Source organism: Actinoplanes flavus (assembly GCF_017592555.1).
Taxonomy (GTDB): Bacteria; Actinomycetota; Actinomycetes; order Mycobacteriales; family Micromonosporaceae; genus Actinoplanes; species Actinoplanes flavus.
In genome coordinates this window covers 57,283-111,125 of the sequence record NZ_JAGFNS010000028.1, presented here as the reverse complement: position 1 = coordinate 111,125, position 53,843 = coordinate 57,283, and the positions used below count along the sequence as shown (strand labels likewise).

At 72.3% G+C, this 53,843-nt stretch carries 60 protein-coding genes (2 of these 60 only partly in view); 27 read left to right on the top strand and 33 right to left on the bottom strand.

Annotation, left to right across the window (positions count from 1 at the left end):
* From J5X75_RS33585 to J5X75_RS33575, 3 genes are all read right to left on the bottom strand, one after another.
* Nucleotides 1-719: the 5' portion of a DUF1206 domain-containing protein gene (locus tag J5X75_RS33585; RefSeq protein WP_208471637.1), read on the bottom strand. 109 nt of this gene lie to the left of the window's left edge; 719 of the gene's 828 nt are visible here — the first part of the coding sequence; the start codon lies at nucleotides 717-719; its stop codon lies off the left edge, out of view.
* Between the two features lie 43 nt (nucleotides 720-762).
* On the bottom strand, nucleotides 763-1,089 hold the full coding sequence (locus tag J5X75_RS33580; protein WP_208471636.1) for a hypothetical protein: 327 nt from the start codon (nucleotides 1,087-1,089) through the stop codon (nucleotides 763-765).
* Between the two features lie 65 nt (nucleotides 1,090-1,154).
* Nucleotides 1,155-2,717 carry a glycoside hydrolase family 3 protein gene (locus tag J5X75_RS33575; RefSeq protein ID WP_208471635.1) on the bottom strand — a complete coding sequence of 521 codons (1,563 nt, stop codon included), beginning with the start codon at nucleotides 2,715-2,717 and terminating at the stop codon, nucleotides 1,155-1,157.
* A gap of 119 nt (nucleotides 2,718-2,836) precedes the next feature.
* Here J5X75_RS33575 and J5X75_RS45685 point away from each other — a divergent pair, with 119 nt between their 5' ends.
* Together J5X75_RS45685 and J5X75_RS33570 are read left to right on the top strand one after the other, a co-directional pair.
* Nucleotides 2,837-2,962, top strand: coding sequence for a hypothetical protein (locus J5X75_RS45685; protein WP_274383734.1), 126 nt, complete (start codon nucleotides 2,837-2,839; stop codon nucleotides 2,960-2,962).
* A 16-nt stretch (nucleotides 2,963-2,978) separates the two neighbouring features.
* A complete protein-coding gene (locus J5X75_RS33570) occupies nucleotides 2,979-4,616 on the top strand; it encodes a RecQ family ATP-dependent DNA helicase (RefSeq protein ID WP_208471634.1) in 1,638 nt (545 codons plus the stop codon).
* A gap of 6 nt (nucleotides 4,617-4,622) precedes the next feature.
* On the opposite strand, the gene J5X75_RS33565 is transcribed toward J5X75_RS33570, so the two are convergent.
* The 3 genes from J5X75_RS33565 to J5X75_RS33555 are packed head-to-tail and all read right to left on the bottom strand — an operon-like array spanning nucleotide 4,623 to nucleotide 8,037.
* Nucleotides 4,623-5,255 carry a hypothetical protein gene (locus J5X75_RS33565; protein ID WP_238490414.1) on the bottom strand — a complete coding sequence of 211 codons (633 nt, stop codon included), beginning with the start codon at nucleotides 5,253-5,255 and terminating at the stop codon, nucleotides 4,623-4,625.
* Between the two features lie 29 nt (nucleotides 5,256-5,284).
* On the bottom strand, nucleotides 5,285-7,726 hold the full coding sequence (locus J5X75_RS33560; RefSeq protein WP_208471633.1) for a hypothetical protein: 2,442 nt from the start codon (nucleotides 7,724-7,726) through the stop codon (nucleotides 5,285-5,287).
* Nucleotides 7,726-8,037 carry a type VII secretion target gene (locus tag J5X75_RS33555; RefSeq protein WP_208471632.1) on the bottom strand — a complete coding sequence of 104 codons (312 nt, stop codon included), beginning with the start codon at nucleotides 8,035-8,037 and terminating at the stop codon, nucleotides 7,726-7,728. The genes J5X75_RS33560 and J5X75_RS33555 overlap by 1 nt, the downstream gene beginning before the upstream one ends.
* A gap of 298 nt (nucleotides 8,038-8,335) precedes the next feature.
* Here J5X75_RS33555 and J5X75_RS33550 point away from each other — a divergent pair, with 298 nt between their 5' ends.
* Nucleotides 8,336-9,499, top strand: a complete 1,164-nt coding sequence (locus tag J5X75_RS33550; protein WP_307798431.1) for an LCP family protein — start codon at nucleotides 8,336-8,338, stop codon at nucleotides 9,497-9,499.
* Nucleotides 9,496-10,359 (top strand): tetratricopeptide repeat protein, encoded by an 864-nt coding sequence (locus J5X75_RS33545; RefSeq protein WP_208471630.1) that lies wholly within the window; start codon nucleotides 9,496-9,498, stop codon nucleotides 10,357-10,359. Before J5X75_RS33550 ends, J5X75_RS33545 begins: the two co-directional genes overlap by 4 nt.
* On the opposite strand, the gene J5X75_RS33540 is transcribed toward J5X75_RS33545, so the two are convergent.
* Nucleotides 10,347-11,387: a LacI family DNA-binding transcriptional regulator gene (locus tag J5X75_RS33540; protein WP_208471629.1), complete on the bottom strand. Its 1,041-nt coding sequence runs from the start codon at nucleotides 11,385-11,387 to the stop codon at nucleotides 10,347-10,349. The genes J5X75_RS33545 and J5X75_RS33540 overlap by 13 nt on opposite strands.
* Before the next feature lie 89 nt (nucleotides 11,388-11,476).
* Nucleotides 11,477-12,148 (bottom strand): MBL fold metallo-hydrolase, encoded by a 672-nt coding sequence (locus tag J5X75_RS33535; protein WP_307798429.1) that lies wholly within the window; start codon nucleotides 12,146-12,148, stop codon nucleotides 11,477-11,479.
* Between the two features lie 114 nt (nucleotides 12,149-12,262).
* Between J5X75_RS33535 and J5X75_RS33530 the strand changes: the two genes are divergently transcribed.
* Nucleotides 12,263-12,766, top strand: a complete 504-nt coding sequence (locus tag J5X75_RS33530; RefSeq protein ID WP_208471628.1) for a hypothetical protein — start codon at nucleotides 12,263-12,265, stop codon at nucleotides 12,764-12,766.
* 57 nt (nucleotides 12,767-12,823) lie between these two features.
* On the opposite strand, the gene J5X75_RS33525 is transcribed toward J5X75_RS33530, so the two are convergent.
* Nucleotides 12,824-13,936: an FAD-dependent monooxygenase gene (locus J5X75_RS33525; RefSeq protein WP_208471627.1), complete on the bottom strand. Its 1,113-nt coding sequence runs from the start codon at nucleotides 13,934-13,936 to the stop codon at nucleotides 12,824-12,826.
* A 75-nt stretch (nucleotides 13,937-14,011) separates the two neighbouring features.
* On the opposite strand from J5X75_RS33525, the gene J5X75_RS33520 reads away from it, so the two are divergent.
* Nucleotides 14,012-14,878: a helix-turn-helix domain-containing protein gene (locus J5X75_RS33520; protein ID WP_208471626.1), complete on the top strand. Its 867-nt coding sequence runs from the start codon at nucleotides 14,012-14,014 to the stop codon at nucleotides 14,876-14,878.
* The gene (locus tag J5X75_RS33515) at nucleotides 14,871-15,287 is read left to right on the top strand and encodes a VOC family protein (RefSeq protein WP_238490413.1); all 417 of its coding nucleotides are present in this window, start codon (nucleotides 14,871-14,873) and stop codon (nucleotides 15,285-15,287) included. The genes J5X75_RS33520 and J5X75_RS33515 overlap by 8 nt, the downstream gene beginning before the upstream one ends.
* Nucleotides 15,288-15,388: 101 nt before the next feature.
* Here J5X75_RS33515 and J5X75_RS33510 read toward each other — a convergent pair whose 3' ends face one another.
* From J5X75_RS33510 to J5X75_RS33490, 5 genes are all read right to left on the bottom strand, one after another.
* Complete coding sequence (locus J5X75_RS33510; RefSeq protein ID WP_208471624.1) at nucleotides 15,389-16,015, bottom strand: response regulator; 627 nt, start codon at nucleotides 16,013-16,015, stop codon at nucleotides 15,389-15,391.
* Entirely contained in the window at nucleotides 16,012-17,253 is a 1,242-nt protein-coding gene (locus tag J5X75_RS33505; RefSeq protein ID WP_208471673.1) for a sensor histidine kinase, read from the bottom strand. The genes J5X75_RS33510 and J5X75_RS33505 overlap by 4 nt, the downstream gene beginning before the upstream one ends.
* A 2-nt stretch (nucleotides 17,254-17,255) precedes the next feature.
* The gene (locus tag J5X75_RS33500; RefSeq protein WP_208471623.1) at nucleotides 17,256-17,996 is read right to left on the bottom strand and encodes an ABC transporter permease; all 741 of its coding nucleotides are present in this window, start codon (nucleotides 17,994-17,996) and stop codon (nucleotides 17,256-17,258) included.
* A gap of 5 nt (nucleotides 17,997-18,001) precedes the next feature.
* On the bottom strand, nucleotides 18,002-18,895 hold the full coding sequence (locus J5X75_RS33495; RefSeq protein WP_208471622.1) for an ABC transporter ATP-binding protein: 894 nt from the start codon (nucleotides 18,893-18,895) through the stop codon (nucleotides 18,002-18,004).
* A gap of 82 nt (nucleotides 18,896-18,977) precedes the next feature.
* A complete protein-coding gene (locus J5X75_RS33490) occupies nucleotides 18,978-20,108 on the bottom strand; it encodes a glycosyltransferase (protein ID WP_372450996.1) in 1,131 nt (376 codons plus the stop codon).
* A 119-nt stretch (nucleotides 20,109-20,227) separates the two neighbouring features.
* Between J5X75_RS33490 and J5X75_RS33485 the strand changes: the two genes are divergently transcribed.
* Complete coding sequence (locus tag J5X75_RS33485) at nucleotides 20,228-20,656, top strand: SRPBCC family protein (protein WP_307798426.1); 429 nt, start codon at nucleotides 20,228-20,230, stop codon at nucleotides 20,654-20,656.
* Here J5X75_RS33485 and J5X75_RS33480 read toward each other — a convergent pair.
* Nucleotides 20,647-22,218 (bottom strand): phytoene desaturase family protein, encoded by a 1,572-nt coding sequence (locus J5X75_RS33480; protein WP_208471620.1) that lies wholly within the window; start codon nucleotides 22,216-22,218, stop codon nucleotides 20,647-20,649. The genes J5X75_RS33485 and J5X75_RS33480 overlap by 10 nt on opposite strands.
* 109 nt (nucleotides 22,219-22,327) lie before the next feature.
* Between J5X75_RS33480 and J5X75_RS33475 the strand changes: the two genes are divergently transcribed.
* From J5X75_RS33475 to J5X75_RS33460, 4 genes are all read left to right on the top strand, one after another.
* Entirely contained in the window at nucleotides 22,328-23,275 is a 948-nt protein-coding gene (locus tag J5X75_RS33475; RefSeq protein WP_307798425.1) for a YihY/virulence factor BrkB family protein, read from the top strand.
* Between the two features lie 3 nt (nucleotides 23,276-23,278).
* Nucleotides 23,279-23,674, top strand: coding sequence for a DUF2795 domain-containing protein (locus J5X75_RS33470; protein WP_208471619.1), 396 nt, complete (start codon nucleotides 23,279-23,281; stop codon nucleotides 23,672-23,674).
* Entirely contained in the window at nucleotides 23,671-24,135 is a 465-nt protein-coding gene (locus J5X75_RS33465) for an SRPBCC family protein (protein WP_208471618.1), read from the top strand. The genes J5X75_RS33470 and J5X75_RS33465 overlap by 4 nt, the downstream gene beginning before the upstream one ends.
* A 71-nt stretch (nucleotides 24,136-24,206) precedes the next feature.
* Nucleotides 24,207-24,395, top strand: a complete 189-nt coding sequence (locus tag J5X75_RS33460; RefSeq protein ID WP_208471617.1) for a hypothetical protein — start codon at nucleotides 24,207-24,209, stop codon at nucleotides 24,393-24,395.
* Here J5X75_RS33460 and J5X75_RS33455 read toward each other — a convergent pair.
* Nucleotides 24,389-25,171, bottom strand: coding sequence for a hypothetical protein (locus J5X75_RS33455; RefSeq protein ID WP_208471616.1), 783 nt, complete (start codon nucleotides 25,169-25,171; stop codon nucleotides 24,389-24,391). The genes J5X75_RS33460 and J5X75_RS33455 overlap by 7 nt on opposite strands.
* Nucleotides 25,172-25,268: 97 nt before the next feature.
* On the opposite strand from J5X75_RS33455, the gene J5X75_RS33450 reads away from it, so the two are divergent.
* Entirely contained in the window at nucleotides 25,269-25,478 is a 210-nt protein-coding gene (locus tag J5X75_RS33450) for a hypothetical protein (RefSeq protein ID WP_208471615.1), read from the top strand.
* Here the strand turns inward: J5X75_RS33450 and J5X75_RS33445 are convergent.
* A complete protein-coding gene (locus tag J5X75_RS33445; RefSeq protein ID WP_307798424.1) occupies nucleotides 25,466-25,921 on the bottom strand; it encodes a hypothetical protein in 456 nt (151 codons plus the stop codon). The genes J5X75_RS33450 and J5X75_RS33445 overlap by 13 nt on opposite strands.
* 118 nt (nucleotides 25,922-26,039) lie before the next feature.
* Between J5X75_RS33445 and J5X75_RS33440 the strand changes: the two genes are divergently transcribed.
* The gene (locus J5X75_RS33440) at nucleotides 26,040-26,399 is read left to right on the top strand and encodes a DUF6401 family natural product biosynthesis protein (protein ID WP_208471614.1); all 360 of its coding nucleotides are present in this window, start codon (nucleotides 26,040-26,042) and stop codon (nucleotides 26,397-26,399) included.
* Between the two features lie 124 nt (nucleotides 26,400-26,523).
* On the opposite strand, the gene J5X75_RS33435 is transcribed toward J5X75_RS33440, so the two are convergent.
* Nucleotides 26,524-28,140, bottom strand: coding sequence for a mechanosensitive ion channel family protein (locus J5X75_RS33435; RefSeq protein WP_208471613.1), 1,617 nt, complete (start codon nucleotides 28,138-28,140; stop codon nucleotides 26,524-26,526).
* Between the two features lie 108 nt (nucleotides 28,141-28,248).
* Entirely contained in the window at nucleotides 28,249-28,791 is a 543-nt protein-coding gene (locus J5X75_RS33430; protein WP_208471612.1) for a hypothetical protein, read from the bottom strand.
* Nucleotides 28,792-28,980: 189 nt separating this feature from the next.
* Between J5X75_RS33430 and J5X75_RS33425 the strand changes: the two genes are divergently transcribed.
* From J5X75_RS33425 to J5X75_RS46460, 4 genes are all read left to right on the top strand, one after another.
* Entirely contained in the window at nucleotides 28,981-31,140 is a 2,160-nt protein-coding gene (locus tag J5X75_RS33425) for an ATP-binding SpoIIE family protein phosphatase (RefSeq protein ID WP_208471611.1), read from the top strand.
* 390 nt (nucleotides 31,141-31,530) lie between these two features.
* A complete protein-coding gene (locus J5X75_RS33420; RefSeq protein ID WP_307798423.1) occupies nucleotides 31,531-32,247 on the top strand; it encodes a VOC family protein in 717 nt (238 codons plus the stop codon).
* Nucleotides 32,248-32,472: 225 nt separating this feature from the next.
* Nucleotides 32,473-32,709 carry a helix-turn-helix domain-containing protein gene (locus tag J5X75_RS33415; RefSeq protein ID WP_183215434.1) on the top strand — a complete coding sequence of 79 codons (237 nt, stop codon included), beginning with the start codon at nucleotides 32,473-32,475 and terminating at the stop codon, nucleotides 32,707-32,709.
* A gap of 1 nt (nucleotide 32,710) precedes the next feature.
* Nucleotides 32,711-33,325, top strand: coding sequence for a Clp protease N-terminal domain-containing protein (locus J5X75_RS46460; protein WP_208471609.1), 615 nt, complete (start codon nucleotides 32,711-32,713; stop codon nucleotides 33,323-33,325).
* On the opposite strand, the gene J5X75_RS33405 is transcribed toward J5X75_RS46460, so the two are convergent.
* On the bottom strand, nucleotides 33,303-33,818 hold the full coding sequence (locus J5X75_RS33405) for a GNAT family N-acetyltransferase (RefSeq protein WP_208471608.1): 516 nt from the start codon (nucleotides 33,816-33,818) through the stop codon (nucleotides 33,303-33,305). The two genes, J5X75_RS46460 and J5X75_RS33405, sit on opposite strands and share 23 nt — an antisense overlap.
* Complete coding sequence (locus J5X75_RS33400; protein ID WP_238490427.1) at nucleotides 33,815-34,276, bottom strand: GNAT family N-acetyltransferase; 462 nt, start codon at nucleotides 34,274-34,276, stop codon at nucleotides 33,815-33,817. The genes J5X75_RS33405 and J5X75_RS33400 overlap by 4 nt, the downstream gene beginning before the upstream one ends.
* A gap of 73 nt (nucleotides 34,277-34,349) precedes the next feature.
* On the opposite strand from J5X75_RS33400, the gene J5X75_RS33395 reads away from it, so the two are divergent.
* The 4 genes from J5X75_RS33395 to J5X75_RS33380 are packed head-to-tail and all read left to right on the top strand — an operon-like array spanning nucleotide 34,350 to nucleotide 37,620.
* Nucleotides 34,350-34,790: a MarR family winged helix-turn-helix transcriptional regulator gene (locus tag J5X75_RS33395; RefSeq protein WP_208471607.1), complete on the top strand. Its 441-nt coding sequence runs from the start codon at nucleotides 34,350-34,352 to the stop codon at nucleotides 34,788-34,790.
* 3 nt (nucleotides 34,791-34,793) lie between these two features.
* A complete protein-coding gene (locus J5X75_RS33390) occupies nucleotides 34,794-35,741 on the top strand; it encodes a pirin family protein (RefSeq protein WP_208471606.1) in 948 nt (315 codons plus the stop codon).
* A 14-nt stretch (nucleotides 35,742-35,755) separates the two neighbouring features.
* Nucleotides 35,756-36,952, top strand: a complete 1,197-nt coding sequence (locus tag J5X75_RS33385) for an aminopeptidase (protein WP_208471605.1) — start codon at nucleotides 35,756-35,758, stop codon at nucleotides 36,950-36,952.
* Nucleotides 36,940-37,620, top strand: coding sequence for a class I SAM-dependent methyltransferase (locus J5X75_RS33380; RefSeq protein ID WP_307798422.1), 681 nt, complete (start codon nucleotides 36,940-36,942; stop codon nucleotides 37,618-37,620). Before J5X75_RS33385 ends, J5X75_RS33380 begins: the two co-directional genes overlap by 13 nt.
* Here the strand turns inward: J5X75_RS33380 and J5X75_RS45675 are convergent.
* A complete protein-coding gene (locus J5X75_RS45675) occupies nucleotides 37,595-37,720 on the bottom strand; it encodes a hypothetical protein (protein WP_274383733.1) in 126 nt (41 codons plus the stop codon). The two genes, J5X75_RS33380 and J5X75_RS45675, sit on opposite strands and share 26 nt — an antisense overlap.
* 98 nt (nucleotides 37,721-37,818) lie before the next feature.
* Here J5X75_RS45675 and J5X75_RS33375 point away from each other — a divergent pair, with 98 nt between their 5' ends.
* The 3 genes from J5X75_RS33375 (at nucleotide 37,819) to J5X75_RS33365 (ending at nucleotide 41,401) form a co-directional block, all read left to right on the top strand.
* Entirely contained in the window at nucleotides 37,819-39,402 is a 1,584-nt protein-coding gene (locus tag J5X75_RS33375; RefSeq protein ID WP_208471604.1) for a phospholipase D family protein, read from the top strand.
* 77 nt (nucleotides 39,403-39,479) lie between these two features.
* Nucleotides 39,480-40,757, top strand: a complete 1,278-nt coding sequence (locus J5X75_RS33370) for a sensor histidine kinase (protein WP_307798421.1) — start codon at nucleotides 39,480-39,482, stop codon at nucleotides 40,755-40,757.
* Nucleotides 40,754-41,401 (top strand): response regulator transcription factor, encoded by a 648-nt coding sequence (locus tag J5X75_RS33365; protein ID WP_208471603.1) that lies wholly within the window; start codon nucleotides 40,754-40,756, stop codon nucleotides 41,399-41,401. The genes J5X75_RS33370 and J5X75_RS33365 overlap by 4 nt, the downstream gene beginning before the upstream one ends.
* Here J5X75_RS33365 and J5X75_RS33360 read toward each other — a convergent pair.
* Genes J5X75_RS33360 through allB form a run of 4 tightly spaced genes read right to left on the bottom strand, consistent with a single transcriptional unit; the run spans nucleotide 41,377 to nucleotide 45,884 of the window.
* Nucleotides 41,377-42,456 carry a protein-L-isoaspartate O-methyltransferase family protein gene (locus J5X75_RS33360; RefSeq protein WP_208471602.1) on the bottom strand — a complete coding sequence of 360 codons (1,080 nt, stop codon included), beginning with the start codon at nucleotides 42,454-42,456 and terminating at the stop codon, nucleotides 41,377-41,379. The two genes, J5X75_RS33365 and J5X75_RS33360, sit on opposite strands and share 25 nt — an antisense overlap.
* 19 nt (nucleotides 42,457-42,475) lie before the next feature.
* Nucleotides 42,476-43,600, bottom strand: a complete 1,125-nt coding sequence (locus tag J5X75_RS33355) for a phosphotransferase (RefSeq protein WP_208471601.1) — start codon at nucleotides 43,598-43,600, stop codon at nucleotides 42,476-42,478.
* Nucleotides 43,597-44,568, bottom strand: a complete 972-nt coding sequence (alc, locus tag J5X75_RS33350; RefSeq protein ID WP_238490411.1) for an allantoicase — start codon at nucleotides 44,566-44,568, stop codon at nucleotides 43,597-43,599. Before alc ends, J5X75_RS33355 begins: the two co-directional genes overlap by 4 nt.
* Complete coding sequence (allB, locus tag J5X75_RS33345; RefSeq protein WP_208471600.1) at nucleotides 44,568-45,884, bottom strand: allantoinase AllB; 1,317 nt, start codon at nucleotides 45,882-45,884, stop codon at nucleotides 44,568-44,570. The genes alc and allB overlap by 1 nt, the downstream gene beginning before the upstream one ends.
* A gap of 93 nt (nucleotides 45,885-45,977) precedes the next feature.
* Here allB and J5X75_RS33340 point away from each other — a divergent pair, with 93 nt between their 5' ends.
* Nucleotides 45,978-46,403, top strand: a complete 426-nt coding sequence (locus J5X75_RS33340) for a glutaredoxin family protein (protein ID WP_208471599.1) — start codon at nucleotides 45,978-45,980, stop codon at nucleotides 46,401-46,403.
* On the opposite strand, the gene J5X75_RS44835 is transcribed toward J5X75_RS33340, so the two are convergent.
* From J5X75_RS44835 to uraD, 7 genes are all read right to left on the bottom strand, one after another.
* Complete coding sequence (locus tag J5X75_RS44835) at nucleotides 46,394-46,537, bottom strand: hypothetical protein (RefSeq protein ID WP_238490410.1); 144 nt, start codon at nucleotides 46,535-46,537, stop codon at nucleotides 46,394-46,396. The genes J5X75_RS33340 and J5X75_RS44835 overlap by 10 nt on opposite strands.
* A gap of 297 nt (nucleotides 46,538-46,834) precedes the next feature.
* Nucleotides 46,835-47,971, bottom strand: coding sequence for a DUF6986 family protein (locus J5X75_RS33330; RefSeq protein ID WP_208471598.1), 1,137 nt, complete (start codon nucleotides 47,969-47,971; stop codon nucleotides 46,835-46,837).
* A 304-nt stretch (nucleotides 47,972-48,275) separates the two neighbouring features.
* Nucleotides 48,276-49,823 carry a malate synthase A gene (gene aceB, locus J5X75_RS33325; RefSeq protein WP_208471597.1) on the bottom strand — a complete coding sequence of 516 codons (1,548 nt, stop codon included), beginning with the start codon at nucleotides 49,821-49,823 and terminating at the stop codon, nucleotides 48,276-48,278.
* A gap of 106 nt (nucleotides 49,824-49,929) precedes the next feature.
* Nucleotides 49,930-51,282 carry an 8-oxoguanine deaminase gene (locus J5X75_RS33320; RefSeq protein WP_208471596.1) on the bottom strand — a complete coding sequence of 451 codons (1,353 nt, stop codon included), beginning with the start codon at nucleotides 51,280-51,282 and terminating at the stop codon, nucleotides 49,930-49,932.
* Nucleotides 51,279-52,139 (bottom strand): factor-independent urate hydroxylase, encoded by an 861-nt coding sequence (gene pucL / locus J5X75_RS33315; protein WP_208471595.1) that lies wholly within the window; start codon nucleotides 52,137-52,139, stop codon nucleotides 51,279-51,281. The genes J5X75_RS33320 and pucL overlap by 4 nt, the downstream gene beginning before the upstream one ends.
* Before the next feature lie 3 nt (nucleotides 52,140-52,142).
* The gene (uraH, locus tag J5X75_RS33310; RefSeq protein WP_208471594.1) at nucleotides 52,143-52,502 is read right to left on the bottom strand and encodes a hydroxyisourate hydrolase; all 360 of its coding nucleotides are present in this window, start codon (nucleotides 52,500-52,502) and stop codon (nucleotides 52,143-52,145) included.
* Nucleotides 52,492-52,998 carry a 2-oxo-4-hydroxy-4-carboxy-5-ureidoimidazoline decarboxylase gene (gene uraD, locus J5X75_RS33305; protein ID WP_208471593.1) on the bottom strand — a complete coding sequence of 169 codons (507 nt, stop codon included), beginning with the start codon at nucleotides 52,996-52,998 and terminating at the stop codon, nucleotides 52,492-52,494. The genes uraH and uraD overlap by 11 nt, the downstream gene beginning before the upstream one ends.
* A 259-nt stretch (nucleotides 52,999-53,257) precedes the next feature.
* On the opposite strand from uraD, the gene J5X75_RS33300 reads away from it, so the two are divergent.
* A protein-coding gene (locus J5X75_RS33300) for an ATP-dependent RNA helicase (protein ID WP_208471664.1) crosses the window boundary here: on the top strand, nucleotides 53,258-53,843 show its start. Its footprint extends 2,078 nt past the window's final position; the window shows 586 of its 2,664 coding nt (coding positions 1-586); it begins with the start codon at nucleotides 53,258-53,260; its stop codon lies off the right edge, out of view.

Genomic DNA, 53,843 nt, shown 5'->3' with positions numbered 1-53,843 from the left:
TTGAGCGCCGCGTCCAGACCACGGGCCTTGTCCGGATCGTAGTTGACGGCGGCGGCGACGAAGAGCAGACCGGCGATCGCGTACGCCGTGCCCTTGGCCAGGTAACCGGCCACGCCGAGGCGGATGATCGGCTGGCGGGTGCCGGCCGGCATCTGCTGGGTGTTGAGGTGCTTCACGAACTTGCGCCGGTAGCCGTACCAGGCCATGCCGGCGCCGACGCCGAGCACGACCAGGCCGATCAGCGCGACCAGCCACCGGCCGCCGTCCGAGGCCATCAGGCCGGAGGTCTTGCTCTGGTAGTTGTCACCCATCGAGGCGTTCGCGCCCTGCACGATCTTGACCGCCATCCAGGCGAGGTAGCCGTAGAGGACGGCCCGGACGCCGGAGAGCACCCGCTCGGCCATCGCGGTGCGGTCCCGCGGGCCGCTCTCGCCGACGGCCGCCTCGAAGGCCTGCCAGATCGCCATGGCGGCCAGGCCGACGGCGATGACGATCAGCAACGTCTTGCCGAACGACTGCCGGGCGATGGCCTGGAGGGCTCCGGACTGGTCGCTGTCCTGACCGGAGCCGCTGCCGAAGGCCACCTGCAACGCGATCCACGCGAACAGCAGGTGGATGATGCCGTACCCGATGAAGCCGCCCCGGGCCAGAAACTCCAGGGGTTTGCTCTCGGCGGCCCGTGACGCGGTGTATTTGACGTTCGAGGCTGTGGAGGACATGTCCCCCATGTGACCGGGAGCGACGATCGTCAAACGTGCTGCCTCAGCGCGACACTTCCACCTGGATCTCGTCCGGCGTCACGCTGGACAGGCTGAAGGTCAGGCCGCCGGCCTCGATCGCCTGCTGGCCCTTGGTGAGCTGGATCTGCTCGCCGGCCACGTCGAGGGTCACGGTGTTCTCGTCGGCGGAGACGAACTTCGCCTCGACGCCGAGCACGTCGACGCTGGCGTTGGTCTCTCGGGCGATGGTCACGGTGCACTGGTCGAGGCCGCAGCTCACGTCGTCACCGCACCCGGTGAGCAGCGCGAGGCCGAGAACGGCCGAGGCGAGTGCGGCGGCGATGCGGCGGCGGGGCTTCGAGATCAACACCCTTTCCACGGTACGCGCGGCGAGCAACCCCGGCCCGGCCGGGTGAACGGCCCGCCGAGCGCCGGTCAGGCGGCGACCGGTTGGGGGGAGGGCACGTCGAGGCCGGCGATCAGTTCGGCGGCGGCGCGGCCCAGCGCCCGGGTCGCGCCGTGGGTGGCGATGTGGACGCCGCCGGTCACCGTGACCGGGATGCCCATCTCGACGACGATCGCGTCCGGCCGGGCCTCCAGCACCCGGCTCAGCGTGCCGGCGATCCACGGGTGCCGGTGCACGTCCCGGACCACCAGCACGAGCGGGCGCCCACCCGCTCCGGCCAGCACCGGGGCCGCCGGGTCGGCCAGCGGCTCCAGGTCGTCGGCGGAGAACCGGACCGACGTGGTGCCGGGCAGCAGCTCGGCGAGCGGCTCGCCGACACCCCACGGCGTCTCGCTGCCGATGGCGATGTTGCGCAGTGGCGCGAACTCGACCACGTGCGGGACTCCGGTCACCGGCAGCTCGGGACCACCGTCGGCGGCGGTCACCCGGACCGCGCGGCGGGCCGCCTCGAACCCGACCGTCGAACCGAGGACGGCCACCTCGTTGCCGGCCGCGGCGTCCGCGACCGCACGGGCGCCGGTGGCGGTCTGGACGCGGGTGGTCCAGGAGCCGAGGGCGCGGACCCGGCGTACCGCGTCGTGCAGGCGCTCCTCGGGCAGCTCCCCGGACCGCACCGCCGCGACGATGGCGTCCCGCAGCCGGATCGCGATCTGCTCGTCGGCGTGCTCACCGCCCACGCAGACCGCGTCCGCGCCGGCGGCCAGCGCCCGGACGATGGCGCCCTCCAGCCCGTAGCGGTGGCGGACGCCCTGCATCTCGATGGCGTCGGTGACGATGAGGCCGTCGAAGCCGAACTCCTCGCGCAGCAGGCCGGTCAGGATGCGCGGGCTGAGCGTGGCGGGCAGCTCGGTGTCGTACGCCGGGACCAGCAGGTGCCCGGTCATCACCGCCCGGGCACCGGCCGCGATCGCCGCCCGGAACGGGACCAGTTCGCAGGCCGCCAGCTCGGCCGCGGTGCGGTCGATGACCGGGAGATCGTGGTGCGAGTCGACGGCGGTGTCACCGTGCCCCGGGAAGTGCTTGGCGCACCCGGCCACCCCGGACTCCTGGAGCCCGCGGACGAAGGCAGCGGTGTGCCGGGCCACCAGGTGCGGTTCGGCGCCGAATGCCCGTACCCCGATGACCGGGTTCTTGGGGTTGCTGTTGACGTCGGCGTCCGGCGCGTAGTTCAGGGTGATGCCGGCGTCGGCCAGTTCCCGGCCGAGATCGCGGGCGACCGTCTCGGTGAGATCGGCGTCGTCGACCGCGCCGAGCGCCAGATTGCCGGGCCGGGAGCTGCCGAGCCGCGACTCGAACCGGGTGACGTCACCGGCCTCCTCGTCGATGGCCACGATCACATCCGGGTGCTCGGCGCGCAGCTGCGCCGTCAAGGCGGCCACCTGTCCGGGTGACTCCACGTTGCGCGCGAAGAGGGCCACTCCCCCGAGCCCGGCGCCGAGCCACCGGCGGACCCAGTCCGGGGCGGTCGTTCCGACGAAGCCCGGCTGTAGGACCGCGGCCGCCAACTCCGGCAATTCGCCGTGAATGGACATGTGCCCCCGTACCTCCGATACTTTCGCTCCCCCGTCGGGGACCTATGGTCACACCCCCCGCAGACTTTAGTCAACAAACCTTTCTATTTCCTGTGGCTCCCGATCAGTAGGATGTGCACGTGCTCACTACCGTCGCGGCGACCGGTGTCGACTGGTCCCAGGTGCACGCCGTCCGGCTTCTCGGCATCGCGTGCGCGGTGCTCTTCCTGCTCTGGGCGATCCGCCGCATGTTCCGCGGCAAATAGGGGTACCGGGGCGGCCATGCAACTCCCCGTCTACGGGCCACGCCTGCGCCGCGTGGCCCGCACCCGGTTCGGCTGGCCCCGGCTGCGGCCCGGCCAGTTCAAGCCGATGCGCGCCGTGCTCCGCCGCAAGGACACCCTCGTGGTGCTCCCGACCGGCGCCGGCAAGTCGGCCATCTACCAGATTCCGGCCGTGCTGCTGCCCGGGCCGACCGTGGTGGTCTCCCCGCTGCTCGCCCTCCAGCAGGACCAGATCGCCGCCCTCAACGAACGCGGCGATCCCACCATCCGCGCCGTCCGGGTCAGCTCCGCGGAGACGCCGAAGGAGCAGCGCGAAGCCGTCGAGGCGATCCGGCGCGGCGAGGCCGAGTTCCTCTTCATCACGCCCGAGCAGCTCAGCGACCCGGAGCGGCTGGCCGAGGTGCGCTCCCTCAAGCCCGGCCTGGTCGCCGTCGACGAGGCGCACTGCATCTCCGCCTGGGGCCACGACTTCCGGCCCGACTACCTGGCGCTCGGCGACATGATCGAACAGCTGGGCCGGCCACCGATCCTGGCGCTCACCGCCACCGCGTCGCCGCCGGTCCGCGACGACATCATCACCCGCCTGCGCCTGCGCCGGCCCGAGATCCACGTGTCCGGACTGGACCGGCGCAACCTGTTCCTCGAGGTCGCGTACTGCCCGGACGACGCGTACCGGTGGCGCCGCCTCACCACGCTGCTCGACGAGGAACAGCGGCCCGGCATCATCTACGTGGCCACCCGGCGGGCCGCCGAGGAACTCGCCGAACGCCTCACCACGTCCGGCTACCCGGCCACCTTCTACCACGGCGGGATGGCCGCCGGCGTCCGCGAGCAGCGGCACAGCGACTTCTCCGACGACAAGGTCGACATCATGGTGGCGACCTCCGCGTTCGGCATGGGCATCGACAAGCCCAACATCCGCTGGGTCGCGCACGTCGCCCTGCCCGACTCCCCGGACAGCTACTTCCAGGAGATCGGCCGCGCCGGCCGCGACGGCGAACCGGCCCGCGCCCTGCTGCTCTGGCGCGCCGAGGACGAAGCCATCCAGCGCTTCTTCCAGGGCGGCTCCCCCGACCTCGGCGAACTGCGCGACCTGGCCGGCGAACTGCACAAGGGCCCGGCCACCAAGACCGCGCTGCAGAAGGCCACCGGGCTCGGGCCGCGCAAACTCGGCCAATACCTCAACCTGCTGGAACAGGTCGGCGCGGTGCGAACCGCCACCGGCCACAAACTGACGGTCCCGGCCCGTGCGCCACTCCCGGCCGCGGCGGCCGAGGCCGCGTCGGCGGAGTACGAACGTCAGCAGGCGGTCGTCAAGTCCCGGACCGACATGATGCGCGGGTTCGCCCAGTCCCGGCAGTGCCGTACCGAGACGCTGCTGGCCTACTTCGGCGAAGACCTCCGCAAACCGTGCGGCCACTGCGACAACTGCGCCGACGGCACCGCCCAGGAGATAGCCGCCGCCGAGCCGGAGGGCCCGTTCCCGGTCCACAGCCGCGTCCGCCACGACGAGTGGGGCACCGGCATGGTGATGAACTACGAGGAGGACCGCATGATGATCCTCTTCGACTCGGTCGGCTACAAGACCCTCTCCGTCCCCGTCGTCGTGGAACAACGACTCCTGACCGCCGAGTGATCCTCGTCAGGGCTGGTGCTGGGCCCACTTCGTACACTGCGCGCCGTATTTCGCTTCCCGGTCGCCGTCGGGATTGAAACGTTGGTCGGCAAGCCAACGGGGTTCGCCGTCGCCGGTCCGGACGTTTTTCAGGACGTACGATTCCAGGTTCGCCCGGTTCTTCCTGACCTGCTGTTTGTTCTCGGCGCTACGGTGCCACCAGCCGATGTCGGTGCAGAACGTCACCCGGACCTGGTCCGTGCCGGTCTCCTCGACACCCATGACTTTGACCCAGAGGGGACCGGTCGACCGATTCTCGGCGTCGGTGACGTCAGCGAACGGTGCGAGGGTTTCCCGGTAATGCTTCTCGGTGTGGAGGAACCGGCCGAGCGGAACGATCGGGCTCCAGTCGAGCGAACTACGCAACCAGTAGCCGAACACGAGACTTCTCCTGGCGGCAAGGAGTTGCTCGGTGTCCGGAATCTCGGAGGAGTCCCAGCTGATCGGCAGATCCGCGGTTCCGTCCATTGGCAGTGTGCGGGCCGCCTCCTCGAAGGTCATCGAGGAGGCGGCGGCGCCCGGCGCGCTCGACGGCGACGGCACGCCCATATCTGTGGGCTCGGCGGGACCGGTACAACCCACCGTCACCAGACCCACCATCAGGGCGGCGACCGCCGCAGCACACCGTTTCACTTCGTTCCACCGTTCGTCGCCTTGAGCGTGAGATCCCTCGCCTGGTCGTAGCCGCTCTGATAGGACTCCGCCGTGTCGGTGGCGGCCTTACCCACCGTGTCCAACCCCCGCCCGCCCTTGTATTCCTGCCAGTCCAGACGCTGGTCCTCGTCCCACTTGTCCGGTGGCGTCAAGTTGCCGTCCGGACCGAAGAGGGTCACGGGCAGGTTTTCGAGTCTGCCACTGTGGTAGAGCGACATCTCGGTGATGTCGACCGCGGCGGTACGGCTGGCCCCGAGCATGGCACCGACCTCGTAGGTGGCCCGGCCCTGATTGTCGATCTGCGCGCTCTCCTCGAGATCGCTCAGCACATTGCCGGCGAAGCCGTTGACCAGGTCGCCGGCGCCGGGAATCCGGGACGCCGCCGCGCCCACGGTCCCCTCGACCAGAGGACCGATCACCCTGTACCGGTCCTCGACGCTCGTGTTGTGCTTCTCGTCCAGCTCTTCGCTGGTGGCGTGATGCTCCAGAGACGCTCCGAAATCGATGGTGCCGAGCACGCTGCCGTAGTTGTGCGAGACGACCCGCATCGCGTCCAGGTTGGCCCGGAGGTCGGCGTCCGGGTTCTGCCGGCCGGAGAGGATCTGGTCATACATGCCCGCGGCGTACACGGCCTCGGCCGAGGCGATGGTCTGATGCGCGCCCTGGTCCTTGCCGAGGTCTGCCAGAAAACGGGTGAGATGGGTCTGGTCGACCCGGAACGATTCACTGGTCGTCGGTTGCCCGGCGGCGATGTTCTGGTTCACGTCGACGATGTAGTCCGACATGATGGTGGCCATCGAATCGCGCATCTCCGGTTTGATCAGGTCGATGTCCGTGAACTCGCCGGTCCTGCCATCCCCCGGTGTCCCGCCGTCGGAGTAGCCCATGGCCTGCTCGTCGACGTTGGTCTCGAAGATGATCGCCTCGACGAGACGCCGTGCCTCCGGTCCGGGGGTGTCGGTGGTGGCGCGTTCCAGGGCGACACCGAAATCGTGGAGAGCACCGTTCTGGTAGTCCTCGCCGTTCCTCATCACCTCGGCCGTCCAGCCCGGCCCGCCGGGAAGGTCCGTGGTCGCGTTCCAGTCGCGGTCGGTGAGGAGGTAGTCGAGTCGGGGCAGCCGGCCACCCTCGGGGCCGTCGCTGCTGTGACGGGTGACGCCGGTGAGCAGGTCCCGGGTGGCGTCACCGTTACGGGACAACCCGTCCATCAGGGCGTTCACCGGGTCGTAGCCGGCGGGTGTCGTGTTGTCGTCGTGGCCCTGGGTCCAGTCGAGGCGCACGTTGTCGCCTCCGGCGGCACGCCACAGGTCGCTGTTCCTGCCCTGTTCCATCTCGAAGTCGACGATGTCCCCGCCGACGGTGGACAGGAAGCCGGGGTCGAGGCCGCCGTTGTGCAGCAGCGGGCCGAGCAGTTGGTAGCCGTAGACGTCCTCGACGTACCGCGCCGGGCTGGCGGGGTCGCCGATGTCCATCCTGCCGCGCCCGGCGGCCATCAGATCGGTGACCCACTGGCTGGGCAACTCGTACCGGCCGGGAACGTAGTCCTCCCCGCGCGGGCCGCCCCTGGTGCCGCTCGGCTCGGTCGCGGTGTCCAGCATGACGCCGAGGCCGTTCTGCAGGTCCCGAACCATGTCGGCGGTGTTCCTGCTGAACAGGATGTCGTCGGCGTCCTTGCCGGGATGGTCGAGCTGGTAGGTCGCCAGTGTGCCGTTGAGCTCCAGCAGGCCTTCGGGCCCGAGAGCGTGGAGAATCGTGTAGGCGAAGACCTTGTCCCGGCCGTGCAGTCTCACCAGATCCCGTAGCTCGTCGAGTTCCGCGGCGGTCGGCTGGTAGGTCGGATCCCTGAGCTTCCGCGCCAGCTCCTCGGCCCGGGCGATCGCATGGGGCGGAGCGGGCGCGAACCCGGTCCGTCCCGACGGCACGGTCTCGTTCATGCTCGCGGCCGTCTCGTCGTCCTGTGCCCGCGCGTACTCCACGACCGAACGCAGATCGTTCAGCAGGACGCCCGTCTCCCGGCCGGTCCGGTCCACGTCGCCACCCAGGTACGCCGACGCGGGCGCGGTGATCGTCATGGTCACCGTGTCCACGGTGTATCCGGCCGTCCGGGCGGTGGCGAGAATGTTCTCCGCCTGCTGTCGCAGCGCGGTCATCGAGTACGCATGCTGATCCATCACCTCCCGGGCCCGGTTGGCCCGGCTGTAACTGTTGTCCATCGCGGCACGCAAGGTGGTGGCCTCCTCGGCCGCGGCCACCGAGCCCGCCCCGTCCGGCCAGGCATGGGCGAGGTCGCGGGTGCCCCTGATCAGCTGGTCCGTGGACTTGTCGATGCCCCGCGCGAGCTGCCGCCATCGGTCCGCGGCCGCATGCCAGGGACCGGCGTCGAACGTCAGCAGCGCTGTCAGTGTCATCTCGCTCATCAGAGCACCCGCGATCCGCCGCGGCGCAGATCGTCCGCGCCGGCCTGGTCGGCCGCCCGGTAGCTGTCGGCGGCTTTCGTCATCCTCCGGCCGAGTTGATCCACCTGGGCGGTCAGCCGATTCAGGTCCGTGACCCACGCCTTCTCCGCGGCCTGCGTGGCGGTGCCTGCCGCGGAACCGGGCTGAGCGGCGGGGGCGAGGCCCGGTCCGGCCGCTTCCACCGTCGCCCGCAACGTCGCGGCGGCACCGGTGACGTCCGTGCCCATGGTGCGCAGGGCGGCCACATCAACCCTCAGCAGGTCAGGTTGCATCGACGCCCTCCCCCTTCACGCTCGCGTCCGCACCTCTACCGGGAGGTACGCCGACATCGATGCCCCGGTTCGACACCCGGTCCGCATCCGGCGTCCGCCGGCAGGCGGGAAATCCTCCCGGCGAGAACCTTTGGCCCCCGCCTGCGGCAAAGGCCCGGATGGGGAGTTCGGGCAGGGCCGGGCGGGAGATCCGGATCGTGGGTGATGCTGGCGAGGGAAGCGCTCACGATCGATGACCTTGACGGTTGCGGGTGCGTGCAACCATGCGCGGGTTACCGCAACGGGGAGGTCGGAACGGGTGGGCGAGTCCAAGAAACGCCGGGCGCCGCTGTGGGCGCGGATCAGTGTCATCGCCGGGGTTCTGCTGTTGGTCCCGGGTGGTGGGGCGGCGGTGGCCGGGCGGACGCTGCTGTCCGGCTACACCGATCGGGTCACCGACGACAGCCTGCTCAACGAGATCGACACCGAGGCACAGGCGGCGCCCCCGAAGCGTGAGGTCGACATCGACGGGCCGCTCAACCTCCTGCTGGTCGGCATCGACCCGCGGGACGAGAAGACGGCGCCGCTCGCCGACTCGATCGTGATCGCGCACATCCCGCGGGACCGGCACAGCGCGTACCTCTTCTCGATGCCCCGGGACCTGTACGTGGACATTCCGGCGTTCAAGGCGTCCGGCACCGGAGCGGACACCACCAAGATCAATGCCGCGATGTCGTACGGCAGCCGTCTCAAGAACGGCGGCTACAGCCCGGCGCAGGGGTTCCAGCTGCTGGCCAAGACGGTGAGCAACCGCACCGGGATCAAGGCGTTCGACGCCGGCGCGATCATCAACTTCGGCGGCTTCAAGAAGATCGTCGAGGCGATGGGCGGCGTCGAGATGGTCATCGACATGGACGTCAAGTCCGAGCACCTCAAGCCGGACGGCAGCCCGCGCGACCGCATTCCCGCCTGCCAGGGCCATCACCGCTGCTCCCGCCCCTACACCGGACCGCAGAAGTTCTACAAGAAGACCGACAAGCCGGTGCACCTGAAAGCGTGGGAGGCGCTCGACTACGTGCGGCAGCGCTACGGCTTCGACGGCGGACCGAAGATGGGCGACTACGACCGGCAGCGCCACCAGCAGCAGTTCATCCGGGCGATGGCGAAGCAGGCGATGAGCAAGTCCGTGGTCAGCGACCCGGCCACGCTGCTGAAGGTGGTGAAGGCGGGCGGCGAGTCGCTGGATTTCGACGGCGGCGGCCACGACATCGTCGACTGGGCGGTGGAGTTGCAGTCGCTCAACGTCGACGACATCGTCACCGTGAAACTGCCGGGCGGCGGCGTCTACTCCCAGGACGGGCGGCACGAATACCTGGGCGAGAGGTTCGACGAGGACGTCGACGCCTTCTTCAAGGCGGTCACCGAGGACCGGGCGGCGGCCTTCCTGCTCGACCACCCCGAGTTCGTCAACATGGACCAGTGACCGGCGCCGAGGACCCGGACACCCTGGTACGGGAGATCGCCGCCCGGCGGACGGCACGGGATCCGGCCGGCGCGGCGCGACTGCGGCTGCGGCTGGCGTCCGCGCTCCGTGACGCCCGCCGGTGGGGCGACGCTGTCGAGTCGGCCGAGCGGGCGAGGCGCGAACTCGACCGGGCCGGGCTCACCGCGGAGGCGGCGGTCGCCCGGTATCTGCTGGTGGAACTGTACGGCGAGGAGCGGGGTCACCAGGAGGAGATCCACGCCCTGCTGGACGAACTGCTGGCCGTCGATCCGCTACCGGAGTCGTTGCCGCCCCGGGCCGCGCTGCTGGAACGAGCCGCCCGGCACGGCCGCACCGGGCGCCGCATCGAGCTGTTGACCGAGGCCGCCGACCGGTATCGGGCGGCCGGTGACGGGGCCGCCGAGTCCCGGGTCGTCCAGGAGATCCTCAGGGTGGCGACCGTGCCGGCCGACCCGGCCGCGCTGGTGTCCCGGATGGACGGTCTGATCGCGGCCGGGCTGGTGGACGAGCGGTCGCTGCCCTCGATCCAGGCCGAGCTGTGCCGGCTGGAGGGCGAGACCCGGCCGGAGGCGGCGCTGGAGCGGGCCCGGCGCCACCCGGGCGACCACGCCGGTCTGCGGATCCGGGAGGCGTTCCTGCTGCTGCGGCTGGGCCGGCACGCGGAGGCCGAGGAGACGGCCCGCCGGTGGGCCACCGGCGAGGACGGTCTGTGGTTCTGGGAGGCCTGCGTCATCGTCACGCGGAGCTTGCGGGAGCGCGGCCGCCCCGCCGACGCGGTGGCGTTCCTGGCGCGGCACGGTCTCCAGCCGTCCGACCTGGACGACGTCTACCTCGACTGACCGGGGGCCGGGCCGGTGGAGTCGCGGACGATCAACTGGTGGCCGGTGGGGCGGCGGCGTGGACGGGCGGCGGGTGGCTGGAGGGCCAGTTCGAGCGCCGTCCGGCCCATGGCGGTCATCGGCAGGCGGACCGTGGTGAGGCTGGGCGCCAGGTCGGCGGCGACCGAGACGTCGTCGAAGCCGGTCACCGACATCCGGGACGGCACACCGATGCCGCGTTCCCGCAGCATGGCCAGTACGCCCATGGCCATGGCGTCGTTCAGGGCGATGATCGCCGTGGTGGACGGGTGTTCGGCGAGGATCCGCTCGGTGGCGGTCCGGCCGCCCTCGCGGACGAAGCCGGTGTGCACGACCGGCAGATCGTCGAGCGACAGGCCGTGTTCGCGTAGCGCGGACGCCACCCCGGCCAACCGGTCGACCACGGTGTTGAGCCCGGAGGCCCCGGCGACCACGGCGATCCGGCGGTGACCGAGCCCGAGCAGGTGGGCGGTGACGGCGTGGCCGCCGGCCTCGTTGTCGGGCAGGACCGCGTCGGCGCCGAGCGTGTGCCGGCCGATCACCGCGACCCGGCCGCCGCCGCGCTGGTATCCGGCCAGGACGGCGGCGGCCTCGGCTTCGACGCGCGGGTCGTGGTAGCCGGACCCGGCGATGATGATGATCCCGGCCCGCTGGGCGATCAGGTGGCGGATCTGGCGCAGTTCGTGGTCCGGGTCGCGGCCGGAGTGGCAGATCTGCACGAGCAGCCGCCGCTCGTCGGCGAGACCGATGACGCCTCCGGCGATCTCGGCGAAGTACGGGTCGTCGACCTGGTGCACGATCAGGCCGACCGTGGTGCTGGCGCCACCGGCCAGGGTGCGGGCGAACGGGTTGGCCACGTACCCCAGCTCGTCGGCGACCTGCCGGACCCGGTCCGCGACCTCCTGGCTGACGCCCTGCCGGCCGGCGAGGGCGCGGGAGGCGGTGGCCAGCGAGACGCCGGCGCGGTGGGCGACGTCGATGAGGCGGAGCCCGGGGCCAGGTTTCGGCACTGCACCACTCCCACGCTGTTGCCGAAGATCGATATCCCGATATTCAGGGTACGGAAGCGCTTGCGTACGCCCCCGGCCGGACCCGGTTCCTAACCGAAGACGGCCTTGCGGAACGCCGCCACGGCCTTGCCGGAGACGGTCTTGCCGTGGCCGAAGACCGCGTGGTCGAACTCCAGCTCGGCGAGGCGGGCCAGGCTCCGGCCCGCTCGTGCCGGGTCGGCGGGCACCCCCGGCGGGCCGGTGATCCGACCGCGGCGGCTCGCGGCGGCATCCCCGGCGAACAGGACGCCGCCCGAGCGGTCCAGGAGGTAGGAGACGTGACCGCGGGTGTGGCCCGGGGTGTGCAGGGCGGTGAACCCGGGCAGCGGCTCGGCGCCGTCCACCGTGATCAGTTGGTCGACCTTGGTGGGCTCCGGCTTGCCGATCAGGCGTTCGGCCAGCTTCGCGAGACGGCCGGCCGGCTGCGTGGGCGTGCTGTGGCCGGTGATCCAGACCGCGTCGGCGGCGTGTGCGATCGCCCGGGCGCCGGTCCGTCTCCGCAGGTCCGCGAGGTTGCCCACGTGGTCGGCGTGGTGGTGGGTGACGAGGATCGTGGTCACCTCGCCGAGCGACCGCTGGATCCTGCCCAGGGCCCTCTCGATCAGCGGCGACCGGCCGGGCAGACCGGTGTCGACCAGCACCAGCCCGTCGTCGGTGACGACCAGGTGCACATTGACGTAACCCACGCGGAGTTCGAAGACCCCGTCCACCACCTCACGCACCCGGTCATTCTTCCAGCAGACCGGACGGTCCGGCGATCGTGACGCGGGTGGATCAGCGGGCCGGAGCGGGTAGGAAAGAATGCTGACGACTGACTCACCGGAAGGGAAACACGAGTGACGGACCGACCGCTCTACACCGAACTGGGTTTCACCGACGCCGAGTGGGGGCTGCTGACCGGCCTTCCGCAGTCGGTGCTCACCGCGGCGAGCGCCGCCACCCCGGACAGCGCCCGCAAGACCCGCGCCGAGAGCGCGGCCGGGCTGGACCGCATCTCCGACGGGCGCGCCTCGGCCAGCCCGCTGGTCGCCGCCGTCGCCGCGGCCGCGGTGGCCGAGGCCGGCGACCCGGAGATCGGTGAGGAGGCGCCGGTGATCGAGCCGGCCGACCCGGCCGGTTACGCGGCCGACGTGGTGGGCCGGGCCGCCGAGGCGGCGGCGCTGCTGGCCGCGAAGGCGTCGACCGCGGACGCCGAGACCTACCGGCACTGGCTGGTGGAGATCGCCGACGAGGTGGTGGGCGCGGCCTCCAGCGGCGGCCTGCTCGGTATCGGCGGCGAGACCGTCACCGAGAGCGAGCGCACCTTCCGCGACGACCTGGCGCAGGCCCTGGCCGGCTGATTCTCCCCGGGTGGATCTTTCCGGCTGGCTGTCAGCCGGAAAGTTCCCCACGGCGGGTCAGGCCGGTGGGCGCCAGCCCAGGACCGGATCCATCTGGCGGAGGATCAGGTCCGGGCCCAGCTTTCCGGCCAGCGCCATGCCGGTGTTGCGCAGGCGCTCGGCCACCGGGTGGCTGAGGCCGGCCATGCGGCCCACCCTGCGGGAGGCTCGGGCCACCTCGGTGGTACGCGTGAGGCGTTCCGCCGTGTAGCGGGGCAGGTCGTCGGCGTGCCGGGCCAGGATCAGCGCGTCCTCGAGGGCCTGGCAGGCGCCCTGCCCGAGGTTCGGGGTCATGGCGTGGGCGGCGTCGCCGAGCAGCGCGACCCGGCCGGCGTGGAAGCGGGGCAGCGGCTCGTCGAGGCAGCGGATGTCGGTGCGGACCACCTCGGTGGCGGCGGCGATCAGCGACGGGACGGGCTCGTGCCAGTCGCCGAAAAGGCGCAGCATCTCCGCCTTCTCGTCGGCGGCACGATCGCCCTCGGTGGCGGGCGCGGTGGCGTAGCAGTAGACGCGGCCGTCACCGAGCACCGCCACCCCGAAGACCTTTCCGGCGCCCCAGGTCTCGGCCGCGACGAGGGTCTCGCCGGGATGCGGTACGACGATGCGCCAGCTGGTGACACCGGTGTAGACGGGGCCGGGGTGGGTGGGGAACAGCTTCGCCCGTACCGGTGAATGAAGTCCGTCGGCCGCGACCACCAGATCGGCGGTGAGCGTGCCGTCGGCCGTGACCACCCGCCCGGTCTCCGGATCGACGTCGGCGGCCGGCAGGCCGAGGCGGAGCTCGCCGGGCGCGAGTTGCTCGGCGAGCGTGCGGACGAGGGTGGCCCGGTGCACCACGATGACCGGTTCGCCGTAGCGGTCGGCCGCCTTCGACGCGTCGGTCCGGGAGATCCAGCCGCCGTCGGGACGCCGGATCCCGGCGGTGCCCTGCAATCCGGACAGTTCGCGGATGCGCTCGCCGGCGCCGAGGGCGTCGAGGACGCGCAGCGCGTTGGGGGCGACGGCGAGCCCGGCGCCGACCGGTTCGAGGGCGGGCGCCCGCTCCAGGACGGTCACCTCCCAGCCGCGCCGCCGGAGCGCCACCCCGGCCGCCAGTCCACCGATTCCGGCTCCGATCACCACCGCACGCATGCGCCCGATCCTCGCATCCGCGCCGATCAAGGCCACACCCGCGGGCGTCCGCGCCGATCGGGGGAGACTGGCGGTGTGGACGAGTACGCGTGGTCCTGCCCGGCGCCGGCGTTGCGGCCGTGGATCGGGCACTACACCGGCTACCGGCAGCGCGGGGTGGCGCCGGCCCGGCACCGGGGCCTGCCGTCGCCGTACCTGACGCTGATCTTCACGCTGGACGATCCGCTGGTGGTGGCCGCGCACCCGGATCCGCGTCAGGCGCCGGGCCGGTACCGGTCGCTGGCCGGTGGGCTGCACCTGACGCCCGCGCTGATCACCCACGACGGTCACCAGTCCGGGGTGCAGGTGGCGGTCCACCCGCTGGGCTGCCGGGCGCTGTTCGGGCTGCCGGCGGCCGAACTCGCCCACCTCGACGTGGACGCGGCCGCGGTGCTCGGCGACCGGTTCGTCGCCGAGACCCGGGACCGGCTGCGGTCCGCCCCGGACTGGCCGGCCCGGTTCGCGGTGCTCGACGCCATGCTGGGCGGGCTGCCGCGGGCGGACGCCGGGCCGTCGTGGGCGAGGCACGCGGTTCGCCGTCTGTTCGGGGCCGGGCCGGTCAGTGTGGCGGGGCTGGCCGGTGAGGTGGGCTGGAGCCCGCGGCATCTGACCGACCGGTTCCGGGCCGAGGTGGGGATCCGGCCGAAGGAGGCGGCGCGGATGGCCCGTTTCGACCGGGCGCGGCGGGCGATCCGGCCCGGGGTGCGGTTGGCCGATGTGGCGGCCGCCCACGGGTACGCCGACCAGTCGCATCTGGTGCGCGACTTCCGGGCGTTCGCCGGGTGCGCGCCGTCCCGCTGGCTGGCCGACGAGTTCGGGCACACCGGCCTCGACCGGGCGGGGGACTTCGGTTTCGTTCAAGCGCCGGCGGAGCGGGACGACGACGATGGCCCGTATGACTGACATGCGAGCACCGGCCCCGCAGGTGTGGCCGACCCTGAAGGCGCACGACGCCCGGGCGCTGATCCGGTTCCTGGTCGAGGCGTTCGGTTTCGAGGAGACCGTGGTGCACGGCGAGGGCGACACGGTCGACCACGCCGAGTTGAGCTGGCCGCCCGGTGGCGGCGTCATGCTCGGTTCGGTACGCGACGATCCCGGCAACCCGTGGAACGACCTGGCCCCGGGGTCGTTCGGAGGGTATGCGGTGACCGACGACGTCGACGGCCTGTACGCGCGGGCGTCCGCCGCCGGGGCGGAGATCCTGCGGAAGCCGGCCGACACCGGCTACGGCTCACGCGACTTCACGGCCCGTGACCCGGAGGGGAACCTGTGGTCGTTCGGCACCTATCGGGGCGCGCCGAGAAGAGGGTGAGTGGGCAGCTCAGCCCGGCGGGCGCGGCACCGGGCGCGGCCCGGCAGACGATCGCGGGTATGGCGACGGCGGTTCGCGTCGCCCGTACCGGAGATGGGTTTTCAATCGCCGCGGAGAAGGCCCTGACCGATCGCCGTGGCCACCGCGGAGGCCCGGTCCCGGACGCCGAGTTTGGCGTAGGCGTGCAGCAGGTGGGTCTTGACCGTGGCCTCGCTGATGAACAGGCGCCGGGCCGTCTCCCGGTTGGTGCAGCCCCGGGCGATCAGGCCGAGCACCTCCAGCTCGCGCTGGCTGAGCGGCTCCTTGGCGGGTGATCGAAGCCGGCCCATGAGACGGCCGGCGACCGACGGCGACAGCACCGACTCGCCGCGGTGCGCCGCCAGCACGGCCCGGAAGAGTTCCTCGCGCGGGGTGTCCTTGAGCAGGTAGCCGGTGGCGCCCGCCTTGATCGCGGGAAGCACGTCGCTGTCGGTGTCGTAGGTGGTGAGGACGAGGACGCGGGCGGTGCAGCCGCGGGCCTTGAGCTCGCGGATGGTGGTGACGCCGTCCATCACCGGCATGCGCAGATCCATCAGCACGACGTCGGGGGCGACGGCCTCGGTGAGGGCGAGCGCCTCCCGGCCGTCGCCGGCCTCGCCGAGGACGGTGAACCGGCCGTCACCGGTGAACATGCCGCGCAGGCCGTCGCGCACCACCGGGTGATCGTCGACGATGACTACCTTGATCATGCTGCTCCGATCGCGATGGCGGGCACGCACGCGGAGATCGCGGTTCCGCCGCCGGGTTCCGATTCGACCTCGAGGGTTCCGGCGATGCGGCTGAGGCGTTCCCGCATCGCGTGCAGTCCGAAGCCGCCGTCCTCGGTGACCGCCCGCGGCGCGGCCGGGTCGAAGCCGGCGCCGTCGTCGCGGACGTCCAGGGTGATCATGTCCTCCATGTAGGACAGGGTGAGGCCGACCCGGCCGGCGGCGGCGTGCCTGGCCACGTTGGCCAGGGCCTCCTGGGCGGTACGCAGCAGGGTCGTCTCGATCTCGGGAAGCATCGGCCGGGCCGGGCCGGTGACCGTGAGGTCGGCGCGGACGCCGTGGATGCCGGCCCACGCCCGGACCACCTCGTCGAGCGCCTCGGGCAGCCGGGCGGCGTCCAGGTGCTGCGGCCGCAGCGCCTGCACCGAGCGGCGGGCCTCGGTGAGGCTCTCCCGGGCCAGGCGTTTCGCCGCCGCCAGGTGCCGGTCCCGTTCGGCCGGGTGCGACTCGGCCGCCTCGAGCTGGGTGACGATGCCGGTCAGGCCCTGGGCGAGGACGTCGTGGATCTCACCGGCCATCCGCTGCCGCTCGTTGAGGACGCCCGCCTCGTGCGCCTGGACCAGCAACTGGGCGTGCAGTCCGGCGTTCTCCTGGAGGGCGGCGGCGAGTTTCGCGTTGGCCTCGGCGAGGGCGTCGATCCGGTCCTCGCGGCTCTGCGACCTGCGGTCGGCCCGGATGCCGATCAGGGTCATGGTCTCGGCGATCAGCAGGTTGCAGACCAGGACCGCCAGGTAGATGACCATGCCGTCCGGGCGGGCGAAGGTGACCCATCCGCCGACCTGGGCGAAGGCGTTGACCGCGGCGACCGGCACCACCACGGCCAGCGGCCACATGCCACGGACCGCGTAGCCGATGAAGAGGTAGCCGGACCAGGTGTAGATGCCGAAGAGCGGGCTGCACCAGGCGAGCCACAGGTTGAGCAGGATCAGGCCGGTGAGGAAGACCGCCATCAGCCCGCTCCGGTGCTGCCAGCCCGGGTGCAGGTCCACCCACCAGGCCATCCAGCAGGCGGTCAGCGCGGTGGCGGTCAGGATGGTGGGCAGATCGGTGCGCGGCACCGGGGTGTTCCAGGCCACCAGCACCAGCAGCAGCGAGCAGAGCAGCGTCCCGTAGGCCAGGAACGGGCGGGTCAGATCCCGGGTGGGGTCGGCGGCCTCCATCGTCACTCCCAGCGAAAGTACTTCACCGCTGCGGCTCCGCAGATCAGCAGGTATCCCATGAGTACGGTAATCGAGAGCCACTCCGGGGACTGTCCCGTGAGGGCACCGGTCATCAGGTCCTGGCCGGCCGCGAACGGGGTGAAGTCACCGATCCGCTGGAGCACCTCGGGCATCAGGTCACGCGGCGCCCACAGTCCGGCGAAGAACATCATCGGGAAGAACAGGAAGGTGCCGATCGCGTTGGCCGTCTTGCCGGACGGCGCGAGGGCCGCCAGCAGCAGGCCGATGGCGAAGGCGCCGGAGCAGTTGAGCAGGATCGCCAGGAGCAGGGCGAACGGCGCCTCCGGGATCGGCACGTCGAACGCCAGGTGGGCGACGGTGTAGACGAGGACGGCGGACACCAGCACGGTGGCCAGGTTCATGGTCAGTTGCGCGGCCAGCAGGAGCGTGGGGCGTACCGGGGTGGTGGCGAACCGGCGCAGGATGCCCCGTTCGCGGTAGGTGGCGAGCACCGCGGGCATGCCCTGCAACCCGATGATGCCGATGGCCAGCCCGAGGGCGGCGCCGGCGTAGACGTCGATCACCCGGAGCCCGCCCAGCTCCGGCGGGGTCTCCTGCATGGTCGGCACGTTGCCGAGGATGGTGATCAGCAGGAGCGGGAAGAGCAGGGTGAAGAAGACGTAGAGCGGGTCGCGGAGGGTGAGCTTGAACTCGGACAGGGTCAGCTTGGTGAAGACGGACATGGTGGTCACTCCCCGCGGGTGAGGTGGACGAAGGCGTCGTCGAGAGTGGTCTGTTCCAGGGTCAGCTCGGCGGCGACGATGCCGTCGCGGGCGAGCACCGAGATGACGGCGTGCAGCAGGTTCCCGGAGCCGATGATCTCGATCCGCGAGCCCTGGTGGCGCAGCTCGCGCACCTCGGGCAGGGCGGTGAGCAGCTCGTCGGCGAACGGCTGGGACGGGCGGAACCGGATCCGCTGCTCGTCGCCGGCCCGGTTGATCAGGCCGGCCGGGGTGTCGAGGGCGGCCACCGCGCCCTTGTCGATCACGACGATCCGGTCGCAGAGGCGCTCGGCCTCCTCCATGAAGTGGGTGACCAGCAGCAGGGTGACCCCGCGGTCGCGGATGCCGGAGATCAGGTCCCAGGTGTCCCGGCGGGCCTGCGGGTCGAGGCCGGTGGTCAGCTCGTCCAGGATGGCGACCTCGGGGTTGCCGAGCAGGGCCAGCGCGATGGACAGCCGCTGCTTCTGGCCGCCGGAGAGCTTGCCGAACCGGGTCCTGAGCTTGGCGGTCAGGCCCAGGTCGCCGGCCAGCTCACGCCAGTCCGCCGGATTCGGGTAGAAGGAGCTGTACAGCTCCAGCGCCTCCCGGACGGTGATCTTGTCCTGGAGTTCGCTCTCCTGGAGCTGCACCCCGATCCGGGCGCGCAGCTCCGGGTCGCCGGCCGGGCGCCCGAGCACCGTGATCCGGCCCGAGTCGGCGGTACGCAGCCCCGCGACGCACTCGACGGTGGTGGTCTTGCCGGCGCCGTTCGGGCCGAGGATCCCGAAGATCTCGCCGGGCTCGACGCTGAACGACACATCCCGTACGGCTACGGTCTCGCCGTACCTCTTCGCCAGGTTCTCGACCTCGATGACTGTCATGCACCCAGCGTCGCGTGGCGGGCGCCGTGCCCGAATCGAACGGTGGGCGGCCGTCGCCGTCCACCGATCGGTTGATGCCGGTCTACACCGTGGCGTTGCTGCGGCGCAGGCCGGCGTAGACCGAGCCGATCTGCGCGGCCACCCGCTTCCACGAGTACGCCTGGCGGGCGCGGTCCAGGGCGGCGGTCGCGTAGGTGAACCGGCGCACCTTGTCGTTGATCAGCCGGCGCAGCGCCCCGCCCAGCGCCCGCGGGTCCCGGGCCGGCACCAGGTCGCCGGTGAGCCCGTCGACCACCGTCTCGGTCAGGGTGCCCACCGCGGTCCCGACCACGGGTAGCCCGCAGGCCATCGCCTCCAGGGCCGACCGCTCGTCACCGGCGGCGGCCACCAGCACGTCCGCCGAGCGGTACCAGCTGGGCAGCTCGCGCTGCGGCACCGCACCGACGAGCCGGAACCGGTCGGCGACCCGGAACTGCTCGGCCATCGACCGCAGCAGGCCGGCGCCCGGGTCGGCGGGCAGCTGCTCGGGCGGCGGGCCGCCGACGACCACCACCTCGGCGCCGGGGACGTACCGCATGGCCTGGATGACGTCGCCGAAGCCCTTGCGCTCGACCAGCTTGCCGACCGACAGGATGCGGGGACGCTCCGGGTCGCGCGGGGCGGCCGGGCCGTCCGGGGTGAACCGTTCGCTGTCCACACCGGCCGGGATCACGGTGAGACGGGCCCTGGGCACACCGATGCGCACCAGTTCGCCCACCTCGTCCTGGGTCTGTGCCACCACCCGGTCGACCGCCCGGCCGAGCGCCCGCTCGTAGCCGGACCGGGACGGGCCCGGCGCGGCGGCGTCGAACTCGCCGAGCTCGTGGAAGGACTGCACCACCGGCACACCGATCTGCTTGGCGGCGGTGACCGCGGCCAGGCCGCTGGTCCAGAAGTGGGCGTGGGCGACGTCCGGCGACCAGCCGTCGCGCCACTGCTCGCCGAGCACCCGGCCGAACTCGCCCATGTGCGGGAGCAGCAGGTCGGAGGGGATCGGCCGGATCGGGCCGGCCACCACGTTCACCACGTGCACACCGGCCGGGGTGACGACCACCTCGGCGGCGTCCGGGTCCGCGCGGCGGATGTAGACGCGGACCTCATGGCCCAGCTCGGCCAGCGCGGCGGCCAGCTCGTCGGCCCGGCCGGCCGGTTCGGAGATCATCGCAATGCGCACGGGGTCTCCTCCAGATGCTGGGGTCGGGTACGCGGAGCCAATGCCCGAGGGCCTGAACGGTAAACATGACCATCCGTTACAGGCCACCACCGCAGGGTAAGCCGGATCCCGTGGCAACCGTGGCACGAACCGTTCAGGCCCCACCGGACCGCGTCTTCGCCGTGCTCGCCGACGGCTGGAGCTACAGCGACTGGGTGGTGGGGACCGTACACATCCGCGATGTGGAGGCGGCCTGGCCCGCCCCCGGCACGAGACTCCACCACAAGGCGGGCCCGTGGCCGCTGTCGTTGCACGACTCGTCGACGGTGCTCGCCTGCACTCCCGGCAAGGAGCTGAAGCTGAGCGCCGGGCTGTGGCCGCTGGGCGCCGCCGAGGTGGACATCCGCCTCGACCCGGTCGACGGCGGCGCCACCCGGGTCGTGATCGAGGAGGACTTCACCGAGGGCCCGCTGCGGTGGGTGCGCAACAAGCTCAACGACCTGCTGCTGCACCGGCGCAACGTGGAGACGTTGCGCCGGCTCGCCGACATCGCCGAACGTCAGGCGTAGATCACCCGGTGCGCGCCGTCGATCGCGGCCCGGTAGGCGGCCCCGGTCAGCATCCGGTCACGGGCCAGAGCGGCGCGCGCCGCGTTCGCACCCGGCGCGCCGTGCACCCCGCCGCCCGGATGTGCCGACGCGCTGCCCAGGAACAGCCGGTCCACCGGGGTGTCCGGACGGCCCAGGCCGGGCACCGGGCGCAGGAACAGCTGCTGGAAGGCGGCCGCCGTGCCGCCGCCGAGCGCCCCGCCGACCAGGGACGGGTTCTCCCGCTCCAGGTCGGCCGGGCCGAACACGTTGCGGCCCACCACCGCGCGCCGGAAACCGGGCGCGTGCTCCTCGACGACCGACTCGATCCGCTCCACGTGCCCGGCGATCTCGTCGGCCGTCCAGGACGGCCGGTGCGGCAGATGGGTGTACGCCCACACCGACTCGGTGCCCTCCGGCGACCGGCTGGGATCGGCCGTGGTGGTCTGCCCGAGCAGCAGGAACGGGTGCTCCGGCAGCTGGTCGGAGGCGAGGCGGGAGGCGTACCGGGTCAGGCCGTTCAGGTCGGCGCCCAGGTGCACCGTGCCGGAGCCGGCGGCCGCCGGGTTCGCCCACGGCATCTTCGAGCGCACCGCCCAGTCGACCTTCACGGTGGCGCCGTCCCAGCGGAAGTGCGCCAGATCCTCGGTCATCCGCGGCGGCAGCCAGCGCTCGCCGACCATGTCCAGGAACAGCGCCGGAGCGGGCACGTCGGCGATCACCGCGCGCCGGGCCCGCCAGTCCCGGCCGTCCGCGGTGCGCACGCCCATCGCGCGGCCGCGGGCCACCAGCACCCGGGTGACCGGCGCCCGGTAGACGACCTCCCCGTTCATCCTGCGGATCAGGGCCGAGGTGATCTCGCCAGCCCCGCCGACCGGAACCGGCCAGCCGACCTGCTGCGCCAGCATGGCCAGCAGCCAGCCGTAGACGCCGCCGCCGGCCTCCTCCGGGGACAGGTCGGTGTGCAGGGCGCAGCCGGCCAGGGCCAGGGCCGCGCCCTCACCCTCGAAGAGCTCGGCGGCCAGCTCGCGCACCGACAGGACCAGCCGCCGGGCCAGCCGCAGGGAACCGCCCACCCGCAGCTGCCGGGCCAGGCCGAGGCCGTGCCGGACCGGCGGGAACGGGGTGAACAGGGTGTCCATCATCCGGTCCGAGACATCCCGCCATTCCCGGTACGCGGTACGCCAGCGGTCCCCGTCCCCGGGTGCGAACGCCTCCATCGACGCCGTCGTCCGGTCCAGATCCCGGCTCACCGTGGCGGCCCGGCCGTCCGGCAGCAGATGGGTGAACACGTCCGGCGCGTGTGTCCAGCGCAGGTCCAGGTCCAGCGACTTCATCACCGGTGACGCGTAGCCCAGCGGGTAGAAGGAGCTGAACAGGTCGGACAGGTAGCCGGGGGCGGTCACGTGCCCGGAGCGGACCGCGCCGCCCGGGTGCGGGGTGGCCTCCAGGACCCGGACCGACCAGCCGGCGTCGGCGAGCAGATTGGCGGCGACCAGCCCGTTGTGCCCGGCCCCGATGACGATGGCGTCCACGGTGTCCACGCGCAGACGCTACCCGGTGGGGTTTACCGTAAACGGGGCTTGGGTATCGGCTGGCATGGGTTGTCGCCGTCTGCGTTCCTAGATCCCGGGTGGGGGAACAGTCGTGGCCGTGGGGGCGGTGCCGGCGAAGATCCGGCAGCTGAGCTGGCGAACCTGGCGGGGCGTGTTGTGGCGCAGCATCACCGGTTTCATCGACGACGACTGCACCGACTACGCGGCGGCCCTCACCTTCCAGGCGGTCACCGCGCTGCTCCCCTCCCTGGTCGTGGTCGTGGCGCTGATCAACCTGGTCACCGACGGGGCCACCGCCGTGCCGGCGCTGATCGGCATCCTGCGTGACATCGGGCTCGGCTCGGTCGTCGCCAACGACAGCCTGCTCGCCGTCGTCGACGCGCTGCTGGTCCGGCAGGAATCGGCGAAGGTGCTGCTCGGCTTCGGTCTGGCGCTGGCGATCTGGTCCGCCGGCGGGTATGTCGCCATCTTCACCCGCGCCTCCAACCGCATCTACAGCGTCCGGGAGGGCCGCCGCTGGTGGACCCTGCACCTGCTCCAGCTGCTCCTGGCGGCCGTGGCGCTGGTCCTGCTCGCGGTGGCCGGCACCGGGATGGTGATCAGCGGCCCGCTGGTCGACGCGGTCGGCGACGCCCTGGGCGCCGGTGAGACCGTCCGCCGGGTCTGGTCGGTGGGCCGCTGGCCGATGCTGGTGGGGATCGCGATCATGCTGTTGTCGCTGCTGTTCTGGATCGCCCCGAACGTCCGGCAGCCCCGGTTCCGCTGGCTCACCCTCGGCGGGGTGGCGGCCCTCGCGGTGTGGGCCGCCACGTCGTTCGGCTTCGGCCTGTACGTGTCCAACTTCGGCTCCTACAACCGCACCTACGGCAGCCTCGGCGCGGTGATGGCGTTCCTCATCTGGATCTACCTGTCCAACCTGGCCCTGCTGCTCGGTGTCGAGGTCAACGCCGAGGTGCAGCGCGGGCGGCTGCGCCAGGCCGGCGACCGGCATCCGGAAACCCCGCTGGCTCCGCGTTTAGCCCCGGACACCCCGGGCACCCCTTGAATCATGGAACGGGGAAACACGAAGCACGGCGCCCTCCTCGACGAGAGGATGGCTCAGGAGACCCGGGGCAACGTCCGGGGGACGGCCGGAGGGCGTGCGGAGGAATGGAAGACACCCGAGCCGGCCGGTGAGGATCAGCCCGAGGTGACGTTCGCGCCCGGTGGTTACGGCCGGGGCGTCCCGGCCGGGATCGGCAGCGTCGAGGGTGAGGCGTTCAGCCGGTTCGGCAGCTACATCGGCCTGTCCGCATTCCCCGGGAACCGTGCCGCGCTGGAGAGTTCGGCGCGCACGCTGGAAGCCCCGGACGACGTGATGCGGCGGCTGGCGGCACTGCCCGACGGACAGATCTTCGAGAACGCCGCACAGGCTTGGGAAGCTAGCGAAGGGAGAAACGCGTGAGCACGGTCACCGAGTTCGTTGACGTCAACGTCCCGGTTCGTAGTGCCTACAACCAGTGGACACAGTTCGAGGAATTCCCCCGCTTCATGGAGGGGGTCACGGAGATCCGTCAGCTCGACGACACCCACACCCACTGGAAGACCGAGATCGCCGGCGTCAAGCGGGAGTTCGACGCCGAGATCACCGAGCAGCTGCCGGACGAGCGGGTCGCCTGGCACGCCACCGACGGTGAGAAGCAGGCCGGTGTGGTCACCTTTCACCGCATCGACGACACCCACACCCGGGTCACCGTTCAGATGGACTTCGACCCGCAGGGCCTCCTCGAGACCGCCGGTGACAAGCTCGGCATGATCGACCGGAAGATCAAGGGCGATCTGCACCGCTTCAAGGATTTCATCGAGAGCCGCGGCGGCATCGAGACCGGCGCCTGGCGCGGCCAGGTCGACCGGCCCGGCATGTGATCTCCCCTCCTCTCGGAACGGCCGCCCCCGGGCGGCCGTTTCCCGTTCCCGGCTTCGGGTAACCGTGCGGTATGACCGATTCCCGCGATGACGACGGCGTGTGGCGCGACGAGGAGCGGCTTCCGCTCGAGGAACTCAACCGGGCGATGGCCACCTGGGACACCGACGGCCAGAACGACCCGAGCGACAACGACACCGGCCAGGAGCCGGCCTCACCCGATCAGCGTCCGAGCACGACCGGCCGCACCGGACCTCATTGAAAACCATTCCCGGTACGCCGTGAGCGCACCGCCTCGTCCGACCGCGCCGCCGGGGCCCCGTCCCGGCGGACCACCAGCGTGCCCACGTCGCCGGCCGCCCGGATCGCGTAGCGGTCCCGGGACCGGCGGAAACCCGGCTCCCGCAGCACGGTTCCGGCCGGGGTGCCGTCGTTCGCGGTCCACGGCGTCCGCACCGACCCGGCGCCCTCGTCGAACCGCACCCGGAACGGCGCGCCGCCACCCGCCGACAGCATCGCCGTCCCCGACCCGCCGGCCAGCACGACCGGGACGGTGCCGACCGGCTCCGGCAGCCACACCTCGGTCAGCCCGGCGGAACCCAGGTAGACCCGCTCCACCCGGCCGTCGCGCAGGTTCAGATGCTGCTCGCCGGCACCCCCGGCCAGGCGGATGTCCCATCGGACGTCCCGGTTCAGCACGATCCGCACCTCGTCCGGCCCGTCCCGGCCGGTGGCCTCCAGCGTCACCGCCACCCGGCCGCCGCGCCGGACCACCCGCGGGGCGACACCGGAGTCCGGGGCGGTGCTGATCCGGTAGAGGAGACCCGGGAGATCGGCGAAGCGTACCCGTACCCGGCTTGCGGCGTCACCCAGAGTGAGAAGCGCTCCCGTGCGCTGATGCAGTGGCCCGACCTCCACCCGGGCTTCGCCCGGCCGTGGCGCCACCCGCCGAGCGGGCGCGGGCGCCGGGGCGGGCGCCTCACGAAGGGCGGCCAAACCCCCGCCGACCAGCGCGATCAGACCCGCGACCACGACCATTGAGCGACGAAGACGCAAGACGGTGGGCACCATCGGACAACGCATAATCGGCCGAACGGGTGACGGCGATGCGTCCATTTCGAGCCAGACTGTCCGAGTGCGATCTCCCGGATTCCTCTCCGAACGTCAGCGGCGCTTCGCCTGGCTGGGCTTTCTGCTCGCCGCTTTCCAGGCGCCCCTGGCCGCGAAGCTGATCGACGACGCTTCCTGGTTCTTCGCCGTCGTGGTGGCCGCGCTGGTGGCCACCGTGATCATCGCGGACGACGCCCAGCGCCGCCGCCCCGAGCCGGCCAACTACCCTGAGTAGTCGGGCCGGGCCTCGTGCCCGGTCCTGCCCCGCGTTCGCCGCCGCTCCTTCAGCTCCGCCTCGTGGAGGTGCCGCCGCCCACCGGCGAACCGCTCCCGGGCCTGGCGTTCCACCTCACGGAACTCGGCGTAGTAGCCGTCGTCGAACTCCTCGACGATCTGGAACGTCCAGTGCCCCGGGATGACGTTGCGGCCGATCAGCTCCCGCTGGATCCGCTCCGCCATCTCGGTGTGCCCGGCCTGCATGAACAGTGAGACCGCCGCGTCCAGGGCGAAGTCCGCCGTACCGGTCAGCTGGTGCGCCGAGTACAGGTGGCCGCGCACCCGCTCCACCGTCTCCAGCGCCTCACTGAGCTTCCCGAGCGCCGCGACGGTCACGTCGTCGAGACCCTCCGGCCGCTGATGCCGTTCGTCCGGGCCGTCGCCCCCGATTCGCGTTCCCACCGCTGCCCCCTCACGCCGCGCGCCGACGTACCGCCAAGTTCCCCACGGTTTCAACTTCAACCTGCCCGCAACTCGCAGCGAACCGTCGGTCACCCGGGGCTACCTAACGTTTCGTCTCATGAATGGCCTGTTCAGCAACGCCGCCGCCCGCGCTGCTCAGCGCTCCGCCCTCGCCTCGCTCGCCGAGCTCAACGCCTCGGTCGGGGTCAGCGGTCTCGCCGCGGCCCAGGAGAGCCCCGGCCTGATGTCGGTGATCGACCAGCACGCCGCCGGGGTGCGGGACAGCCTCGACGCCGACAACCGCCCGCTCACCGCGATCCTGCTCGCCGCCTACGCCGAGGGTGTCCGCGACGCCGCCTACCAGCACGGCTGGCTCGCCCCCGACGGCGCCATCGACTGGACCGAGAACGACTGGGTCCTCCGCCGCCTCCTCGCGGTCTGCACGCTGGCGCAGACCCTGCCCGGCCGGACCGCCTGACGCCGCACGACCCGACCCGGGCGGCCTGACGGCGCTCGGGTCCCTCGGTCGGGCTCACCCCGTCCATCATGTGAAACCCGACCCTGAGGGCCGGCGCCGGACTTCCGGTGCCGGCCCTCCGTCATCAGGTGCGGTCCGGGTCGGCGGCATCGTCGTGGGAGGGCGTCGTGGCGACGGCCGGCGACGCCCGGTCGGCTCCCCCTTCACCCGGCTGTCGCTCCGGCTCGCTCCGGGACGGCGGGAGCGGCACCACCTGGGTCCGCTCCTCCCCCGAGTCGTCGACTATCTGCAAGCCGGACTCGGTGCCCGGGCTCCGGATCACCGTCACCTCATCCGTGGAGGGACCGGCGGTCAGGACCGTGGTGGGCTCCGAGCCGGAATTGTCGGCCGGGGCCGGAGACCGCGCCGGGCGGACGCCGGGGGTGAGGAGCGTGGTCTCCGCCCCGTCGCTGGACAGGAGCACCGTGTCCAGGGCCGTGGTGGGCTCGTCGGCGTGCAGGTCGGTGGTGCGCTCGTCGGCGTACAGGTCGGTGGTGCGTTCTTCGGGATGCAGGTCGGTGGTGCGTTCGCCGTCGCTGGAGCCGGCCGGCGAAGCGATGATCACCTGCGTCTCGTCACCGTCCTGCTCGCGGCTCCGCCGCTCCTCCTCGGCCCATCGGGCTTCCCAGGCCAGTTCCTCGGCGTCGTCCGGAAGATCCCGGTTCCCGCTGCCATGGCCCGGATCCGCGGACCGGGCCACGCCGCCACCACTGGAATACGCCTGCCCCGAGGCATCCGCGTTTCCGTGAGCCGGTGCCGGAAAGTGGCCGTCACGCAATTCCTCGGCGGGCTTCCACGGCTCGCGGGGACCGCCTCGCGCGTCGGTATCGGCTCGGACCTCGGCCGGCCGGGTGTGGTCGGCGGCGGGCGGCGACGAACGATCGTCCGCGACGACGAGCGGAGCGGCCGGCGCCTCGGGACCGGGTGAGGCCTCGGGAGAAGGCGCGGCCGGAGGTGGCGGCTCTTCACTGGTGGACGGCTTCGCGGCGGACTGGCGGGCGCGTTCCTCGGCGTAGGCGCGGGCCTGCTCCCGGATCGCCGCCGATTCCGCCGCCGCCCGGTCGAGCCAACCCTCCCACCGCTGCTGCATCGGCCGGATCAGCCCGCCGCCGACCCCCACGATGATCACCCCGGCGACCGTGGCGAGGATGGTGACCAGCAGCGGACGGGTGACCGAGGTGGCGATCCCGACCTGGTCGAGGCCGGCGATCACACCGAGCGTGACGATCACCGCGGCCACCGCCTTGGCGAGCACCCGGGCGTAGCCGAGCCCGCCGAGCACGGCCAGGATCAGGTCGTGGGCGGCGCCGGCGATCGCGGCGGTGACCACCACGATGACGATCCCGACGAACACCTGTGGCAGCCAGCCGAGCAAGGCGTTGATCAGGTCGCTGGCCGGGTTGGGACCGAAGACGCCGAACGCGAGTTGCAGGGCGAACAGCAGCACCACGAAGAAGGCGAGCCGCGCGCAGACGTCGGTGGCGCTGGGCGCCCCGGGCCGCAGCAGCCGGCCGGCGGGACCGCGCTGGACGGCCCGGTCGAATCCGGCCCGCCGCAACGTCTTGGCGGTGACCGTCCGCGCGAGCCGGGCCAGCAGATAGCCGATGACCAGGATCACCAGGAACACCACGACCGACGGCAGGTACAGCACCACCGACCGCCACATCTCGCTGAGGCCACGAGTCAGCCCGTCACCGGCCATCCGTCCTCCTGACAAGCGTCGCCGAGGCCGCGATGGGTCCTCGACGAACCGTAGGACTCCGGGATACCACGCGCCTCCGACAATCGGTACCCGAGCGGACACGCAGAGTCAGGAGCAGGGTCGCCCGTCGAGGGCGCAGCCGGTGGGCGGCTCGGTGGGCACGGGCGCCAGCGCGAAGCTGAACGAGATCGAGCCGGAGGCGGGCACCGTGGACCCGGAGGGCCGGAAGGTGACGGTGCTCCCGGACTGGCCGGCGGTGACGGCGCCGCTGGTGACGGTCACCGTCGCGACCGCGGACTCGACCGGCTTCGGGGCGGCGACCGGAGCGACGGGCTCCTCCGGCTCATCTCCGCCCCAGGTCGTCACGGTCGCGGCGGCGGCCAGCACCGCGACGCCGGCGGTGGCCAGCACGGCGACGCGCGCCCGGCGCGAGGGCCCACGGCCCGTTTCCAGCCCGGGGGCGTACGCCGGGGACGGTTCCGCCCGGACCGCGGCCATCGTCATCGTCTCCGCCGACTCGGACCACGCCGCGAGGGCGTCGTACCGCTGGCCCATGAGGTCGGGGTAGGTGTGACCGGTGTGATCGTTCGCGGGATCCGTCTGCTGCTGGTCGGCGATGTCGCGCATCACACCGCGGGGTGGCTCGATCACGCGGCGACTATAGGTGAACGACCGTTCCGTTGACCAAGATCAAATCGCCGATGACCTGGTGACGGTAGGTGACGCCGAGCGTGGGACGCCGTCGGCACTGTTCGCGGACGATACCGGAGAACGGTCAATAACCGGACGGACGGCCGGTGGGGCATCGTACAAACGGACCAGTCGGGATAGGCTTTCCGCATGGTCGGCTCGGGAGGGTACGGGTCGGGGGGTCTCCACCCGTCTCCGATCACCACACTGCCCGCGCAGGCGGCCGGCACACAGCACACCGGCCTGGGCTGCGCGACGCTGGTGCACGCCTTCGACTGGTCCGGCACGTCGCTGGGCCCGATCACCCGCTGGGATCCGGCGGTCCGCGCCGCGGTCGAGCTGATGCTCGCCTCCCCGGTGCCGATGCTGCTGACCGTCGGCGACGACTTCCTGGTCCTCTACAACGACGCGTATGCCGAGGTCCTCGACGCCCTCCACCCCGCGGCGCTGGGCCTTCCGGCGGCGCGGGCGTTCGGCCCGGCCTGGGATCAGCCCGGCCTGGGCGACGTGATCCAGCAGGTGCACCGCACCGGGCGGGCCATCCTGGAGCCGGAGAGCCAGGTGCAGTTCGCTCCGGGCCACACCGAGCCGGCCTTCTACACCCGGGGCCATTCGGTGATCCGCTCGTCGCGGGGCGCGGTGGCCGGGGTGCTGACCGTGGCGGCCGAGACCACGCACGTCATCCACCGGTTGCAGAGTCTGGGTGAGCTGACCGCCCGGCTGGCCGGGGCGCTCACCATCGACGACGTGACACGCGTCGTCCTGGCGTACGCGATGGATTCCTTCGACCTGGACCACTGCGTGCTGGCGGTGGACGACGGCCTGGCGTACCGATATGTCCGCCGGATCCGCGGCGAGATGCTGGACGAGGCGGACGAGCGGCTCCCGCCGGTGTGGCGGCGCGTGAGCGCCGACCCGGCGGCCCCGGCGGTGGCGGCGGCGGAGAGCGGCCGGGCGACGTTCGTGGCCGACGGCGAGCCGCTGAACGCGGTGGCGACCGATCGCCACGAGCGGCGGGTCCGCGCGCTGGCCGCCCTCCCCCTGCGGACGCCGTCGCTGCGTGGCGCGCTGACCGTCGGTTTCCGCCGGGCGCATGTCTGGCTGCCCGCCGAGCGGGCGCTGTTGAAGGCCGCGGCCGAGCTGGTGGCACAGGCGGCGGAGCGCGCCCGCCGTTTCGAGGCGCAACACGGGACCGCGCAGTTGTTGCAGCGCAGCATGCTTCCCGAGCATCTGCCCGAGCTGGACATGTTCCGGATCGCCGCACGATATGACGTGGGCGTCGACGGCAACGCGGCCGGCGGTGACTTCTACGACGCGTTCCACCTGGCCGACGGCCGGCTCGCCATGGTGCTGGGCGACGTGGCCGGGCACGACGTGCGGGCGGCCGCGGTGATGGGCCAGGTCCGGGCGGCACTGCGGGCGCTGGCGCTGACCGACCCGGCGCCGCCGAGCGTGCTGGCCGGGCTGGACCGGCTGGTCGGCTCGCTGGGCGCCGAGTCGCGCAACGAGGAGATCTTCGTGACCATCGTCTACGGGGTGCTGGACCCGGCGGACGGTTCGGTCACGCTGGCCAGCGCGGGCCACCCGCCGCCGGTGCTGCGCCGGGCCGGGCAGGGTGGCGAGCCGGCCACGGCCGAGCTGGTGAAGGTGCCGCCGGGCGCGCCGCTGGGCCTGGGCGGCCGCTGGCAGACCGGGACCCTGCGGCTGGAGCCGGGCGACACGATCCTGCTGTTCAGCGACGGCGTGGTGGAGCGGCGCGGTCGTCCGCTCAACGACGGGTTGGACGCGCTGGTCGCCGCCGCGGCGGCGTCCCCGAGCGGTGATCCGAGGAACATGTGCTCGCTGGCCACCGCGGCTGTCGAGGGCACCACCGACGACGACGTGGCGGTGCTCGCCGTGGAGCACGCGCTGGCGCTGAGCCGGTCCGCGACCATGCAGGTGGCGGCGGAGCCGACCGGGCCGAGCCGGGTCCGTCAGTGGATGACGACCCGGCTGCGGGAGTGGGGTGTGCCGGAGCAGGTGATCGGCGCGGCGATCCTCTGCACCAGCGAGCTGACCACCAACGCGCTGCTGCACGCGGGCACGCCGGCCCAGGTGCACATCGACCTGAACGCGGAACGTCTGCTGGTGTCGGTGGCCGACACCGGCACCCGGGGCAGTGTGATCCGGGCCCGGGCCGACACCCTGGCCAGCCGGGGCCGCGGGCTGGGCCTGATCGAGGAGCTGAGCGATTCGTGGGGCACCGACCCGACGGTGCGCGGATCGACGGTGTGGTTCGAGATGCTCTTGGCGGGCAAAGCACGGACCTGACCCCACCGTCCGATGTGGCCGGTTCCCGGACCGGGGTGGAACACTGCGTGATCGCCACGTTCGGTATCCGTGGCCGCGCCACGTCTTATTACCTAGCGTATGCAGCGACTCGTGACGATTCCCCGGCCGGGGGATCTCGTCCGGGCGACGGCCGCAGCGGCCGCCATCGCGTCCGCGCTGCTGCACGGCGTGGCGGCAGCCCTGGACGGGCGTCACCTGGATCACTCAGGCGCTTACGTACAGTAGTTTAATACTGTTCTAAACCGGACAATGAACCGGCTGGTGGTGACGAAGCGTTATCAGTGCCGTAGAGTGCTGAAGCAACTGGGGATGTCCACCATGGAGCGGCTCATGCGGATCAGAGGTTATGCACCCTTGACACCTTGCTGGGTGGAGCTGGCGAGTGCGGACCCCGCACGCGCGGCACAGTTCTACGCAGAGTTGTTCGGCTGGGAGTCTGCGGGTGATCGGTTCAAGCTCGGGGGGCGTGCGGTCGCCGGCCTCACCCGGAGCCGGCACGACCGTCCGGACGGATGGCTGACCCACCTCAGCACCCCGGACCTCGAAGAGACGCTGGAGCAGGTCGACCTCTCCGGCGGGTACTGCGTGAGCCCGCCGGCCGAGGCGCACGGCGGCCGGCGCGCGATCGTCGCCGACCCGTCCGGCGCGATCATCGGCCTCTGGCAGGGTCACGACTTCGCCGGCGCGCAGGCCGGCGGCGAGCCCGGCACCATGTCGTGGCCGGAACTGATCACTGACGACCCGGACGCCGCGGCCCGGTTCTACGGCTTCGCGTTCGGCTGGCTGCTGCGCCACGAGTTCGGCTCGGGCGAGTGGCTCAACCAGGCTCACGACGCCGTCGCCGGCCTCGCGCCCGGTTACCGCGGCGCCTGGTGGCGTGCCGCCTTCCAGGTGGAGGACATCCGGGTCGCGGCCGATCGGTGCGAGACGCTGGGCGGCGCGGTCATCACCGAGCCGTCGGAGGCCGGGCTGACCGCCTTCGCCGAGCTGCGGGACCCGTTCGGCGCCCGGTTCACGGTGGCGGCGCCGGTGCACCACCCGGTCGAGCTGACCGTCTCCCTGGGCAGCCTGCCCGCCTGGGACTGACCCACACCAGACCGAGAAGAACCACGCGGAGAGGCCGGCCCCGAGGGGGCCGCCGCACCCCCGTGCCCCCACCCCCCCCCCCCCCCCCGCGGGGCCCCCCCCCCCCCCCCCCCCCCCCCCCCCCGGGGGGGGGCCGGCCCGGGGGGCCCGCCCCCCCCCGCGTTCCCGAACCCGACCGCGTCAACCTCGGTTGACAGGAATGTTGTGTCAACGTAGGTTGACGGCATGACTGAGGCAACCGACCTCGCCGCCGCCGCGAGCAGCGCCGACCCACGGGCCGGGCTGCGCGCGGTGGTGGCGCTGCGCCGCCTCCTGGAGGGCCTGGAGCGCCTCCAGGTGGCGAATGCCCGCGCCAAGGGCTGGTCCTGGCAGGAGATCGCCGACGCGCTAGAGGTGACCCGCCAGGGCGTGCACAAGAAGCACGCCAAGCTGATGCCGATGCCGGATCCACGGGAGGGCTGAGATGTTCGAGCGATTCACCAAGGACGCCCGCGCCGTGGTCGTCGGCGCCCAGGAGCAGGCCCGCGAGCTGGGCCACGAGACGATCGGCACCGAGCACACCCTGCTGAGCCTGCTCGCCGGGGAGAACGACACGGCCCGCGTGGCGTTGCGTGCCGCCGGGGTCGACCAGGCCTCGGTCCGGGCGGCGATCATCAGGCACGTCGGCGACCGGAGCGAGGCCACCGCCATCGCCGACCGGGACGCCGAGGACGCCGCCGCCCTGAAGGCGATCGGCATCGACCTGGAGGCGGTCCGCGCCGCCATCGAGGAGAACTTCGGGGCCGGTGCGCTGCGCCTGCCCCGGCCGGCCCCGAAGAAGAGGGGGATCTTCGGGCGGTTCTCCTCGGTGACGACCGGGCACAAGCCGTTCTCGCCGCGCAACAAGAAGGTGCTGGAGCTGTCGTTGCGCGAGGCCATCCGGCTGAAGCACAACTTCATCGCGCCGGAGCACATCATGCTCGGCCTGCTCCGCGAGGGTCAGGGCCTGGCCATGCTGATCCTGACCGAGTTCGACGTCGACTTCGGCGAGCTCCGGACCGCCCTCACCGACGCGCTCAAGTCGCCCGCGGCCGGGTAGCGGCGAAGAGCAGGCGGTCCCGCCACTCGCCCCGGATGTGCAGGTAGTCGTGGAGGTGGCCCTCGTACCGCAGGCCGATCTTCTCCAGGACGCGACGGGAGGCCACGTTGGCCGGGTCGCACGTGGCGGCGACCCGGTGCAGGCCGAGGTCGAAGGCGTAGGCGAGCACGGCGGCGGCCGCCTCGGTGGCGTAACCCCGGCCCCAGGCGTGCCGGGCCAGGACGTAGCCGAACTCGCCGCGCCGGTGGGCGGCCGAGGTGGTCCGCAGTTCGACGGCCCCGATCAGTTCTCCGTCGCGCTCGACGGCGAACGGGTGCACGCCCGCGGGCGGGTCCACCGACTCCGCGACGAAGGTCGCCGTCTCGGCCGGCCGGTTCGGTCCCCAATGCATGAACCGGACCACTTCCGGGTCCCCGGCGTAGGCGTGGACGGCCGTGACGTCCCCGGGCTCGAAAGGCCGCAGCCGAAGGCGGGCGGTCCGCAGACCGGTCACAGCCGCGCCCGCATCGCCGGATCGGACGCGCGGGTGAAGCCCAGCGAGGTGTAGAGGGGCTCGCCGTCCGGCGACGCCATCAGGTGCACGGAGTGGATGCCCCGGTCGCGGTACCACCGCAGCAGTGCCTCCACGCACGCCCGGGAGTAGCCGCGCCGTCGCATGTCCGGGTGGGTGGCGACGTTGAACACGTATCCGACGCGGCCGTCCGGGTTGTGCGGGTGGCCGAGCCGTTCCTCGATCGTGCCCACGGCGCAGGCCGCGAGTCCGCCGCCCTCCGGCCGCTCGACGACGAAGGCGGCCAGTGTCGGCTCGGCCGCACCCAGGCGACTGACCAGGGTTTTCCGGGCGGGTGCCCGCCAGTCGTCGTTCCAGTCGCCGCGGTCCATGGTCCGCAACAGGACGGCCCGCAGCAGGACCAGTTCGTCGGCGTCGTCGGGGGTGGCTTGGCGAGTCATCACGTCCGTACCCTAATCGGGTCCTGGTCTTTCAGATTTGAAGTTTCAGATTTGAAGGAGTACGGTTCAGCGCATGGCCGAACCGTTGACCGCGACCCAGCTGGCGCACTGGCGCACCTTCATCGAGAGCTCGTGGGCCCTGCACACCCGCCTCGAGGACGAGTTGCGCGCCGCCACCGGCCTGAGCATGAACGACTACCACGTCCTGGTCGCCCTGGCCGACGCCCCCGGCCGCCGGATCCGGATGGGCGAGCTGGCCAGCCGCCTGGTGCTGTCGCCGAGCCGGATCACGTACCAGATCAGCTCCATGATCAAGCGGGGCCTGGTGCGCAAGGAGAGCTGTCCCGACGACGGCCGCGGCCAGGAGGCCGTGCTCACCGACGAGGGCCTGACCGCGCTGCGCGAGGCCGCCCCGGCCCACCTGGAGACCGTCCGCAAGAGCTTCATCGATCACCTGGACGACGAGGAGCTGGCCGTGATCGGCCGCGTCTTCGCCAAGATCAGAGAGGTCTGAGCCATGCCCGCCATCACCGTCGACGACGTCCTCGTCCTGCCCCGCCTGCCGAAACTCGACGCGATGACCGAGATCCGTTCGGTCCGCCGGCTGACCACCGCCCCGCAGGGCTACGAGGGTGAGGGGTTCCCGGTGCGCCGGGCCTTCGCCGGCGTCCCGCTCAGCGAGCTGGACCCGTTCATCCACCTCGACCAGATGGGCGAGGTCGACTACGCCCCGGGCGAGCCGAAGGGCACACCGTGGCATCCGCACCGCGGTTTCGAGACGGTGACCTACATGATCGACGGGATCATGGATCACCAGGACTCGCTCGGCGGCGGCGGTTCGATCTCCAACAGCGACACCCAGTGGATGACCGCCGGGTCGGGAATCCTGCACATCGAGGCGCCGCCGGAGCATCTGGTGGTCAGTGGCGGCCTGTTCCACGGATTGCAGTTGTGGGTGAACCTGCCGCGCGCCGCGAAGATGATCGACCCGAAGTATCAGGACATCCGGGGTGGGGCGGCCGCCCTTCTGACCACACCGGACGGTGGCGCGCTGATCCGGGTGATCGCCGGGGAGATCGCCGGGCAGAGGGGCCCGGGCAGCACCTTCACCCCGATCAACCTGGCGCACGTCACGATGCAACCCGGTTCGCGGCTCGACCTGCCCTGGCAGACCGATTACAACGCGCTGGTCTACGCGCTGTCCGGCGAGGGCTGGGTGGGCGCCGACCTGCGCCCGATCCGGCTCGGCCAGCTCGCCACGCACGGTCCGGGCGAGGCGGTCCGGGTGGAGGCGAAGACCGAGCTGGACCTGTTCATCATGGGTGGGCAGCCGATCCGGGAGCCGATCGCCCACTACGGACCGTTCGTGATGAACACCCGTGAGGAGCTGAAGCAGGCGTTCGAGGACTTCCAGAAGGGCCGCCTCGGTGTCGTTCCGGCGGCACGCGTACCCCACACGGACTGATTAGGCTGACCGGCATGGACCGGATCGAGCGTTTCGCCGACGTCGTGGTCCGGGCTGGGGTGAACATCCAGCCCGGGCAGGGAGTCATTCTCCGTACGGACACCGCGCACCTGGAGATCGCCAGGGCGGTGGTGGCCGCCGCGTATGCCGCCGGGGCCGCCTGGGTGGAACCGCTCTGGACGGACGGCCCGATGCGCCGGTCCGCCGTCGACCACGCCAGTCTGGAGACGCTGACCACCAGTCGCGGCTGGGCGTTGCAGCGCGTCCGGGAGTGGTCCGAGCAGGGCATCGCCTCGATCGCCCTGCTCGGTGACCCGGACCCGCATCTGCTGGACGGCGCCGACCCGGTGAAGGCGGCGGCGTTCCCCGCCGAGGAGACCGCGCTGCTGCGGGAGACGGTGCTGGGCCGCCTGCGCTGGACCGCGGTGGGCGCGCCGAATCCCGGCTGGGCCACCCAGGTCTTCGGCGAGCCGGATGTGGAGCGGCTGTGGGAGGCGGTGGCCACCGCCATGCGCCTGGACGCCCCCGATCCGGTGGCGGCCTGGCGGGCGCGGGCCGCGACGCTGGCCGAGCGGGGTGCCGCGCTGGACGCTCTGGAGCTGACCTCGATCCGGTACGCGGGAGGCGGCACCGATCTCACGGTCGGCCTGATCCCCGGCTGCCGCTGGACCGGTGGCGGGCTGATCGACGACGACGGTGTCCCGTACATGCCGAACATCCCCACCGAGGAGGTGTTCACCAGCCCGGACCGGCGGACCGCCGAGGGTGTGCTGCGGGTGACGAAGCCGCTGGTGCTGAACGGCCGGCTGGTGCTCGGGCTGCGGCTGGAGTTCGCGGCGGGCCGGATCACGGCGGTGTCGGCGGACTCCGGCGCGGACGCGGTGGAGGCCCAGCTGGAGACCGACGACGGCGCCCGCTACCTGGGTGAGGTGTCCCTGGTGGACTCGGACAGCCGGATCGCCAGGGCGGGCATCGTCTTCCACAACACGCTCTTCGACGAGAACGCCGCGTGTCACGTGGCCTGGGGCGCGAGTTTCCCGTTCTCGGTGCCGGGCGCCCGGGAGCTGCCGGTGGAGCGGCGGGAGGCGCTGGGCCTGAACACGTCGGCCGTGCACACCGACGTGGTGATCGGCGGCGAGGGCATCACGGTGACCGGCACCGGCCCGAAGGGCACCGTCGACATCATCCGCGACGACGCGTGGGTCCTCTGACGATGCGGGCGGCCTACGACGAGATCGCCGACTGGTACGAGACCGAGTTCCTGCCGACGACCACACCCGGTGACCCGCTCGGCATCCGGCGTGCGATCGCCGAGCAGCTCGGCCCGGGCCACGGCCGGTGCCTGGAGATCGGCTGCGGCACCGGCGCACACGCGGCGCAGATCCGCGAGCTGGGCTGGACGCCGTTCGGGGTGGATCTGTCGGCGGGCATGCTCGGTTACGCCGGGGGCCGGCTGCCGGTGGCCCGGGCGGACGCCGCCCGGTTGCCGTTCCGCGACGCCGCGCTGGACGCGGTGGTCACGGTGATGGCGCACACCGACATGCCGGCCTATCCGGCGGTGCTGGGTGAGGTGGCCCGGGTGCTGCGCCCCGGCGGCACGTTCGTCCACGTCGGGGTGCATCCGGCTTTCTGCGGCGGCTTCGCCGACCGCGGCGATCAGACCGCGGTGGTCGTTCGGCCGGGTTATCTGGACGGCCACTGGACCAAGACCTCCTGGACCGATCAGGGGGTACGGGCGAAGGTCGGCGCCAGTCACTGGCCCCTGGCGGGGTTGCTGAACGCGTTCCTGGCGGCGGGACTGGAGTTGCGCGGGTTCAGCGAGGGCGGTTCGCCGATCCCGACGGTGCTGTCGGTCAGGACATCATCAGCATCGCGGTAGTGCCCAGCACCACCAGCAGCAGGACCGCGATGAGCAGTCCGGTCTCGGCGGTGTCGGGGGCCTCGGTCACCGGTGTCGCGGTCAGGGGCTCGCTGCTCATGATTCCACTCCTCGGCGGGGGTCGGGGGCACCGCTCCGCGTGCGGGCGGCGGTCGGGAGGCTTACGGTGAGGGCGTCGTCGACCTCGAAGGGGTTGCAGTGCCGCCGCAGGAATGGCTCCTGACCGTTGCCGAACGCGGCAACCCGGACACCTCCATACCCATATGGAACACTGGAAACACGGTCGAGCCACTCATTCACGGGCAAAATTACTTCGATCGGCTGGTGACCGAAGTCGAGGCGCTGGAGCCCGGTGATCACCTGTTCTTCACCGACTGGCGCGGCGACCCGGACGAGCGGGTCCGCGACGGCGGGCCCACGATCGCCGGGGTGTTCGCGGCCGCCGCCAAGCGCGGTGTCCTGGTGAAGGGGCTGCTCTGGCGCTCCCACCTGGACCGGTTCGCGTACAGCGAGGAGGAGAACCGGACGCTGAGCGACGAGATCGAGGCGGCCGGCGGCGAGGTGCTGCTCGACCAGCGGGTCCGCCGGGGCGGGTCGCACCACCAGAAGCTCGTGGTGCTGCGGCACCCGGGCCGGCCGGAACGGGACATCGCCTTCGCCGGCGGGATCGACCTGTGCCACAGCCGCCGCGACGACGCCCGGCATCACGGCGATCCGCAGGCGGTGCGGATGGCGTCCGCGTACGGGCCGAACCCGCCCTGGCACGACGTGCAGCTGGCGTTGCGCGGCCCGGTCGTCGGCACGCTCGACCGCTCGTTCCGGGAACGCTGGACCGACCGGGTGCCGCTCGACCAGGACGGGCCCGTCGCCACCCTCACCGACCGGCTGCGCCACGAGGACATGAGCCCCGATCCGCTGCCGGACCCGCCGCCCGACCCGCCGGAGTGCGGCCCGCACACCGTGCAGGTGCTGCGCACCTATCCGGCGATGCGCCCACCGTACGGCTTCGCGAAACTGGGCGAACGCAGCGTGGCCCGCGGCTACACGAAGGCGATCAAGCGGGCCCGCCGGATCGTCTACCTGGAGGACCAGTACCTGTGGTCCACCGAGGTGGCCCAGCTGTTCGCCGAGGCGATGCGCGACAACCCGGACCTGCACCTGGTCGCCGTGGTGCCCCGGCACCCGGACGTGGACGGCAGGTTCGCGCTGCCGCCCAACCAGGTGGGCCGGCAGCAGGCCATCGAGCTGTGCAGACGGGCCGGCGGCGACCGGGTGCACGTCTTCGACCTGGAGAACCACGACGGCACCCCGATCTACGTGCACGCCAAGGTCTGCGTCATCGACGACGTCTGGTGCAGCGTGGGCAGCGACAACTTCAACCGTCGCTCGTGGACCCACGACAGCGAGCTGTCCTGCGCGGTCCTCGACGACACCGCCGACGGGCGGGCCCCGGCCGATCCGGCGGGGCTCGGCGACGGCGCCCGGCGGTTCGCCCGCGACCTGCGGCTGACGCTGATGCGCGAGCACCTCGACCGGGCCGACGGGGACGACCAGGACCTGCTGGACCCGGAGAGCGCGATCGCGGCGCTGACCGGGGCCGCCGACCGGCTGCGGGACTGGCACGACGGCGGGCGGGTGGGGCCCCGTCCGCCGGGGCGGCTCGTCCCCCACGAGACGCGCCCGCTGCCGTGGTACCAGCGGTGGTGGGCGCTTCCGGCGTACCGGATGATCTATGACCCGGACGGACGGCCCTGGCGTGATCGCCGCGCCGGCACCTGGTAGGGGTATGCCTAGGCATACCCCCGGACCGGGGTCTGAACGGCTGGGCCGCGGCAGCCGCCGCTGGCTACCGTGACCTGGTGTTTAACGCCGAGCATCTGGCCACCGCGCTGCGGGACCGCCGTTACCTCCGGACCACCTGGCCGTGGCGGGCGGCCGGCTACCTGTCGATCACCGGAGTGATCGTCCTCCCGCTGGCCTTCGTCCTCTGGCTGCTGCTGATCCCGTGGTTGGTGGCCGGCCGCAACCTGATCGACGGTGAGACGCCGAATCTCGTGGTGATGGTCCTGATGGCGCTGGGCGCTCTCCTGATCGCCACGTTCAGCCCGCTGGTGGCGCTGCCGCTGGCCGCTCTGGAACGGCAGCGGCTCCGGATGATCGACTCGCGGCCGCTCGCCGCGCCGCACCGGATCAGCGCCACCAACCCGCTGGCCCTGTTCGGGCACGAGTCCACCTGGCGGGCCGTCCTGTACGCCGTCGTGCTGGCCCTGTTCGCCCCGCCGGTCCTGGTGCTCGCCGGGGTGCTGCTCACGCTGGAGGCGACGCTGCTGTTCAGCCCCTGGCTGGCCGAGTGGAACCTGGGCGACGTGACCATCGACGGCGGTCCCGCGTCGATCCCGTTCACCCTGCTCGGGATCGTCCTGATCCCGGTCTGGCTCTACCTGATCGGCGGCCTGGCGGCGGCGCACGGCGCGCTGGCCCGGCGGCTGCTCGGCAGCGGCGGCGACGGCCTGCGCGACCAGCTGACCGAGGTGTCGCGGTCCCGGGCCCGGCTGGCCGACGCGTTCGACGCCGAACGCAAGCGCATCGAACGGGACCTGCACGACGGCGCCCAGCACCGGCTCACCAGCCTCACCCTGCACCTGGGCATGGCCCGGCTGGACCTGCCCGAGGACTCCCCCGCCGCCGCGCCGCTCGGCCAGGCCCACGACCAGGCCAAGGAGCTGATGGTGGTGCTGCGCGACCTGATCCACGGGATCCGCCCGCAGACCCTGAGCGACGTCGGGCTGCCGGCCGCGCTGTGGGAGCTGGCCGCCAGCTCGCCGGTGCCGGTCACGGTGGAGGCGCCGGACACCATCGGCCGGCTGCCGGAGCGGGTCGAGACGACCGCCTACTTCGTGGCCGCCGAGGCGCTCACCAACGTGGCCCGGCACGCGGGCGCCACCGCGGCCCAGGTGCGCCTGACCCGCTCCGGCGACGGGGTGGTGCTGGAGATCCAGGACGACGGGCGGGGCGGCGCCGACCCGGCCGCCGGAACCGGGCTCACCGGGCTGGCCGACCGGGTGGCGGCGGCCGGTGGACGGCTCCTGCTGGCCAGCCCGGTGGGCGGTCCCACGCTGCTGCGGGTCGAGCTGTGACCCGGGTGGTCCTCGCCGAGGACGGGGTGCTGCTGCGCGAGGGCCTGGTCGGGGTGCTGGTCCGGTTCGGGTTCGAGGTGGTGGCCGCGGTCGGGGACGCCGACGAGCTGATCACCGCGGTCGAGAAGCACGACCCGGAGCTGGTGATCACCGACATCAAGAGGCCGCCGGCCTTCTCCGACGAGGGGCTGCGGGCGGCGGTGCGGCTGCGCCGGGAGCGCCCCGGGCTGCCCGTCGTGGTGCTCAGCCAGTACGTGCAGCAGGAGTTCGCGGCCGATCTGATCGGCACCGGTGACGGCGTCGGATACCTGCTCAAGGACCGGGTCGCCGACATCACCGACTTCGTGGCGTCGCTGCGCACCGTGGTGGACGGCGGCACGGTCGTCGACCCGGACGTGGTCCGCCGGCTGCTGAGCCGCCAGCGGGATCCGCTCGCCGGGCTGTCCGGCCGGGAGCGGGAGGTGCTCGCCCTGATCGCCGAGGGGCGGTCCAACTCGGCGATCGCGTCGGCCCTGTTCATCAGCGAACCGGCGGTCGGCAAGCACGTCGGCAACATCCTGGCCAAGCTGGGCCTGTCGCCGACCGACGACACCAACCGGCGGGTCCTGGCGGTGCTCACCTACCTGCGTACCGTCCACCGGTAGGGCGTCCACAGCGGCCCGGTCAGCGCCAGCTCGACGTCCCAGGCGCTCATCGGTGGCCGGCCCAGGGCGGCCCACCGTTCGGCGAGCGCCGCCCCGATCGCCGTGTAGCGGTCCCGCTCCGCGCCGGAGGCCAGGATCGCCCCGTCGGCCAGGACCACCGCGCCGGACTCGCCGGAGTCGTCGAGCACCGCGAGACAGCTCTGCTGCCGGTCCGCAAGCGCCGCCTGGGTGACCCGGTGGTGCCACGCGCCCGCCGCGTACCAGAGGTCCCGGTAGGCGAGCAGGCCCAGCGGCGGCCGCCAGCACGGCGACCGGGTCTCGGTCAGGCCGGTCATGCCGGGCACCGGCTCCGGGTGGCTGCGCCGGTGCCGGGCGGTCAGCGGGCCGGCCGCGCTCATGAACCCGGCCGGGCACACGACGGTCGCGGCGCCGCCGGTACGCACGTCCAGGACCGGGTGCGTGCCGCTGTGCTCGACCGGGACGATGATCCGCCCGCCCGGTTCGAGCCGGTCCAGCCAGTGCGGCGAGACACCGGCCACCCCGACGGTCACGATGATCCGGTCGTACCGCTCCGGGTCTCCCGCGAAGGCGGCCGTGTAGCCGTCGGCGGTCTCCACCCGGACCCCGGAGACGCCGGCCCGGGCCAGCGCGGAGCGCGCCCGGGCGGCCACGTCGGGCTGCACGTCGACCGTGGTGACCGTCGCTCCCATGGCGGCGAGCAGGGCGGCGTTGTAGCCGGTGCCCGCGCCGATCTCCAGGATCCGCATGCCGGGCCGCGGGTCCAGCGCCTCGATCATGATGGCCATCAGCGACGGCTGGCTGGACGAGCTCACCGGGCGGCCGTCGCTCAGCTTGGTGACCAGCACGTCGTTGCTGTAGACGGTGGGCAGGAAATCCGGGTCGGCGGGCCGGACGTGGCGGCCGTCGCGGCTCAGGAACCCGTCCGGCACGAAGATCTCCCGGGGCACCGCGCCGAACGCCCGGGCCAGTGCGGGCGACAGCTCGGCGCCGTCGCCGCGGATCAGGTCGAGGTAGTGCCGGCGGGCGTCCTCCATGCCTGACACGGTATAGCCGTCAATGCTCCGCGCACTCCACCGCGGCGCGGAGCCGGTCCGGAACGTCCGCATCGTGGTACGGATGCTCGGACGGTTCGATCCGGGCCAGGAAGTTCGCGTACGTGGTCGCCGCCCGCAGCTCCTGGACCGGGCGCAGCAGGTCGAGGGCCCGGCGGGCGTCACCGTCGGGCCAGAGCGCCGCCCAGTGCTCCGGGTCGACCTCCAGCCGCAGCGCGTCCAGGGCCGGGTTGCCGATCGAGGAGTCGCCCCAGTCCACGATGGTCAGACCGTCCTCGCCGGTCCGGACGTTGCCGGGATGAAGATCGCCGTGCAGCAGGGTGTCGGGGAGACCGCATTTCGCCACCTGCTCCAGCCGCCGCGGAAGATCATCGATCAACTTCCCCAGACCGGACACCACCGAGATGTACGGCGTGGCGACCTCGATGATCGTCTCCGGCGTCATCTCTGGAACGCCGTTCGCGCGGAGCTCCGCCACCCGGCCCGCGAAGTACCGCTGCACCGGGTGGAACGCGGTCGCGATCTCCGCCCGCAGGTCCGGCCCGCCGTCGTACCGGTCCTCCCCCGGCACGTGGGCCAGCAGCATCCGCCCCTCGTCGCCCGCGGCCAGCAGGTACGGGACCAGACCGGGTTCCACCGCGTCCACCATCCGCAGGACGGCCGGCTCGTGCCCGAAGAACGACGGCACCTGCTTGAGCCAGGCCACCGGGATCCCGTCCGGTCCGTCGAACCGCCAGATCGCCGACAGGTTCCAGGTCCGCTGCTGCCGGGCCACCGCACCGGACAGCCCGATCCGGTCGAGCGCGCCGGCCGCCCAGGCCAGCGACCGCTCCGGACCACCGAACTCGGCGTACGGCGCCCGGTTCGGATGCGGCGACAGGTCGGCCTCGACCGGGAGCAGACCGTCCGGCGGCTCGCCGGTGACGACGGCCAGGTAGGTGACGTGCCCACCGGGCGGCGCCGGCCGGTCGCCGTGCAACAACCGCAGCACGGTCACGTCGATCCCGGCGCCGGCCACCACGTCGGCGACCTCCTGCCACCACGGTGTGCCGACCGGGAACGCCGGCAGGGCGCCGAGCACCCGGCCCGCCGGATCGGCGATCACCAGAGTCACCGTCCGGGTCATCGGCCGAGCCGCTTCCGCAGGAACCCGCGGTCGGCCCGCCCGAGCAGCCGCAGCCGGGCCATGCCGCCGTCCGGGAAGATGTCCAGCCGCACGTGCGTCACCTCCGGCGCCCTGGCCAGCCGGAACCGGTGCGGCGTGTCCGGGCGCAGCGCGGTCCGCGGCAGCAGCTCGAAAGCGCGCCCGCCGGCGTCGATGCCGGTCAGGGCCGCCCAGCCGGGCGCGTTGCCCTTGAAGTGGCTGGTGTCCAGGTCGGCGAAGCGCAGCACGGCCGGGGCGGCCAGCCGCACGAGCACCCAGTCGTTGGCGTCGTCGCGCCGGCGGGACGTCTCCCAGCCGTCACCCATGTCGCGGGCCAGGCCGGGCATCAACATCCGCTGCGGGTGGCCGTAGAACATGTCGCTGCAATCGACGACGGTCGCGCCGTACTCGGCGGCGGCCACGTCGAACACCTTCGGCAGCAGCTCCGGATCGGGCACCGCCTCGCCGTGCACGCGCAGCCGGGCCACCCCGCCGTCCGGGAAGATGCTGAGCCGCACGTGCGTGAAACGGCGCCGGTCCGCCACCGGGTACAGGTTGCGGGCGTCGCCCTTGAGCGGCGACCTCGGCAGGATCTCCACCCAGTCGGCGGCCGCCAGCTCGTCCGGGCCGGGATGACCGGGCAGCTCCACCGCCTCCACCGAAGCGAACGGAGGGTAGTTGCCGGTGAAGTACGCGGTGTCGATGTCGACGCCGTGGACGATGCCGGGCGCGCCGAGCCGGACCACCGCGAAGTCGTGGCCCGGCGCACGGCGACGACGGGTCTCCCAGCCGTCGTACACCTGTCCTCTGTGGTCGAAGGTCCTCGGCGCGAACCCCGGCGGATCGGGCCGGACCAGGTGGTCGGCGGCGGCGAAGAACTCGTCGTTGGAGAACACGACGCCGCCACCGAACGCCCGCGACGCCAGATCGGGCAGCGCTGTGAACTCCATCAGCTCTCCTCGTCGATGCTCAAGAACGTGCCGCCGGCCCGATCGCCGGTCACCGTGCGCCCGCGCAGCCAGGTCGTGCGCACCACACCCCGCAACCACTTTCCGGCGTACGGGGTGACCGGATTCCGGTGATGCAGGGCGTGCGGGTCGACGACGAACTCGGCGTCCGGCTCGAAGGCCACCAGATCCGCGTCGGCGCCGGGAACGATCCGGCCCTTGTTCCGCAATCCCACCAGGTCGGCGGGACGGCGCGCCATCCACCTCACCACGTCCGCGAGGGTGTGCCCACGGTCCCGGGCCGCGGTCCAGATCACCGGAAGCCCCAGCTGCACCGAGGCGATCCCGCCCCAGGCCGCCGCGAAGTCGCCGGTGTCCCGCCGCTTCAGGTCCGGAGTGCACGGGGAATGGTCGCTGACCACACACGTGATCAGGCCGTCGGCCAGCGCCTCCCACAGCCGGTCGGCGTTCGCCGTGTCCCGGATCGGCGGGCAGCACTTGAACTCGGTGGCGCCGTCCGGGATCCCGGCCGCGTCCAGGGTCAGATAGTGCGGGCAGGTCTCCGCCGTCACCCGTACCCCCTCCGCTCTGGCCCGGGCGATCAACGGCAGTGCGGTGGCCGCGGAGAGATGCAGGATGTGCACGCGGCGGCCCGCCGCGCGGGCCACCGCGATGGCCGTGGCCACCGCGGCGTGCTCGGCGGCCTCCGGGCGGGAGGCGAGAAAGTCGGTGTACGCGGGCGAACTCGCCGCGTCGCGCAGATGATCCGGATCCTCGGCGTGGACGACGAACAGGGCGTCCACCGCGTTCATGGCGGTGGCCAGCTGGTCCGCGTCGACCGGTGGGAACTCGGGCACCCCGGAATCGGCCAGGAACGCCTTGAAACCGAAGACACCGGCCGCGTGCAGACCGGCAAGATCCGCCGCGTTGCCCGGGATCGCGCCACCCCAGAACCCGACGTCGACGTGGCACTGCCCGGCCGCGGCCGCCCGCTTGACCCGCAGCGCCTCGCCGGTCACGGTCGGCGGCAGGCTGTTCAGCGGCATGTCGATGATCGTGGTGACACCACCGGCCGCGGCCGCCCGGGTCGCCGTGGCGAAACCCTCCCACTCGGTCCGGCCCGGCTCGTTGACGTGCACGTGCGTGTCGACCAGGCCGGGCAGCAGAGCGGTGTCCCCGAGATCCACGTCCTCGGCCGCCCCGGCCTCGGCGTCGTACGGCAGAACCGCCGTGATCCGGCCCGCCCCGACCAGGACCGCCGCCGCCCGCTCGCCCTCGGGTGTGACCACACGCCGGGACCGGACCACCAGATCAACCATGATCGGACTCTATCGGCGCATTGTTTCCGCCCGCGCCCATCCCGGCCGGTCAGTCATTTCGTTACCGGCGGTAGCGGAGTACCCTCCCGGTCCATGGTGCGACGGTGGAGCCTGGCACTCCTGACAGCCCTCTGCGGCGTGCTCATCGCCGCCGTGAAATTCGGTGACGGCGCGCCCGGATCGGCGGCGCTGCTACTCGCCGTGTTCCTCGCGTTCGCCTTCATGCTGTCGCCGCTCGCCTTCCCGCGCACGTCGGGCGGCGCCGGCGACGATCGGCCGGTCGTCTACTGGCGGCCCGGCTGCCCCTACTGCCTGCGACTGCGGGCGCGGCTCGGCCCCGAGGCGGCCCGGCTGCGCTGGGTCGACATCTGGCAGGACCCCGAGGCGGCGGCCACGGTCCGGGAGATCACCGGTGGTGACGAGACCGTACCGACCGTGGTCATCGGCGGCCGGGGACACGTCAACCCGGATCCGTCGTGGCTGCGGGACCAGATCGCGCCCGCCGCCCCTCAGGCCTGAACCAGATCCGCCCCGGTCCAGCTCAGGAAACGGTCGTAGAACTCGGCGGGCGGGCGGGGCGAGAGATCGGTCATCGCCCGGTCCAGGTGCGCCCACATGTACATGGCGAGCATCACCCGGTCGGCACCGTCCATCAGCGACACCCGCGCGGGCTGGCACGGCCAAGGCTGCCCGCAGGCCCGGCAACTCCAGGACGGTCGCTCACAGGTGTGGTCCGGCGGCTCCGTCCCGGTGACACGGACGGTCCTCGTCAGGCGGTCGTGCACGGTGTCCTCCCCGCGTTCGGCGTGGTGCCGCCCTGTAGTACTCGCGCCGCCCCCGAAAAGTTCGACCTTTCACCGGATTCGCCGAACCCGCCACAGCCCACCCCCATGATCACGGACCGTCACTAAGGCGGCCGGCCCTCGGACGGCGGACGGCGGTGTTTCGGCTCAGGTGAGCGCGGTGAGTTCGGCGCGGGGGAAGCCGGCGTCGTCGAGGGCGCCGCAGTCCAGGCCGCGCAGCAGGTAGCCGGCGAGCGCGCGGGCGGTGGCCGGTTCGTCGGCGATGCCGCTGTCCTGCCGGTCCAGGTAGCGGCGCAACCGGGAGACGGCGGCGTCCCGGCCGTCGCGGAAGAACTCGTAGGTGGCCGCGTACCGCGTCGGCAACTGGGCGGGATGCAGGTCCCAGCCCTGGTAGAAGCCACGCTCCAGGGAACGGCGGACCAGACGGCGGTGCAGCTCCCAGGCCTCGCGCACCCGGGCCGTGCCACCGACCGGGAGGATGTTGGTGGAACCGTCGGAGAGGCGCACCCCGGTCTGGGCGGCGGCCGCCTGCATGACCGCTTTGGCGTAGTCGGCGACCGGATGTTCCATCGACTGGTAGGCGGCGGCCACCCCGGCGGCCGCGCTGTAGTCGTAGGTGCCGTAGTGCAGCCCGGCGCACCGGCCGCCGGCCGCCGTGATCAGCCGGGCGACGGTGGCGGTCCCGTCCGCGGCGAGCACCGCCGACGGCAGTTCCACCTGAATCTCGAAGGTGAGGGCGCCGGCGCTCAGCCCGTACGCCTTCTCCAGCTTCTCGCAGAGGGTGACCATGGCGGTGACCTGGTCCGGACCGCTGACCTTGGGCAGCGTCACGGTGAACAGATCCTGGTAGGCGTCGAGGAAGAGATCCAGCGTGCGCAACGAGCGCCGCCGGGTCGCCGCCTCCAGCGACTTGATCCGGATGCCGAGGAACGGTGGCCTCGGCCCGGCGGCGAGGATCGCGGCGGCCCGGCGGACGGCCGCGTCCTCCTGATCGTCGTCGCGGACCCCGTAGCCGTCCTCGAAATCGACGCGCAGATCCTCGATCGGCTCGTGAACCAGCTTGGCCCGGACCGCGGGATCGGGCCAGGGGAAGTCGTGCTCGTCCATCGCCCGCAGCGCGATGGCGCCCCAGTCACGGAAGTCGTCGAGGCGGTCGGCGGGCACATACACGGTGTGGACGGGCTGCCGCCCGGCCCGCTCGCCCGGATAGCGGGCCCGAAGGAACGCGTCGTGCCCGACCAGACCCGCGTCGATCTCGTCGTAGTCCTGTCCACTCAGGCGCATCCACAACCTCCCCGTCGATCCCGACCCCGATCCGCCCGCCCGCCGGTGTCCCCCCGATCCCACCAGCCGGGTCGGCCCTCGCCCGATTCCGCTCGCCGGTCGGTCCGTTCCCGTTACGGCCACCCCGGAGTGACGCCGCCGCACAGCAGCGCCCCTCCGGGGCTACCCACGAGCGCTGATCGCGCCCGCCTTACCGCCACCCACACGCGGCGCTCGCCACATGCGCGGCGTCCGCGTCGCACCACACGGGCGGCGCTCGCCTCGCCCCGCCCGCACGCGGTGCCCGCCGCCTTCGGTGGCGGCGTCAGTCGATGGAGTCGTAGGCCGCGCTGGTGAGGAAGTCGGCGAAGTCGTCGGCGAGGGCGACCAGCTCGAACAGCTTGCGGGCGTCGTCGTAGCGCCCCGCCGCCCAGGCCTCGTCCCCGACCGCCTCGCGGATCTTCGCGAGTTCCTCGTCCTCGATCCGCCCGACCAGCTCCGCGGTGATCGGCGTACCGTCCTCGAGCTTCACCCCGTTGTGGATCCACTGCCAGACCTGCGAGCGGGAGATCTCCGCGGTGGCGGCGTCCTCCATCAGGTTGTGGATCGCGACGGCGCCGTTCCCGCGCAGCCACGCCTCCAGGTACTGCAGGGCCACGTTGACGTTGTTGTGCAGCCCCGCCCGGGTGACCGCCCCACCGGTGCCGGCCACGTGCAGCAGGTCCGCGGCGTCGACCGCGACGTCGGGCCGCTTCTTGGCGAGCTGGTTGGGCTTGTCGCCGAGCACCCGGTCGAAGATCTCCTTGCAGACCGGAACCAGGTCGGGATGGGCCACCCACGAGCCGTCGAACCCGTCGCCGGCCTCGCGCTCCTTGTCCTCCCGCACCTTGGCCAGGGCGACCTCGTTGACCTGCGGGTCACGACGGCTCGGGATGAAGGCGGCCATGCCACCCATGGCGAACGCCCCGCGCTTGTGGCAGGTGGAGACGAGCAGTTCGGTGTACGCCCGCATGAACGGCGCGGTCATCGTCACCGCCGCACGGTCCGGCAGGATCATGTTCGGGTTGTCACGGAAGTACTTGATGATGCTGAACAGGTAGTCCCAGCGACCGGCGTTGAGCCCCGAGATGTGCGGGCGCAGCGCGTGCAGGATCTCCTCCATCTCGAACGCGGCCGGGATGGTCTCGATCAGCACCGTCGCGCGGATCGTGCCGACCGGGATGCCGAGCGCCTCCTGCGCGTAGGTGAAGACGTCGTTCCAGAGCGCCGCCTCCTTGTGGGACTCCATCTTGGGCAGGTAGAAGTACGGCCCGCTGCCGCGCTCCAGCAGTTCCTTGGCGTTGTGGAAGAAGTAGAGCCCGAAGTCGACAAGCGCGCCGACCGCCGGCTCACCGTCGACCGGAAGGTGCCGCTCGTCGAGGTGCCAGCCACGGGGGCGCATCACGATCGTCGGGTACGGGCCGCCGTTCAGCTCGTACGTCTTCTTCTCGGTCTCGAGCGTGATCGTGCGCCGGATGGCGTCGTAGAGGTTCTGCTGGCCGTCGACGACGTTCGACCAGTGTGGGGTGTTCGCGTCCTCCAGGTCCGCCAACCACACCTTGGCCCCGGAGTTGAGCGCGTTGATCGTCATCTTCCGCTCGGTGGGCCCGGTGATCTCGACCCGCCGGTCCTGGAGATCTGCCGGCGCCGGCGGCGCCGTCCATTCAGCCGCGCGGATGTCCGCCGTCTCGGCAAGGAAGCCCAGCGTGGCCCCGGCCGCGATCTCCGCTCGGCGCGCGGCACGCGCCTGGAGGAGTTCGTTACGGCGAGGCCGGAAGCGCCGGTTCAGGTCGGCGACGAACGCCACGGCCTCGTCGGACAGGATCTCGGTCATCGTTGACGATTCCTCTCAGTGTGGTTACTCCCCCGTACCGTAATCGAGCATTATTCATGGTCCTCCCCACCGGTCTACCACCCCCCAGCCGCTGTGGCTTACTTCTCTATCCGGCGTCCATGAGCCGCCGATGCGCCCGCCGGGCACGCTCGGTGAGAGTGTCGGCGTCGGCGTTGACCAGCTCGCCGCGCTCGACCACCGGACGGCCGCCGACCAGCGCCAGGTCGACCCGCGCCGGTGGGCCGAAGACCAGCGCCGCGACCTTGTCGTCGATGCCGTCGTGCCCCAGCCCGTCGAGCCGCCACATCACCAGATCGGCGAGCTTGCCGACCTCCAGCGAACCGAGATCGTCGGCCCGGCCGAGGCACCGGGCGCCGCCGATGGTGCCGAGCCGCAGCGCCTCCCGTGCGTCCATCGCCTTCGGACCGCCGCGCGACCGGGCCGTGTAGAGCGCCTGCCGCAACTCGGCCCCCAGATGCGAGACCTCCTGCGAGGCGGCCCCGTCGACACCCAGGCCCACCGGGACGCCGTGGTCGATCAGCTCCCGAACCCGGGCCGAGCCGGCGCCGAGCCGTGCGTTCGAACTCGGGCAGTGCGCCACGCCGGTTCCCGTGGCGCCCAGCTTGGCGATCGCCGAGTCGTCCAGGTGCACGCCGTGCGCCAGCCAGACGTCGTCGCCGAGCCAGCCGACGCGTTCCGCGTACTCCACCGGGGTGCAGCCGAACTGCTTCCGGCAGAACTCCTCCTCGTCGTCGGTCTCGGCCAGGTGGGTGTGCAGGCGCACCCCCTTGCGCCGGGCCAGCGTCGCGGCCTCCTCCATGAGCCGGGTCGTCACCGAGAACGGCGAGCAGGGGGCCACCGCGATCCGCAACATCGAGTCCGGCGACGGGTCGTGCCAGCGGTCGATGGCCGCCTCGGTGGCGGCGAGCGCCTCGTCGGTGTCCTCGACGACGTGGTCCGGTGGGAGGCCGCCGTCCTTGCGGCTCAGGTCCATCGAGCCGCGGGTCGGATGGAACCGCACCCCGATCGACCGCGCCGCCTCGATCTCCGCGGCCAGCACATCGCCGCCGTCACGCGGGAAGACGTAGTGATGGTCCATGCTCGTGGTGCAGCCGGACAGCGCCAGCCAGCCGAGCCCCGCCCCGGCCGCCGCGCCGACGATCTCGGCGTCCAGCCGGCCCCAGATCGGGTAGAGCGTCGTCAGCCAGCCGAACAGCGTCTCGTCCAGCGCCAGGCCGCGGGTCGCCCACTGGTACAGGTGGTGATGTGTGTTCACCAGGCCGGGCGTGACCAGGCAACCGGAACCGTCCACACGGCGGGTGCCCGCCGGCACGGCGGTCGGCCGGCCCGCTCCGACGGCCGCGATCCGGCCGTCGTCGCCGACCAGCACGTAGCCGGTGGTGTGCTCGCGCCCGTGTGGGTCGACGGTGGCGACCGCGGCGTTCTCGATGAGGATCACAGCCACCATCCCGCGGTCGCCGGCGGCGCGTCGTCGCGGGTCACGCTGCCCTCGATCAACCCGTACGGCCGGTCGCCGGCGATGAACACCTCGTTCGGATTGTCCAGCCCGAACGGCGACAGGTCGGCGAGGTAGTGATGCTTGTTCGGCAGCGCCAGCCGCACCTCGGCCACCTCGGGCCGGGCCTCCAGAAGCCGGCTGCCCATCGCATACAGCGTCTGTTGCAGCGAATAGCTGTAGGTGTCGACGAACGCGCCGACCAGCGCGTCCAGGGCGCCCTCGTACGATTTCGCCCAGTCGGCGCCGTCGTCGCGGTGCCGCCAGCGAGCGTCCACCGCGGTCGCCAGGATCCGGTCGGTGGCCGGTGGCAGGGTGGTGAACTCGTCCTCGACGAAGCCGTGGAACTCGGAATCCGTCGAGTTCAGCAGCACCAGGCCGGTGACGCCGGAGACCACCTGGGTGGCCTGCTCGGTCACGGTGACCACGGTGGTGCGGGTGTGGTCGCCGCGCCGCCGGAACGAGTGCGGGCCGAGCCGGTCCCACGTGAACGACTCGATCGACACCTTCGCCCCGTGCACCTGTGGCTGGGTGACGACGAAGTGGCGCGCCAGGAGCAGGGCGAACGCCTCGGGTTCGCCGACACCGTGCTTCCTGGCGAACGCGTACACCGTGTTCTTCATCGTGTCGGTCGGCAGGACACCGGAGTTGTCCCCGGTCAGGTGGGTGGCGGTCAGGTCGCCGGAGAGGGCGACGCTGACGTTGAGGTCGACCAGGCCGTGCGTCTCCCCGTCGCGGTGCACCCGGACGAGACGGGTCTCCGCCTTGCCGTAACGGTTCGGTCCGAGAACGATCGCCAACGGTCAGCTCCCTCGGTAGGTGGTGTAGCCGTACCGGCTCAGCAGCAACGGCACGTGGTAGTGACGATTCGGGTCGTGCACGTGGAAGGCGATGGTGATCTCCGGGAAGAAGCAGTCGCCGCCCAGGTAGGGCTCCACGTAGAAGAAGAGGCGGTAGCCGCCGGCCTGCCAGGCGTGCATCGGCACCTCGTAGCGCAGGCGGCCGTCGTCGTCGGTGCGCCCCTCGGCGATGGTGCCCCAGCCGGCGGCGTCGCGGCGCTCCAGCCGGACGTAGACGTCCCGGGCCGGCTCGCCGGTCACCGTGTCCAGGATGTGCGTCGAGATCCGGGCGTGGAACTCGGCCGTCACGCCGTCAGAGGGCATCGAGCACCCGCTCCAGCCGCAGCCGCGCGATCCGGCGCAGCTCGTCCGACACGATCGCCCGCTCCTCCGCGTCGTCGTTGCCGAGGCGCTCCCGGGCCACGGCGAGGATCTCGGCCTGCGTGCGACCACTCGCGAAGATCAGGAACACGTGCCCGAACCGGGCCTCATACTCCTTGTTGGCCAGGACGAGGGCGGCCCTGGTCTCGTCGTCAGCACTGACCGCCGCGGCCGACTGCTCCGCCCGGGACCAGGCGGCCTCCTGGGACTCCCCGGCCGCACGCTCGCCGATGCGTGGGTGGGCGGACAGCCCACGCAGCACATCGGACCAGCTCAGCGCCCGGGACGCGGCGTCGGCGGTGGCGAGGATCGCGGCCCGGTCGGCATAGGGCCGGCCCGCGACTATCCGGCTGCCCCAGGCGGGCGCCGCGCAGCAGGCGAGCAACTCCTCCTCCAGACGCTCCGCGGGCAGAGCGTTGAAGACATCGACCACACCCATCGGCCACCCCCTCGTCGATCTTGGCCAGTCAACCAGGCACGGCCCGCCGTATGCACCGGCGGACCGAAGAATTAACAGGGCTCGTTCGTCCGCCACCCTGCCACGAAACACGCAAGAAAATCTCGCCTGTGGACGACGCCGGTGGGCGTGACGGCTTCTGTGGACGAAGCCCGTGAGCGCCGGAATTGTGGTAAGCGGTGGGCGGCCTGTGGACAACCGCGGAAGTGTCACAGGGATGAGCCAGACTGGGCCCGTGCTCATCGCCGCCGACGCTCTCCCCGACCTTCCGGTCCGCCCCGTGCTGCCCCGGGTCGCCGCCACTCTCGCCGACACCGGCGCCGCGGTCCTGGTCGCGCCACCCGGCACCGGCAAGACCACGCTGGTTCCGCTCGCGCTCGCCGCCGGCGGCCGCGTCATCGTGGCCGAGCCACGGCGGGTCGCCGCGCGGGCAGCCGCCCGCCGGATGGCGTCACTGCTCGGTGAGCGCCCCGGCGGCCGGGTGGGTTACGCGGTGCGCGGCGAGCGTCAGGTGTCCCGGGAGACCGTGGTCGAGGTCGTCACCACCGGCCTTCTGGTCCGGCGTCTCCAGGCCGACCCGGAGCTCGCCGGCACCGGCACGGTGATTCTCGACGAGTGCCACGAGCGGCATCTCGACTCCGACCTGGCGCTCGCCTTCCTGGTCGAGGTGCGCGCCGCGCTCCGCCCCGACCTGCGCCTGCTCGCCACCTCGGCCACCGCGGACGCCGACCGCCTCGCCACGGTCATCGGTGCGCCGGGCACTCCGGCGCCGGTGGTCACGGCGCACGCCAAGGCCTATCCGGTCGAGGTGATCTGGGCTCCCCCGG

What these genes read in the sequence shown, in the direction of transcription:
- J5X75_RS33495 (WP_208471622.1), bottom strand. Translation starts at nt 18,895, where the DNA reads ATGACAGTCATCGAGGTCGAGAACCTGGCGAAGAGGTACGGCGAGACC.
- J5X75_RS33565 (WP_238490414.1), bottom strand. Translation starts at nt 5,255, where the DNA reads ATGGTGGGTCTGGTGACGGTGGGTTGTACCGGTCCCGCCGAGCCCACA.
- J5X75_RS33395 (WP_208471607.1), top strand. Translation starts at nt 34,350, where the DNA reads ATGGCCGAACCGTTGACCGCGACCCAGCTGGCGCACTGGCGCACCTTC.
- J5X75_RS33415 (WP_183215434.1), top strand. Translation starts at nt 32,473, where the DNA reads ATGACTGAGGCAACCGACCTCGCCGCCGCCGCGAGCAGCGCCGACCCA.
- J5X75_RS33525 (WP_208471627.1), bottom strand. Translation starts at nt 13,936, where the DNA reads ATGCGTGCGGTGGTGATCGGAGCCGGAATCGGTGGACTGGCGGCCGGG.
- alc (WP_238490411.1), bottom strand. Translation starts at nt 44,568, where the DNA reads ATGGAGTTCACAGCGCTGCCCGATCTGGCGTCGCGGGCGTTCGGTGGC.
- J5X75_RS33440 (WP_208471614.1), top strand. Translation starts at nt 26,040, where the DNA reads ATGAATGGCCTGTTCAGCAACGCCGCCGCCCGCGCTGCTCAGCGCTCC.
- uraD (WP_208471593.1), bottom strand. Translation starts at nt 52,998, where the DNA reads ATGGGTGTGGTCGATGTCTTCAACGCTCTGCCCGCGGAGCGTCTGGAG.
- allB (WP_208471600.1), bottom strand. Translation starts at nt 45,884, where the DNA reads ATGGTTGATCTGGTGGTCCGGTCCCGGCGTGTGGTCACACCCGAGGGC.
- J5X75_RS45675 (WP_274383733.1), bottom strand. Translation starts at nt 37,720, where the DNA reads ATGAGCAGCGAGCCCCTGACCGCGACACCGGTGACCGAGGCCCCCGAC.
- J5X75_RS33435 (WP_208471613.1), bottom strand. Translation starts at nt 28,140, where the DNA reads ATGGCCGGTGACGGGCTGACTCGTGGCCTCAGCGAGATGTGGCGGTCG.
- J5X75_RS33340 (WP_208471599.1), top strand. Translation starts at nt 45,978, where the DNA reads ATGGTGCGACGGTGGAGCCTGGCACTCCTGACAGCCCTCTGCGGCGTG.
- aceB (WP_208471597.1), bottom strand. Translation starts at nt 49,823, where the DNA reads ATGACCGAGATCCTGTCCGACGAGGCCGTGGCGTTCGTCGCCGACCTG.
- uraH (WP_208471594.1), bottom strand. Translation starts at nt 52,502, where the DNA reads ATGCCCTCTGACGGCGTGACGGCCGAGTTCCACGCCCGGATCTCGACG.
- J5X75_RS33455 (WP_208471616.1), bottom strand. Translation starts at nt 25,171, where the DNA reads ATGGTCGTGGTCGCGGGTCTGATCGCGCTGGTCGGCGGGGGTTTGGCC.
- J5X75_RS33500 (WP_208471623.1), bottom strand. Translation starts at nt 17,996, where the DNA reads ATGTCCGTCTTCACCAAGCTGACCCTGTCCGAGTTCAAGCTCACCCTC.
- J5X75_RS46460 (WP_208471609.1), top strand. Translation starts at nt 32,711, where the DNA reads ATGTTCGAGCGATTCACCAAGGACGCCCGCGCCGTGGTCGTCGGCGCC.
- J5X75_RS33390 (WP_208471606.1), top strand. Translation starts at nt 34,794, where the DNA reads ATGCCCGCCATCACCGTCGACGACGTCCTCGTCCTGCCCCGCCTGCCG.
- J5X75_RS33400 (WP_238490427.1), bottom strand. Translation starts at nt 34,276, where the DNA reads ATGACTCGCCAAGCCACCCCCGACGACGCCGACGAACTGGTCCTGCTG.
- J5X75_RS33330 (WP_208471598.1), bottom strand. Translation starts at nt 47,971, where the DNA reads ATGCGCCTGAGTGGACAGGACTACGACGAGATCGACGCGGGTCTGGTC.
- J5X75_RS33360 (WP_208471602.1), bottom strand. Translation starts at nt 42,456, where the DNA reads ATGGAGGACGCCCGCCGGCACTACCTCGACCTGATCCGCGGCGACGGC.
- J5X75_RS33555 (WP_208471632.1), bottom strand. Translation starts at nt 8,037, where the DNA reads ATGCAACCTGACCTGCTGAGGGTTGATGTGGCCGCCCTGCGCACCATG.
- J5X75_RS33425 (WP_208471611.1), top strand. Translation starts at nt 28,981, where the DNA reads ATGGTCGGCTCGGGAGGGTACGGGTCGGGGGGTCTCCACCCGTCTCCG.
- J5X75_RS44835 (WP_238490410.1), bottom strand. Translation starts at nt 46,537, where the DNA reads ATGGACGGTGCCGACCGGGTGATGCTCGCCATGTACATGTGGGCGCAC.
- J5X75_RS33560 (WP_208471633.1), bottom strand. Translation starts at nt 7,726, where the DNA reads ATGAGCGAGATGACACTGACAGCGCTGCTGACGTTCGACGCCGGTCCC.
- J5X75_RS33385 (WP_208471605.1), top strand. Translation starts at nt 35,756, where the DNA reads ATGGACCGGATCGAGCGTTTCGCCGACGTCGTGGTCCGGGCTGGGGTG.
- J5X75_RS33355 (WP_208471601.1), bottom strand. Translation starts at nt 43,600, where the DNA reads ATGACCCGGACGGTGACTCTGGTGATCGCCGATCCGGCGGGCCGGGTG.
- J5X75_RS33515 (WP_238490413.1), top strand. Translation starts at nt 14,871, where the DNA reads ATGACTGACATGCGAGCACCGGCCCCGCAGGTGTGGCCGACCCTGAAG.
- J5X75_RS33505 (WP_208471673.1), bottom strand. Translation starts at nt 17,253, where the DNA reads ATGGAGGCCGCCGACCCCACCCGGGATCTGACCCGCCCGTTCCTGGCC.
- J5X75_RS33470 (WP_208471619.1), top strand. Translation starts at nt 23,279, where the DNA reads ATGGAACGGGGAAACACGAAGCACGGCGCCCTCCTCGACGAGAGGATG.
- J5X75_RS33575 (WP_208471635.1), bottom strand. Translation starts at nt 2,717, where the DNA reads ATGTCCATTCACGGCGAATTGCCGGAGTTGGCGGCCGCGGTCCTACAG.
- J5X75_RS33570 (WP_208471634.1), top strand. Translation starts at nt 2,979, where the DNA reads ATGCAACTCCCCGTCTACGGGCCACGCCTGCGCCGCGTGGCCCGCACC.
- J5X75_RS33460 (WP_208471617.1), top strand. Translation starts at nt 24,207, where the DNA reads ATGACCGATTCCCGCGATGACGACGGCGTGTGGCGCGACGAGGAGCGG.
- J5X75_RS33510 (WP_208471624.1), bottom strand. Translation starts at nt 16,015, where the DNA reads ATGATCAAGGTAGTCATCGTCGACGATCACCCGGTGGTGCGCGACGGC.